Annotated in this window: 53 protein-coding genes and 2 pseudogenes (2 of these 55 cut by a window edge); 36 read left to right on the forward strand and 19 right to left on the reverse strand. The window is 60.6% G+C overall.

All coding sequences use genetic code 11. From position 1 onward, the window contains the following. From G5315_RS03490 to G5315_RS03525, 8 genes are all read left to right on the forward strand, one after another. Positions 1-1,453, forward strand: partial view of a methyl-accepting chemotaxis protein gene (locus tag G5315_RS03490; RefSeq protein WP_266134319.1) — the 3' portion only. Its footprint begins 425 nt before the window's first position; 1,453 of the gene's 1,878 nt are visible here — the last part of the coding sequence; its start codon lies beyond the left edge, outside the window; it ends in the stop codon at positions 1,451-1,453. Between the two features lie 509 nt (positions 1,454-1,962). Continuing rightward, positions 1,963-3,747, forward strand: coding sequence for a fumarate reductase (quinol) flavoprotein subunit (gene frdA / locus G5315_RS03495; RefSeq protein WP_421332450.1), 1,785 nt, complete (start codon positions 1,963-1,965; stop codon positions 3,745-3,747). Next, a complete protein-coding gene (locus G5315_RS03500; protein WP_005335057.1) occupies positions 3,740-4,474 on the forward strand; it encodes a succinate dehydrogenase/fumarate reductase iron-sulfur subunit in 735 nt (244 codons plus the stop codon). Before frdA ends, G5315_RS03500 begins: the two co-directional genes overlap by 8 nt. Before the next feature lie 16 nt (positions 4,475-4,490). Next, a complete protein-coding gene (locus G5315_RS03505) occupies positions 4,491-4,889 on the forward strand; it encodes a hypothetical protein (protein ID WP_005335058.1) in 399 nt (132 codons plus the stop codon). Positions 4,890-4,899: 10 nt separating this feature from the next. Continuing rightward, a complete protein-coding gene (gene frdD, locus G5315_RS03510; protein ID WP_005335059.1) occupies positions 4,900-5,256 on the forward strand; it encodes a fumarate reductase subunit FrdD in 357 nt (118 codons plus the stop codon). Positions 5,257-5,508: 252 nt separating this feature from the next. Further along, positions 5,509-6,237 (forward strand): nucleoside recognition domain-containing protein, encoded by a 729-nt coding sequence (locus G5315_RS03515; protein WP_005335061.1) that lies wholly within the window; start codon positions 5,509-5,511, stop codon positions 6,235-6,237. After that, positions 6,234-6,701, forward strand: coding sequence for a YjiG family protein (locus G5315_RS03520; RefSeq protein ID WP_005335063.1), 468 nt, complete (start codon positions 6,234-6,236; stop codon positions 6,699-6,701). Before G5315_RS03515 ends, G5315_RS03520 begins: the two co-directional genes overlap by 4 nt. A gap of 25 nt (positions 6,702-6,726) precedes the next feature. After that, positions 6,727-7,851: a M20 family metallopeptidase gene (locus G5315_RS03525; RefSeq protein ID WP_421332451.1), complete on the forward strand. Its 1,125-nt coding sequence runs from the start codon at positions 6,727-6,729 to the stop codon at positions 7,849-7,851. Between the two features lie 88 nt (positions 7,852-7,939). On the opposite strand, the gene G5315_RS03530 is transcribed toward G5315_RS03525, so the two are convergent. From G5315_RS03530 to G5315_RS03540, 3 genes and pseudogenes are all read right to left on the reverse strand, one after another. Beyond that, positions 7,940-8,689 (reverse strand): substrate-binding periplasmic protein, encoded by a 750-nt coding sequence (locus G5315_RS03530; RefSeq protein ID WP_421332453.1) that lies wholly within the window; start codon positions 8,687-8,689, stop codon positions 7,940-7,942. Positions 8,690-8,780: 91 nt separating this feature from the next. Further along, a pseudogene (locus tag G5315_RS03535) lies at positions 8,781-10,006 on the reverse strand (winged helix-turn-helix domain-containing protein). Positions 10,007-10,113: 107 nt separating this feature from the next. After that, on the reverse strand, positions 10,114-10,707 hold the full coding sequence (locus G5315_RS03540) for a TetR/AcrR family transcriptional regulator (RefSeq protein WP_203118632.1): 594 nt from the start codon (positions 10,705-10,707) through the stop codon (positions 10,114-10,116). Positions 10,708-10,814: 107 nt separating this feature from the next. Here G5315_RS03540 and G5315_RS03545 point away from each other — a divergent pair, with 107 nt between their 5' ends. Both G5315_RS03545 and G5315_RS03550 read left to right on the forward strand, forming a co-directional pair. Beyond that, the gene (locus tag G5315_RS03545; protein ID WP_042082672.1) at positions 10,815-11,738 is read left to right on the forward strand and encodes an ABC transporter six-transmembrane domain-containing protein; all 924 of its coding nucleotides are present in this window, start codon (positions 10,815-10,817) and stop codon (positions 11,736-11,738) included. Between the two features lie 28 nt (positions 11,739-11,766). Beyond that, positions 11,767-13,155 carry an NAD(P)/FAD-dependent oxidoreductase gene (locus G5315_RS03550; protein ID WP_421332455.1) on the forward strand — a complete coding sequence of 463 codons (1,389 nt, stop codon included), beginning with the start codon at positions 11,767-11,769 and terminating at the stop codon, positions 13,153-13,155. 46 nt (positions 13,156-13,201) lie between these two features. Here the strand turns inward: G5315_RS03550 and G5315_RS03555 are convergent, their stop codons facing one another. Beyond that, entirely contained in the window at positions 13,202-13,849 is a 648-nt protein-coding gene (locus G5315_RS03555) for a class I SAM-dependent methyltransferase (RefSeq protein WP_216953043.1), read from the reverse strand. Positions 13,850-13,993: 144 nt separating this feature from the next. Between G5315_RS03555 and G5315_RS03560 the strand changes: the two genes are divergently transcribed. From G5315_RS03560 to G5315_RS03590, 7 genes are all read left to right on the forward strand, one after another. Then, a complete protein-coding gene (locus tag G5315_RS03560) occupies positions 13,994-14,668 on the forward strand; it encodes a thermostable hemolysin (RefSeq protein ID WP_421332457.1) in 675 nt (224 codons plus the stop codon). Continuing rightward, complete coding sequence (locus G5315_RS03565; protein WP_421332459.1) at positions 14,665-16,131, forward strand: AMP-dependent synthetase/ligase; 1,467 nt, start codon at positions 14,665-14,667, stop codon at positions 16,129-16,131. Before G5315_RS03560 ends, G5315_RS03565 begins: the two co-directional genes overlap by 4 nt. Continuing rightward, the gene (locus G5315_RS03570; RefSeq protein ID WP_201994445.1) at positions 16,128-16,781 is read left to right on the forward strand and encodes a TenA family transcriptional regulator; all 654 of its coding nucleotides are present in this window, start codon (positions 16,128-16,130) and stop codon (positions 16,779-16,781) included. Before G5315_RS03565 ends, G5315_RS03570 begins: the two co-directional genes overlap by 4 nt. A gap of 42 nt (positions 16,782-16,823) precedes the next feature. Further along, positions 16,824-17,693, forward strand: coding sequence for an SDR family oxidoreductase (locus G5315_RS03575; protein WP_042082681.1), 870 nt, complete (start codon positions 16,824-16,826; stop codon positions 17,691-17,693). Between the two features lies 1 nt (position 17,694). Continuing rightward, complete coding sequence (locus G5315_RS03580) at positions 17,695-18,327, forward strand: tetratricopeptide repeat protein (protein ID WP_421332460.1); 633 nt, start codon at positions 17,695-17,697, stop codon at positions 18,325-18,327. A 130-nt stretch (positions 18,328-18,457) separates the two neighbouring features. Further along, positions 18,458-19,144: a response regulator gene (locus G5315_RS03585; protein ID WP_005335091.1), complete on the forward strand. Its 687-nt coding sequence runs from the start codon at positions 18,458-18,460 to the stop codon at positions 19,142-19,144. Further along, positions 19,141-20,577 (forward strand): ATP-binding protein, encoded by a 1,437-nt coding sequence (locus G5315_RS03590; protein ID WP_421332462.1) that lies wholly within the window; start codon positions 19,141-19,143, stop codon positions 20,575-20,577. The genes G5315_RS03585 and G5315_RS03590 overlap by 4 nt, the downstream gene beginning before the upstream one ends. 38 nt (positions 20,578-20,615) lie before the next feature. Here G5315_RS03590 and G5315_RS03595 read toward each other — a convergent pair whose 3' ends face one another. Beyond that, positions 20,616-21,110 carry an ATP-dependent zinc protease gene (locus tag G5315_RS03595; protein ID WP_421332464.1) on the reverse strand — a complete coding sequence of 165 codons (495 nt, stop codon included), beginning with the start codon at positions 21,108-21,110 and terminating at the stop codon, positions 20,616-20,618. A gap of 381 nt (positions 21,111-21,491) precedes the next feature. Between G5315_RS03595 and G5315_RS03600 the strand changes: the two genes are divergently transcribed. The 5 genes from G5315_RS03600 to G5315_RS03620 all read left to right on the forward strand — a co-directional run bounded on the left by G5315_RS03600 (position 21,492) and on the right by G5315_RS03620 (position 26,441). After that, positions 21,492-22,535: a GMP reductase gene (locus G5315_RS03600; protein WP_005348017.1), complete on the forward strand. Its 1,044-nt coding sequence runs from the start codon at positions 21,492-21,494 to the stop codon at positions 22,533-22,535. A gap of 96 nt (positions 22,536-22,631) precedes the next feature. After that, the gene (gene earP, locus G5315_RS03605) at positions 22,632-23,840 is read left to right on the forward strand and encodes an elongation factor P maturation arginine rhamnosyltransferase EarP (RefSeq protein WP_421332466.1); all 1,209 of its coding nucleotides are present in this window, start codon (positions 22,632-22,634) and stop codon (positions 23,838-23,840) included. Positions 23,841-23,885: 45 nt separating this feature from the next. Continuing rightward, positions 23,886-24,452 carry an elongation factor P gene (gene efp / locus G5315_RS03610; protein ID WP_005335100.1) on the forward strand — a complete coding sequence of 189 codons (567 nt, stop codon included), beginning with the start codon at positions 23,886-23,888 and terminating at the stop codon, positions 24,450-24,452. Between the two features lie 134 nt (positions 24,453-24,586). Next, positions 24,587-25,351, forward strand: a complete 765-nt coding sequence (locus tag G5315_RS03615) for a DUF3530 family protein (RefSeq protein ID WP_164536241.1) — start codon at positions 24,587-24,589, stop codon at positions 25,349-25,351. Positions 25,352-25,484: 133 nt separating this feature from the next. Beyond that, a complete protein-coding gene (locus G5315_RS03620; RefSeq protein ID WP_421332467.1) occupies positions 25,485-26,441 on the forward strand; it encodes a D-2-hydroxyacid dehydrogenase in 957 nt (318 codons plus the stop codon). A gap of 96 nt (positions 26,442-26,537) precedes the next feature. Here G5315_RS03620 and G5315_RS03625 read toward each other — a convergent pair whose 3' ends face one another. Next, complete coding sequence (locus G5315_RS03625) at positions 26,538-27,020, reverse strand: YMGG-like glycine zipper-containing protein (protein WP_421221898.1); 483 nt, start codon at positions 27,018-27,020, stop codon at positions 26,538-26,540. Positions 27,021-27,267: 247 nt separating this feature from the next. Beyond that, positions 27,268-28,803, reverse strand: coding sequence for a sensor domain-containing diguanylate cyclase (locus G5315_RS03630; RefSeq protein WP_164536238.1), 1,536 nt, complete (start codon positions 28,801-28,803; stop codon positions 27,268-27,270). Between the two features lie 273 nt (positions 28,804-29,076). On the opposite strand from G5315_RS03630, the gene G5315_RS03635 reads away from it, so the two are divergent. Beyond that, positions 29,077-29,679 carry a nitroreductase family protein gene (locus G5315_RS03635; protein ID WP_421332469.1) on the forward strand — a complete coding sequence of 201 codons (603 nt, stop codon included), beginning with the start codon at positions 29,077-29,079 and terminating at the stop codon, positions 29,677-29,679. 178 nt (positions 29,680-29,857) lie between these two features. Here the strand turns inward: G5315_RS03635 and G5315_RS03640 are convergent, their stop codons facing one another. Next, a complete protein-coding gene (locus G5315_RS03640; RefSeq protein ID WP_216953035.1) occupies positions 29,858-30,796 on the reverse strand; it encodes a LysR family transcriptional regulator in 939 nt (312 codons plus the stop codon). A 135-nt stretch (positions 30,797-30,931) separates the two neighbouring features. Here G5315_RS03640 and G5315_RS03645 point away from each other — a divergent pair, with 135 nt between their 5' ends. From G5315_RS03645 to dcuC, 3 genes are read left to right on the forward strand one after another with little or no spacing between them, the layout of a single operon-like run. After that, a complete protein-coding gene (locus tag G5315_RS03645) occupies positions 30,932-32,731 on the forward strand; it encodes an adenine deaminase (RefSeq protein ID WP_421332471.1) in 1,800 nt (599 codons plus the stop codon). A gap of 16 nt (positions 32,732-32,747) precedes the next feature. Beyond that, positions 32,748-33,665: a ribonucleoside hydrolase RihC gene (rihC, locus tag G5315_RS03650; RefSeq protein ID WP_421332473.1), complete on the forward strand. Its 918-nt coding sequence runs from the start codon at positions 32,748-32,750 to the stop codon at positions 33,663-33,665. Between the two features lie 54 nt (positions 33,666-33,719). Beyond that, entirely contained in the window at positions 33,720-35,081 is a 1,362-nt protein-coding gene (dcuC, locus tag G5315_RS03655; RefSeq protein ID WP_421332475.1) for a C4-dicarboxylate transporter DcuC, read from the forward strand. A 209-nt stretch (positions 35,082-35,290) separates the two neighbouring features. Here dcuC and G5315_RS03660 read toward each other — a convergent pair whose 3' ends face one another. Further along, a complete protein-coding gene (locus G5315_RS03660; RefSeq protein WP_266134337.1) occupies positions 35,291-35,959 on the reverse strand; it encodes an HAD-IA family hydrolase in 669 nt (222 codons plus the stop codon). 20 nt (positions 35,960-35,979) lie between these two features. Next, positions 35,980-36,225 (reverse strand): hypothetical protein, encoded by a 246-nt coding sequence (locus tag G5315_RS03665; RefSeq protein ID WP_088868650.1) that lies wholly within the window; start codon positions 36,223-36,225, stop codon positions 35,980-35,982. Positions 36,226-36,341: 116 nt separating this feature from the next. Here G5315_RS03665 and G5315_RS03670 point away from each other — a divergent pair, with 116 nt between their 5' ends. Then, on the forward strand, positions 36,342-37,250 hold the full coding sequence (locus tag G5315_RS03670; RefSeq protein ID WP_421258043.1) for a LysR family transcriptional regulator: 909 nt from the start codon (positions 36,342-36,344) through the stop codon (positions 37,248-37,250). 90 nt (positions 37,251-37,340) lie between these two features. Here G5315_RS03670 and G5315_RS03675 read toward each other — a convergent pair whose 3' ends face one another. The 3 genes from G5315_RS03675 to G5315_RS03685 form a co-directional block, all read right to left on the reverse strand. Next, positions 37,341-38,024 (reverse strand): cold shock domain-containing protein, encoded by a 684-nt coding sequence (locus tag G5315_RS03675; protein ID WP_421332554.1) that lies wholly within the window; start codon positions 38,022-38,024, stop codon positions 37,341-37,343. A 135-nt stretch (positions 38,025-38,159) separates the two neighbouring features. Beyond that, complete coding sequence (locus G5315_RS03680) at positions 38,160-38,726, reverse strand: cysteine hydrolase family protein (protein WP_421332477.1); 567 nt, start codon at positions 38,724-38,726, stop codon at positions 38,160-38,162. A 49-nt stretch (positions 38,727-38,775) separates the two neighbouring features. Further along, positions 38,776-39,939, reverse strand: coding sequence for an FAD-dependent oxidoreductase (locus G5315_RS03685; protein ID WP_421332478.1), 1,164 nt, complete (start codon positions 39,937-39,939; stop codon positions 38,776-38,778). A 265-nt stretch (positions 39,940-40,204) separates the two neighbouring features. Between G5315_RS03685 and miaB the strand changes: the two are divergent. The 5 genes and pseudogenes from miaB to lnt form a co-directional block, all read left to right on the forward strand. Next, positions 40,205-41,632 (forward strand): annotated as a pseudogene (gene miaB, locus G5315_RS03690) (tRNA (N6-isopentenyl adenosine(37)-C2)-methylthiotransferase MiaB); the annotation flags it as partial. A 138-nt stretch (positions 41,633-41,770) separates the two neighbouring features. Then, positions 41,771-42,820 carry a PhoH family protein gene (locus tag G5315_RS03695; RefSeq protein WP_005362369.1) on the forward strand — a complete coding sequence of 350 codons (1,050 nt, stop codon included), beginning with the start codon at positions 41,771-41,773 and terminating at the stop codon, positions 42,818-42,820. Beyond that, positions 42,817-43,281 (forward strand): rRNA maturation RNase YbeY, encoded by a 465-nt coding sequence (gene ybeY / locus G5315_RS03700; RefSeq protein WP_058058877.1) that lies wholly within the window; start codon positions 42,817-42,819, stop codon positions 43,279-43,281. The genes G5315_RS03695 and ybeY overlap by 4 nt, the downstream gene beginning before the upstream one ends. Positions 43,282-43,376: 95 nt before the next feature. Beyond that, positions 43,377-44,261: a CNNM family magnesium/cobalt transport protein CorC gene (gene corC, locus G5315_RS03705; protein ID WP_203118663.1), complete on the forward strand. Its 885-nt coding sequence runs from the start codon at positions 43,377-43,379 to the stop codon at positions 44,259-44,261. A gap of 147 nt (positions 44,262-44,408) precedes the next feature. Then, positions 44,409-45,953, forward strand: a complete 1,545-nt coding sequence (lnt, locus tag G5315_RS03710; protein ID WP_421332479.1) for an apolipoprotein N-acyltransferase — start codon at positions 44,409-44,411, stop codon at positions 45,951-45,953. Between the two features lie 65 nt (positions 45,954-46,018). Here lnt and nqrE read toward each other — a convergent pair whose 3' ends face one another. The 5 genes from nqrE to G5315_RS03735 all read right to left on the reverse strand — a co-directional run bounded on the left by nqrE (position 46,019) and on the right by G5315_RS03735 (position 51,170). Continuing rightward, a complete protein-coding gene (gene nqrE / locus G5315_RS03715; RefSeq protein ID WP_043822505.1) occupies positions 46,019-46,618 on the reverse strand; it encodes an NADH:ubiquinone reductase (Na(+)-transporting) subunit E in 600 nt (199 codons plus the stop codon). Positions 46,619-46,817: 199 nt separating this feature from the next. Continuing rightward, positions 46,818-47,210: a hypothetical protein gene (locus G5315_RS03720; RefSeq protein ID WP_266134343.1), complete on the reverse strand. Its 393-nt coding sequence runs from the start codon at positions 47,208-47,210 to the stop codon at positions 46,818-46,820. Between the two features lie 257 nt (positions 47,211-47,467). After that, positions 47,468-48,649, reverse strand: coding sequence for a MerR family transcriptional regulator (locus tag G5315_RS03725; protein WP_421332482.1), 1,182 nt, complete (start codon positions 48,647-48,649; stop codon positions 47,468-47,470). Between the two features lie 177 nt (positions 48,650-48,826). Next, the gene (gene recJ / locus G5315_RS03730; RefSeq protein WP_421332484.1) at positions 48,827-50,557 is read right to left on the reverse strand and encodes a single-stranded-DNA-specific exonuclease RecJ; all 1,731 of its coding nucleotides are present in this window, start codon (positions 50,555-50,557) and stop codon (positions 48,827-48,829) included. Beyond that, the gene (locus G5315_RS03735) at positions 50,523-51,170 is read right to left on the reverse strand and encodes a disulfide isomerase DsbC N-terminal domain-containing protein (RefSeq protein WP_216953024.1); all 648 of its coding nucleotides are present in this window, start codon (positions 51,168-51,170) and stop codon (positions 50,523-50,525) included. Before G5315_RS03735 ends, recJ begins: the two co-directional genes overlap by 35 nt. 316 nt (positions 51,171-51,486) lie before the next feature. Between G5315_RS03735 and mscL the strand changes: the two genes are divergently transcribed. Continuing rightward, on the forward strand, positions 51,487-51,897 hold the full coding sequence (gene mscL / locus G5315_RS03740) for a large-conductance mechanosensitive channel protein MscL (RefSeq protein ID WP_047438040.1): 411 nt from the start codon (positions 51,487-51,489) through the stop codon (positions 51,895-51,897). A 72-nt stretch (positions 51,898-51,969) separates the two neighbouring features. Here mscL and xerD read toward each other — a convergent pair whose 3' ends face one another. Further along, complete coding sequence (gene xerD / locus G5315_RS03745; RefSeq protein ID WP_421332486.1) at positions 51,970-52,869, reverse strand: site-specific tyrosine recombinase XerD; 900 nt, start codon at positions 52,867-52,869, stop codon at positions 51,970-51,972. A 250-nt stretch (positions 52,870-53,119) separates the two neighbouring features. Here xerD and fldB point away from each other — a divergent pair, with 250 nt between their 5' ends. The 3 genes from fldB to G5315_RS03760 form a co-directional block, all read left to right on the forward strand. Further along, on the forward strand, positions 53,120-53,638 hold the full coding sequence (gene fldB, locus G5315_RS03750) for a flavodoxin FldB (protein WP_005335151.1): 519 nt from the start codon (positions 53,120-53,122) through the stop codon (positions 53,636-53,638). Positions 53,639-53,840: 202 nt separating this feature from the next. Next, positions 53,841-55,241 (forward strand): TldD/PmbA family protein, encoded by a 1,401-nt coding sequence (locus G5315_RS03755; protein ID WP_421332488.1) that lies wholly within the window; start codon positions 53,841-53,843, stop codon positions 55,239-55,241. Beyond that, on the forward strand, positions 55,241-56,450 hold the 5' portion of the coding sequence (locus G5315_RS03760) for a TldD/PmbA family protein (RefSeq protein WP_421332490.1). Its footprint extends 131 nt past the window's final position; the window shows 1,210 of its 1,341 coding nt (coding positions 1-1,210); its start codon is at positions 55,241-55,243; its stop codon lies off the right edge, out of view. The genes G5315_RS03755 and G5315_RS03760 overlap by 1 nt, the downstream gene beginning before the upstream one ends.

Below are 56,450 nucleotides of genomic sequence, written 5' to 3' on the forward strand. Positions count from 1 at the left end.
CTCTACCGGACAACTGATTGTCACCATTGCCGAGCCGTTCCAGCGCGGCAACACTCAGGGCGTCATCGCCGGTGACGTATCCATCAGCGCCCTTATCTCGGATATTCTGGCAGTCACTACCGAGGGCACCTACGCCATTCTGGTAGACAGTAATGGCACCATCATCGCCCACCCGGATGCCTCGTTGAGTCTCAAGTCTGCCACCGCACTGGCCCCTGAATTGACCGCTTCTTACATCAACCAGATCGCCCATGACGGCATGATCAACGAGCTGGTGATCAGTGGCAAGAAAGAGGTCTTTGACTTCAACGCAATCCCCAATACCAACTGGTATTACGGCATGATGGTGGATGAGGAGACCGCCTATCAGTCGGTGCGCAGCATGGTCACCTCCTCCCTCATCCAGGGGCTTATCACCATACTGATCGTGGCTGGCTTCTCCTATGTCGCCATCAATGGTTCACTGGCACCCCTGAAAACCCTGGGCGAAGCGATTGCCGATCTCTCACGCGGCAACGGTGATCTGACCCGCCGCATCAAGATCGAGCGGGAAGACGAGGTGGGCGCGGTTGCCAAGCACGTCAACACCTTCATCGACCGGATCCATGTGATGGTGCAGGATATCTCCAACTCCTCGACCCAGCTTAATCAGCAGGCCAAATCCTCCCACAGCATGGCGGAGAAGGCGAATCAGGGGCTGGCACGTCAGCAAAACGAAATCTCCCAGATCGCTACTGCAGTACACGAGATGTCGGCCACAGCCGTTGAAGTGGCAAGCAACGCCGAACAGACCGCCGAAGCAGCCCGCTCTTCTAGCAGCAGTTGCGAACATGGCAAGCAGGTGATCGCCCGCAACCAGCGCTCCATCACCGATCTGGCCACCCAGGTGGAACAGGCCTCCAACATCATTCAGGAACTGGAGAAAAACGCTCAGGAGATCAACACCATCCTCTCCACCATTCAGGGCATCGCCGAACAGACCAACCTGCTGGCACTCAACGCAGCTATCGAAGCAGCCCGTGCAGGCGAACAGGGCCGGGGTTTCGCTGTGGTGGCAGACGAAGTGCGGGTGCTGTCACAGCGTACCCATAGCTCCACCGTCGAGATCCGCAGCATGATCGAGACCCTGCAGCGCAATACCCAGGGGGCAGTCAGCACCATGCATGAAGGACAGCTGCTGGCCCAGAACAGCGTGGATGATGCCAACAACGCCACCCAGGCGCTGGAACAGATCACCTCCTCCATCAATCAGATCTCCGACATGGCGACCCAGATATCCAGCGCGGCGGAAGAGCAACGAGCGGTGACCGACGAGGTCAGCCGCAACATTCAGGCGGTGAAAGATGTCTCGGATGAACTGGCGGTAGATGCGGACAGCTCACGCCATCTCTCTGAACAACTTAAAAATATTTCGGGTGAACTGAGCAATCAGGTCGGCATGTTCCGCATTTGAGCATGAGCAAAAGGGGCCGTTCAGGCCCCTTTTATTTTTCTAAATAGCGCTTAATTTTCAGTGGGTAATCTCACATTACCAGCCAAATACCCCGCCTTGAAATCCTTGAAATTCGTCTGGAATTATCAGATCACCGCCGTGGTCACCGCCGCACTTCGGATTACCTATTTCTATCCGAGCAGATAAATGCCAATAATTCTCATTAAAAAATTACAATAAAAAACTTAAAATTTTTTTCGCGAGTACCTAAAAAGAGAGGTGATTCGCATTTTATTGAAAGAAAACTACGTACAATCCAGAAGTTAAAGTGCTCGTAGCTAGGTGTTCAACTGCTCAGTAACACCAAAAAATGACGATAATAACGACATTTTCATCCAGGGATTTGGGTGTTTTATAGAAAAATAACCAATAAAAAGGGAATAAAACCTAGCAGTTTGACTTGCATCAAGCCTGAATTTTTTTCATAGAGCAAAATCGTGCCCAGCAAATCTATCCCTAAGGAGGCAGATGTGGATATTATCAAGACCGATGTGGCCATCATCGGTGCTGGCGGTACCGGCTTACGCGCCGCTATCGCTATAGCCGAATCACAGCCAGACCTGGACATCGCCCTGATTTCCAAGGTTTACCCGATGCGCAGCCACACGGTTGCTGCCGAAGGCGGCGCCGCCGGTGTCGTCCGTGATGACGACTCCCTCGAAAACCACTTCAACGACACCGTCTCCGGTGGTGACTGGCTGTGCGAGCAGGACGTAGTGGAATACTTCGTCAACAACGCAACCAAAGAGATGATCCAGCTGGAGCACTGGGGTTGCCCCTGGAGCCGCAAGCCGGATGGCAAAGCCAACGTGCGTCCGTTTGGTGGCATGAAGGTTCCCCGTACCTGGTTCGCCGCAGACAAGTCCGGTTTCCATATTCTGCACACCCTGTTCCAGACCTCCGTCAAACACCCGAGCATCAAGCGCTTCGACGAGCATTTCTGTCTTGATCTGATCGTGGACGACGGCCGTGTTCAGGGCGTACTGACCTTCGACATCCAGAACGGTATCACCCGCTTCATCCAGGCCAAATCCGTGATCGTGGCAACCGGCGGCGCTGGCCGTGTCTATCGCTACAACACCAACGGTGGCATAGTCACCGGCGACGGCATGGCACTGGCCTACCGTCACGGCGTACCGCTGCGTGATATGGAGTTCGTCCAGTATCACCCGACCGGTCTGCCGGGCACCGGCATCCTGATGACTGAAGGTTGTCGTGGTGAGGGTGGCGTCCTGCTGAACAAGGATGGCTACCGCTACCTGCAAGACTACGGCTTGGGCCCGGAAACCCCGATTGGCCAGCCGAAGAGCAAATACATGGAACTGGGTCCGCGCGATCGCGTTTCCCAGGCATTCTGGCAAGAGCAGCAGAAAGGCCGCGTCATTCAGGGCCCGATGGGCGATGTGGTTCACCTCGACCTGCGTCACCTTGGCGAGAAGTACCTGAAAGAGCGTCTGCCGTTCATCTGCGAACTGGCCAAAGCCTACGTCAACGTGGATCCGGCCAAAGAGCCTATCCCGGTACGTCCGACTGCCCACTACACCATGGGTGGTATCGAGACTGACAACAAGTGTGCCACCCGTCTGCCCGGCCTCTACGCCGCGGGCGAATGTGCCTCCGTCGGTCTGCACGGTGCGAACCGTCTGGGTTCCAACTCCCTGTCCGAGATCGTGGTATTCGGCAAGCTGGCAGGTGAGCAGGCCGGTGAATTTGCCAAGACTCAGAAGCATGGCAACACCGAAGCGCTGGCCGCCAAGGCCGAGGCGCTCATCAAGCAGCACCTCTCCCTGATGGACGTAGACGGTACCGAAAACCCGGCCGATATCCGCAACGAACTGGGCATGTCCATGGAAGCCGGTGTCGGTATCTACCGTACCGAAGAGCTGATGCAGGGCACCATCGACAAGATCAACGAGCTGAAAGCCCGTTACAAGAAGGTCAAGATCAACGACAAGTCCTCTGTCTTCAACACCGATCTGCTGTACGCCATCGAACTGGGTTACATGCTGGACGTGGCTGAAGCCATGGCGCACTCCGCTATCAATCGTAAAGAGTCCCGCGGTTCCCACCAGCGTCTGGATGGTTACGAAGAGCGCGATGACGTGAACTTCCTCAAGCACACGCTCTCGTTCTACAAAAATGGCGAAACGCCCTCCATCGATTACTCCGATGTGAAGATCACTAAGTCCCAGCCGGCAAAACGCGTGTACGGCTCCGAGGGTGAGAAACAAGACGAGGCTAAGAAGAATGGCTGAGATGATTGAAATTGAGATCCTGCGCTACCGTCCGGAACAGGATAACGAGCCTTGGATGCAAACCTTCCAGGTGCCATACCAGAGAGAGATGTCTCTGCTGGACGCCCTGCAGTACATCAAGGATCACCTGGACTCTACCCTGAGCTTCCGCTGGTCCTGCCGGATGGCGATCTGCGGCTCTTGCGGCATGATGGTCAACGGTGTGCCCAAGCTGGGTTGCAAGGCGTTCCTGCGCGACTACCTGCCGGGCAAGATGACCGTCGAGCCGCTCAACAACTTCCCGATCGAGCGCGATCTGGTGGTCGACATGTCCGACTTCATCGAGAAGCTGGAGAGCATCAAGCCGTACATCATCCCGAGCGAGCCGCGCAGCCTGTGTGATGGCGAGTACATCCAGACTCCGGCCCAGATGGCGCAGTACAAGCAGTTCTCCCAGTGCATCAACTGTGGTCTCTGCTACGCGGCCTGCCCGCAGTACGGCATCAACAAGAAGTTCACCGGTCCGGCGGCACTGGCTCTGGCCTATCGCTACAACGTCGACAACCGTGATGCCGGCGCCAAAGAGCGTATGCGCATCATCAGCCAGGACGAAGGCGTCTGGGGCTGTACCTTCGTGGGCTACTGCTCCGAAGTGTGCCCGAAAGGCGTCGATCCGGCGGCGGCCATCCAGCTTGGCAAGGTCGAAAGCGCCAAGGACTACATGATCGCCATGTTCAAGCCAGATTGAGAGCAGGATTGAGACCATGAACAACACTGATAGCAAACGTAAACCTTACGTCCGCGAAATGAAGAAAGACTGGTGGCTGAAGAACGCCTTCTACACCGGTTACATGATCCGTGAAGGCACCAGTATCTTCGTCTCCATCTACGCCGTTGTGCTGATGTGGGGCCTGATGCGCCTGGTTCAGGGTCAGGAAGCGTTCAACGGCTGGCTGGAATCCCTGCAAAGCCCGATCGCTATCCTGTTCCATGTCGTCGCTCTGGCGGCGTGCCTGTTCCATGCCAAAACCTGGTTCGCCCTGGCGCCGAAAGCCATGCGTATCTTCCGTGGTGAAGACCTGGTACCGGAGAAGCCGATCGTTCTCGCCCAGTATGTGGCGCTGGCGGTGGTGTCCCTGCTTGTCCTGATCATCGTGGCCTGAGGAGAAAACAATGAGACGTTCTGACGAACCAATTTACTGGGGTCTGTTTGGTGCGGGTGGCATGGTCGTTGCCATGCTGCTGCCGGTCATTGTCCTCATCACCGGTCTGCTGGTGCCCATGGGCATCATGGACGTGGAAACCATGAGCTATGACCGCGTGCACGCGTTCGCCAGCTCCTGGTGGGGTGCCTGCATCCTGCTGGTGATCATCGCCCTGCCAGTCTGGCACGGCATGCACCGTATCTACCACGGTCTGCACGATCTGGGGATCCACACCACCAAGCTGCACCACTATGTGTTCTATGGCTTTGCCTTCCTGGTATCTGCCATTAGTGTCGGCCTGCTGATGGTACTGGTACTCCAGTAATCACATCTGACTGATTGACCAAACCGGGCCTCGTGCCCGGTTTTTTATTGCCCCGCTATCCCGCCCCTGCTTTTTATTCACTCAAACAATTCGATAAAAACCAGATTATCGTCCAATCATATGGCGATCACAGTCACATAACCCCAATACATTCGTCATTTGTAGCAAACCATTTTGACCACCATCAATTTAGTGACATTCATATCAATTATAATTATTCAGATTAAATAATTATTCATATGGAGCTAGCTAATGACAGACAAAACACGCTCGGTGAGCATAGGCAGTTACCTGGCACTGGCCTTCGCCGTGGTCTTCTTCTCCGGACTGTTGCAATCCGGCGAGTGGTACGGGGTATTCGATTTCACCACGCTGAACGGCTCGTTCGGCACCATGGTCCAGAGCGTCAGCGAGAATGGTGACGGCATCAAGACCGCCATGACCGACATGCGCGGCAAGGGGGGCAACGGGGCGAGAGACGGCTTTCTGTTCGCCCTGACCCTGATCCCCACCGTGATGTTCGCCCTCGGCATGATCAATGTGCTGGAACACTACGGCGCGCTGGAAGCGGCCCGCAAGTTGCTGACCCCGCTGCTGCGCCCGCTGATGGGGATCCCGGGCAACACCGGCCTCGCCCTTATTGCCTCCCTGCAGAGTACCGATGCCGGTGCCGCCATGACCCGTCAGCTCAAGGATGAAGGGCTCATCACCAAGCGTGAAACCGACGTATTCACCATGTTCCAGTTCTCCGCTGGTGCCACCATCGTCAACTTCTTCTCCTCCGGCGCCGTGCTGTTCACCCTGACACTGGCAGATGGTAGCCCGGCGGTCAGCTCCTCCATCGGTCTGGCTGTCATCGTGATGTTCGCCTTCAAATTTGTCGGGGCCAACCTGTTCCGGGTCTACCTCAATATGAGCGAAGGCAAGCAGACCGATAACAACACCCAGCAGACCCTCAACACTCAGGAGCAAGCCAAATGAGCCAGGCCAACATCAAGAAACCCATCGTCACCGATATCTTCGTCGAAGGGGCCAAGAAGGGCTGGGTCATCGCCACCACCTCCACCGTACCCAACGTACTGATGGCCTTCGTCATCATCAAGGCGCTGCAGATCACCGGCGCGCTGGATGCCATGGGCGCCATTTTCTCCCCCGTCATGGCCATCTTCGGGTTGCCCGGTGAGGCGGCAGCCGTGCTGATCGGCGCCTGGATGTCGATGGGCGGTGCAGTCGGTGTGGTCATCACCCTGTTCGATCAGGGGATCCTCAACGGCACCCACATCGCCATTCTGGCGCCAGCCATCTACCTGATGGGATCCCAGGTGCAGTACATGGGCCGCATCCTCGGCTGCATCGGTACCGAAGGGCGTTACATCCCCATCATGGTCGCCATCTCGGTACTCAACGCCTTCGGCGCCATGCTGGTGATGAACATCCTTCTCTGACCCGAACCTGATAGTGGAGCAAGCAATGACTTTTTCTCTGGATCAATACCTGACCGAACTGGCCCCGCTGATCAATCTGGATTGCGGATCCCTGCACCAGCCGGGCATTGCGGCAGTGGCCGACCTGATGGCTGCCAAATATGAGGCGATGGGCGGCTGGCAGATCAAGCGGGTCGACTGTGGCGCAGCCGGGGTGGGACTGGAGATCCGCAACCAGCCTGATGCGGCGCAGATCGATGTAATGCTGATCGGCCATATGGATACCGTCTTCCCCCTCGGTACCGCCGCTGCCCGCCCGATGAGCATCGATGGTGAGCGCGCTTACGGCCCCGGTGTCTCCGACATGAAATCCGGCCTGCTCAACATCGTCTATGCCCTGCGTGAACTGCCCCGCGAGGTGCGCGATCGCCTGAGCATCTGCGTCTGCATGAACCCGGATGAGGAGATTGGCTCCCTGCACTCCAGCGACTGGCTGGCAATGGTGGCCAAACAGGCAAAACAGGTGCTGGTGGCCGAAGCGGCCCGCGCAGATGGCTCGCTGGTCAAGGCGCGTAAGGGGATGGCCCGTTATCGCATCGATTTCACCGGCAAGGCGGCTCACGCAGGCAACGAACCGCAGAAGGGGCGCAGCGCCATCACCGAGCTGGGCCACTGGATCCTGGCTATCAACGCCCTGACCAACTTCGAGAGCGGCACCACCCTCAACATCGGTATTGTCGAGGGGGGCAATGGCGCCAACATAGTGCCGGCCCATGCCAGCGCTGTGGTAGACGTCCGTTTCTGGGACAATCAGGAGTACCACCAGATCAACGATCATCTGCTGACCCTGGCCTCGCGGCCGCATCTGGACGGCGTCACCATCCAGCTGACCCGCGAGGCCCACAAACCGGCCATGGTGCCATCAGAAGGCACTCTGGCGCTGATGCAGCTGGTGGAGGAGTGTGGCGCCGAACTGGGACTGCCAATCAGCTGGCAGGAGGTGGGGGGCGGCTCTGATGCCAACCTGACCGCCGCCCTCGGCATTCCCACTCTGGATGGTCTGGGCCCCATCGGTGCCGGTTTCCACAGTGACGAGGAGTATCTGGATCTGGCCAGCATAGCCCCGCGCATCGAGCTGCTGGTGAAGGTACTGACCCGTCTGGCAGACTGACAAGCTCTCACGTAAAAAAGGGCCAGCCGGTTTGCACCGGCTGGCCCTCTGTTTATCTGCTCCCCAGAATGACAGCACCCCTTCGCTATTACTCCATTGGCGGCAAGAAACGGCGCATCACCTCGTCGGCATGCCCCCCTTCCTGAAACGCCACCAGCGACTGATTGAGGATGTTCACCAACTGGTGGCCGCGGGGGGAACCCTTGCTCACCAGCAGATAGAACCCCTTGCGGCTGGGCAGGGCAAGATTGAGCAAACCGCTCTCGCTGCGGTAGATGCCAAGGCTGATGTCTGCCACCAGAGGTTCGATTTCGCTTGGCAGAAAGTCGCAGCGATCCCGCTCCAGCATGTCGAGCGCCTGCTGCAACTGTTTGACCCGGCGTGGCTCCTGCGCAAGCCCGTAGGGGGTGTAGTTGTAGCCAATCACCCCGCACACCCGGGAACGATTGACCGTCTGCAGATCCGGCGGTTCGGGGTAGCGGCGCTTGAGATAGAAGAAACCGAGGTGGGTGTAATAGAGGGGTACGCTATAGAAGGCAAACTCGGCCCGCTCCGGCTTGTAGCTGGCATCCCAGGTCAGCTCGCACAGACCGTTCTGGTGATAATCCGCCAGCTCCTGCTGCACCCGCGCCCAGGGCAGATAGCGGATCTGGTGCGAGAGCCCGCTCTGTTGCAGGGCATCGAGCACCAGCGTCGTCGCCGAACCGGTCAGGCGGCTGGTATCGGGCACTCCGTCCTTGCGCTCCCAGTAGGTAAAGGGGGCCCACTCGTTGCCCTCCCCCAGACAGATCTTCACTGGCGGCTCTTGCCCCCATAGCGCGGGGGACAAGATAGCCATCGCCAATCCCGCCCACCATGTTCCTGCTCGTTTCATCTCCCGCTCCCGAACTGTTTATCCCTCTTGCAGCTTAGCCCAGAAGGGATAGATCTCACTTTGCAGGGGCGCTTTCATGCCACAACGCCAGCAAATTGGCCGGAATGGCACCATAACGGAGCTGCGGTGTCTGGTGCCAGTCAGCCAGCTTTTGCAGGGCTTTCGCCAGATCCTGTGCAAGCGTGCGGGTCACTCTCACCCCGGCTTCCAGATAGAGGCTCTTGATCTCGAAGATCCCCTGCTGACGATGAGCCTTGGCATCCATTCTGCCCACCAGCTTGCCGCGATGGAGCAAGGGCAACACGAAGTAGCCGTATTGGCGCTTGGGGGCAGGGGTGTAGCACTCGATGCGATAGTCAAAATTGAACAGTTCACTGGCCCGCTTGCGATCCCACACCAGCGGGTCGAACGCGACAAGGCTGTGGTATGGGTTGCCTTGAGGGTGCCCGCCTGCGCCCTTGCCAGCTCATCGGCCAGCGAGGCGTGCACAAAAGCGCCGTGCTGCCACCCGTCTACCCGTACCGGCAGCAGTTCCCCCTCGTCCGCCAGCTGATGGAGCAGGGCGTCATATTTGCCGCGCCGCAGCCGGTAGTAGTCCGCAACCCAGCCAGTTTTGACCAGCCCCAGCGCCCGGCAGCTGGCGCGCACCATATCCCGTTGGGCCTGCTCGACGCTCGGCAGATCCCGCTGGTCGCTCCACTCGGGGAGCACCCGTTCGGCGAGATCATAGACCCGCTGAAAGTTGCGCCGCTCCCGTACCATCAGCTGACCAGTGGTAAACAACACCTCCAGATGGCGCTTCTCCGGCTTCCAGTCCCACCAGCCGTTCCCCTTGCCGGTTGTGCGTTCAAAGTCAGCCGCCCGCACCGGACCATGCTGGCGAATACGCTCGATCAGCTGGCCAATCTCCTGCTGATGGGTGGCAAGCCAGTTGGCCGAAAACTTCCAGCCCATGGCGGCAGGGTCGAGCATCCGATGGCGCAACAGCCGGTAATCCTCGCGGGGCACAAAGCAGGCCTCGTGGGCCCAATATTCGAAGATCTCGCCGTCGGCCAGCAGCTGCTCCAACCAACGCGGTTCGTACTGGCCAAGCCGGCTAAAGAGCACCAGATAGGGGCTGCGCGCCACCACCGAGATGGTGTCTATCTGCAGCAGCGCCATGCGGCGAATGGTGGCCAGCAGATCGGCCGGGGTCGCCTTGCTGCGACGGGGGGCCAGCAGCCCCTGCGCCGCCAGTTGCAGATGACGGGCATCTTGCAGTGATAAATGGGTAATCGACATCAACAACCGCTCCCTGGTATCTGACCATCGCGCGCCCGGCGGATGGCCAACAAAACCGGGGGAGGTCCCACGCTGGCATGCCTCCCCACCTTTTTTTGCCTGCGCCGCTATGAGTGAGTCGGGGGCAAGACCAGCTGATTGACCACCAGCATGATCTCTTGATAAGTGGCCTCTACCGTCTCGGGGGTCGGCTCCAGAATAAGGTCATCGGCATAGCCGTTGATGAGGGAGGTGATCTGGCGCGCCAGTCGCCGGGCATCGCCCGCCACAAACTCGCCACTGTCGATCCCCTTTTGCAGGATCTGCTCCAGCACCTCGCGCCACGCCAGAATGATTTTGCGGTAGCTCTCGGCAAATACCGGGTCGCGCAGTGACTCGTTCCAGGCATCCAGATAGATGGCCCAGGAGGCATCCTGACTGGTCGGCAGGTTGTCCCGCACAAAGAGCGGCAACGCTTCGCGGGCTGGCAGCGGCAACAGCCACTCCCGCTGCTCGGCTATCTCCTGATAGGTGAAACGCTCCACGGCACAGAGGCAGAGCTCCTTCCAATCCTTGAAGTAGTGGTAGACGTGACTGCGCGCCAGACCGGTGCGCTCGGCAATATCACGGGTTGACGATGCCGCCATCCCCTTCTCTCGAAACAGGGCCAGTACGGCCTCGATGATCATCTCTTTGCGCTGTTCTGCTGATGGGCGTGCCATCTGACCTCCTGCGATATCAATCGAACTGCTTGACTTTGAGCAGTCGCTCAAACAAACTTTGAGCGATCGCTCAAACTTAGCGTTTCCGACATCTTAGGAGATAACCCATGACAACACCAACCACTTCGGCAGCCAGTTGCGACGAGCAGGCCACGCCGTTGCCACACTCGGCCGGTCGTTCGCTGGGGGCGATTGCGCGGGCCAATCCCCTCAAGCTGGCGGGCACCTTCTCGCTGGTGGCCCTCGAAAACATCCTGCTGGTGGTCTATCCCCTGTTCGCCGGCTTTGCCATCGACGCCATCGTCAAAGGCCAGTGGTGGCAGGCTTCAAGCTACGCCCTGATCGTGCTGCTGTTCTGGCTCATCGGCGCCCTGCGCCGGGCGGTCGACACCCGCACCTTTACCCATATCTATGCGGCACTGGCGGTGCCGGTGATCCTGACCCAGCGCCAGCAGCAGGAGGGGCAATCCACCATAGTTGCGCGGGTCACCCTGGCGCGGGAGTTTGTCGACTTCTTCGAGAAACATATCCCGATCCTGGCCACCAGCCTGATCTCCATCGTCGGTGCGGCCGTGATGCTGATGGTGATCGAGTTCTGGGTCGGCATCGCCTGCATGGGGGTATTGCTGCTGTTCGGCCTGTTGCTGCCCGGCTTTTCGCGCAAGAACCAGCTGCTGCACGAGCGGCTCAACGATCGGCTGGAACATGAGGTCAAGCTGGTCACCCATGCCCACTCAGCCAGCCTCGCCCGCCACTACCGCGCGCTGGCCTGGCTCCGAATCCGGATTTCGGATCGGGAGGCACTCGCTTTTCTGGCGGTCGGCATCAGCGCCTCCCTGCTGTTCCTGCTGGCCATCACCATGCTGATGGCCCAGCCCCAGGTCTCGGCAGGCCATGTCTATGCTGTGATGACCTACCTCTGGAACTTTGTCACCAGCCTGGATGAGGGGCCCGGTCTTGCCGATCAGCTGGCCCGGCTGAGAGACATAGGTCGCCGGGTCAACACCGCCCAACCCGATGAAATGATTTGATATTTTGTATCTGTAACCGGAGTAGAAGATGAATCCGACCACCCTTTGCCAACGAGCGTTGACCATGTGCATCAGCTGTTTCTTCCTCGCCGCCTGCGGCCCCAAGATGAGCGACTTTGAGCCCAACACCAGCTACTGGTTCAAGGAGAAACCGGCAGAGGAGAGTGCCCCGCTGGCGCAAGACATGAAGGTGGATATCGCCATCATAGGTGGCGGCTACAGCGGCCTCTCCAGTGCCTGGCATCTGGCCAAGGCCAACCCATCGCTCAAGATCGCCATCTTCGAAGCCAGGCAGGTGGGCAGTGGTGCCTCGGGCCGCAACGGCGGCATGGTATTGCCGGGCTCCGAGGTGATGGATCTCTACGAGGAGGGGGAGGCGAGCAAGCGCCACTACGACCTCACCGTCGCCAGCATGCGCAAGCTGCAGGCGCTGGTCGCCTCAACCGGCGTCGAGGCCGATCTCAAGCTCGATGGCTATGTGGAGGCGATCCTCGATGAGGAGGATATCGCCGAGTACCGCGACTATGTGAAAACCGCCAATCGCCTCGGCATCCCGCTCCAGTACTGGAACGCCGATACCACCGAAGAGAAACTGGGCACCGACCGCTACGTGGGGGCGGTCTACGACCCCAATGGTGGTCAGGTTCACGCCATGAAACTGGTCAATGCCCTGCGCAAGGCGGTGGAGCAGGCGGGCGTCACCATCTATGAGAAGAGCCCGGTGCTGGGGATCAAGGAGGGCAAGCAGATCGAGCTCAATGTGGCCGACAAGTACAAGGTGACCGCCGACAGCATAGTGCTGGCGACCAACGGCTATACCTCAAAACTTGGCTACTTCAGCGGGCGAGTATTTCCGGTACACGCCCAGAGCGCCGTCACCGAGCCGCTCACCAAAAAGCAGCTGGCCGCCATCCAGTGGCAGAGTCGGGTGCCCTACTACGACACCCGCAACATCCTGTTCCATCTGGTATTGACCCCGGATAACCGCATCGTCATCGGCGGCGGCAATGCCGAGTACGTCTTCAACGATGGCCTCAACTACAAGGGAGATCTCAATCGGGTCAGCGAGATGATGATGACCGAGCTGGTGACCCTCTATCCGGCCCTCAAGGGGATCAAGTTTGAGCAGGTGTGGGACGGGGTGCTCGGCATGACCGGCGACAGCACTGAAGCGGTGGGGGTAATGGGGGATCACAAGAACATCTACTACGCCCTCGGCTACAATGGCCACGGCATCAACCTCTCCTTCCTGTTTGGCGACATCGTGGCCAGCCTCTATCAGGGCAAGGAGCATCCCTGGTTCAACCACGCGGAGCAGACGCTGCCGATGTGGCTGCCGCCAGAGCCGTTCAAGTCAATCGGCGTCAAATCTGCCCTGATGTACTACCAGTGGCAGGACAAGGGCTACAAGGAGTAACCGAGAGCCGAGCAAGAAACAGCCGAGTAACAGACGAAGGCACGCCTCAGGGCGTGCCTTTCTGCAATACCACCACATCGGCGTGGGGGAAGCTGAGTTCGGCCTGCCAGCTGGCGGCCAACACCTGAAACGATGCCTCGGCAAAGAAGACAATGTGGGTCGGGTCGTGGCGATAGCGCCAGTTTTTAAACCGCTCGTCACTGAGCACCCGCTGGGTCTGCAGCACCAGCAGGCCACCGGGCTTGAGGCAATCCCACAACTGCGCCAGCACCGTGCGCGGCTCGGCGATATGCTCGATCACCTCGGTACTGGTGATGAAGTCATACTGACGCATCAGCAACTCTGGAAAATCGGCGTAGAACTTGTCATACCCCGCCATCTGGTAACCCGCCTCGCGCCCCATCGCCACCAGCGCCGGGCCCGGGCCACAGCCAAAATCGAGACCACTGGCAGGTAGCGGCACCCGCGCCAGCACTTCGCCAAAAGCCCGCATCAAAAAAGTGCGATAACGGGGATCATCCACCCGATTGTCGTGACCGTCATAGACCGCCTTCTCCGCCGCCTCATCCAGATGATCCGCCTCATCCAGCCAGACCAGCTCGCACGCGAGGCAGCGATGATAGCGTTTGCCCGCCACCGGCAGGGGATAACTGCGATGGCTGGCACACAGGGGGCAGCTGACGGTGGATGACATGGCGGTTCCTCTTGGGGGCTTCCTGTTGGATAACAGCGGCGCAGATTGCCTGCCCGCTGCCTCGCTGACAACTTTTTTTGCTCCTTAAGGGTTTCTTAAGTTTGCCCTTTTACTCTCAAACCATCGCAAGAGAAGGAGTCACCCATGACCATCGAGATCCAGGCCCCCTACCGATTGCTGCTAGCCAAGTCCCCGCAGCAGGTCATGGCGCTGCAAACCTATATCCAGGCAGCCTACACCCTCGAGTTCAACGCCCGCATCCCCCATTTCCTCCCCTGTCTGCTGGGGCTCTATCGGGCGGACGGGACGCTGGTCGGTGCCTGTGGTCTCAATCATGCCAGTGAGGGGCCTCTCTATCTGGAACAGTATCTGGAGCAACCCATCGAGGCCGCCATCAACACCCGCCTCGGGGTCTATCCGGCACGCAACCGCATTATCGAAGTGGGCAATCTGGCCTGCAGCGAACCGGGCAATGCCCGCCTGATGTTTGCGGCCCTGTGTCGTCTGCTATGTGACAACGCCCTTGACTACGTGGTCTTTACCGGCACTGCCAAGCTGCGCAACAGCTTTGCCCGCCTGCAACTCAATCCGGTGGAGCTGGCCCCCGCACAGGCTCATCAGGTGGGGGCCGACGCCGATGCCTGGGGTGAGTACTACCGCTGCCAACCCAAGGTGATGGTGGGCGACATCAATCAGGGGCGTGAGGTGCTGGCCCAGCGCAGCCTGCTGCTCAATCTGCTGGCCCCCATGCCGACTCTGTTTGAGGATGCCGGCAAGAGCAGTCATAACCAGCCCCATCAAAAAAGGTGCGCCCAATGAGCCTGTTCGACGCCATCGCCAAACATGCCCACGAGGATCCGCAATCTCCTGCGTTGCTGAGCAGCCAGCAGCGTCTCGATTACCAGACCCTGTGGCAACAGATCCAGCGTCTGGCCAGCCAGCTGCAACAGCTCGACATCAGCCGTCTGGCGCTGCAACTGGACAACGGCCTGCCCTGGGCGCTGCTGGATCTCGCCTGCACCCGCGCCGGTATCGTGGTCATTCCGGTGCCCCACTTCTTCAGTCAGGCCCAGCAGGCCTGGTTGCTGGAGAGCAGCGGCGCCGATGCGCTGGTCGGCCCATATCATCAGGGGTGGCATGCCGCCGAGCCGCTCTCGCTGATCACCGGCGAGCTGCCACTCTGGCGCCATACCCCGGCCAGTCGACCGGCGCTGCCCAAGGGCACCGCCAAGATCACCTACACCTCCGGTACCACGGGCCAGCCCAAGGGTGTCTGCCTGTCACTGACCCAGATGATGGCGGTGAGCCATGCGCTGGCCGAGCGTGTCGCGCCAGCCAAGGTGGAAAAACACCTCACCCTGCTGCCGCTGGCCACCCTGCTTGAGAACATCACCGGCCTCTACGTGCCGCTGCTGACCGGCGCCTGCAGCCGCATTCCGTCCCTCGGGGAGCTCGGTTTCACCGGCTCCAGTTCGCTCAATGCGGCCATGCTGGGGGAAGCGCTGCTGCGCTGGTCGACCCACAGTCTGGTGCTGGTGCCCGAACTGCTGCGCCTGCTGCTGGCGCTCTGCACCAGCACCCCGACGCTGGCCCAACAGCTCAAGAGCCTGCGTTTTATTGCCGTCGGTGGCGGCAAGGTGGCCCCCGACCTGATCAAACATGCCCGCCAGCTCGGCCTGCCGGTGTATGAGGGATATGGCCTCTCGGAGTGCAGCTCCGTAGTGGCGCTCAACAGCCTGGATGCTGACAAGCCCGGCAGCGTCGGCCGCCCCCTGCCCCACTGTCAGGTCACCATCGCCAGCGACGGCGAAATTATGGTGAGCGGCAGTGCCATGCTGGGCTATCTCGGCAGCAACGAACCGACTCCCGAACAGATCGCCACAGGCGATCTGGGTCATCTGGATGAAGAAGGCTACCTCCATATCACCGGGCGCAAGAAGAATGTCCAGATCACCGCCTTTGGCCGCAACTTCTCCCCCGAGTGGGTGGAGGCCGAAGCACAGCTCTGCCCCGCCATCGCCCGCATCGTGGTCTTTGGTGATGGTCAGCCCGCCAACGTGGCGCTGATCCAGCCCTTGCCGGGCAAAGAGGCGGATCTGCCACAACAGATCGAAGTATTGAATCGTCGTCTCCCCGACTACGCCCGCCTGCACTACTGGTTGCCGGTGGCACTCGACCAGCATCCCGGCCTACTGACCGCCAACGGGCGTCCCCGTCGCAACGAGATTTACCAACACTTTTCCCGGCAAATCAGCCAATGCCTTACAGGAGAATCGTCATGAGCTTCTACCAGACTCTGCAACAAGCCACTGCTCAGGAGCGTGAGCATCTGTTCAACGCCCCCATTATCGAAGCCTGCCGCCGTGGCGATATCAGCCGTGACACCTATCTCGCCTTTCTGGCGCAGGCTTACTACCACGTGCGCCACACAGTTCCGCTGCTGATGGCAACCGGCGGCAAGCTGGGTCAAGAGTACGAGTGGGTGCGCGGCGCCATTGCCGAGTACATCGACGAGGAGTATGGCCATCAGGAGTGGATCTTAAGCGATATCCGCGCCTGTGGCGGTGATGCCGAGGCTGTGCGCCACGGCCAGCCGGGGCTACCCATCGAGCTGATGGTCGCCTTCCTCTACGACCAGATCCAGCGCGGCAACCCCATGGGCTTCTTCGGCATGGTGCAGGTACTGGAAGGCACCAGCGTCGCCATCGCCCTCACCGTCGCCGACCAGCTGAAAAAGGGTCTCGGCCTGCCACCCCAGGCGATGAGCTACCTGAGTTCCCACGGCGCCCTAGATCAGGAGCACCTCAAGTTCTTTGAATCCTTGATGGATAAGGTCGAGAGTCCGGCGGATCAGGCCGCCATCATCCACGGGGCCAAGGTGGTCTACCGCCTCTATGGCGAGATGCTCTACAACCTCACCGCCACACCGTAAGTCGGCAGCGGATCAGCAGACAGCAAAAAGGGAACCCACACCATGAACCTTGAAGGGAAACTCGTGCTGCTCACCGGCGCCAGCGGTGGCATAGGTGAAGAGCTGGCGCAGGAGCTGGCGGCCCAGGGGGCACACCTGCTGCTGCACGGTCGTCGCGGCCCGGCACTGGAGCGGCTGTGCAAGTCACTGCCTCATCCCGAGCGCCATCAGGTGGTGCTCGCCGACCTCGGCTCTGCGCAGGAGCGGGCCAAGCTGTTGCAACACCCTGCGCTGGAGGACGGGATCGACATCCTGATCAACAACGCTGGCTGCAACCAGTTTGCCTGGCTGGAAGATCAAAGCTTCGAGCAGGTGGAGCGCCAACTGCTGCTCAATATCGAGGCGCCCATCCAGCTCACCCGTGCCCTGCTGCCAACCATGCGCAAGCCGGGGATCATCATGAACATGGGCTCGAGCCTGGGCAGCATCGGCTACCCCGGTTACAGCGTCTACTGCGCCAGCAAATTTGCCCTGCGCGGCTTTAGCGAAGCGCTGGGACGGGAGCTGGAGGGGAGCGGCATCAAGGTGCTGCATTTTGCCCCACGCGCCACCCGCACCAAACTCAACTCCGAGGCCGCCTACGAGATGAATGCGGCGCTCGGCACCCAGACCGACAGCCCGCAGGAGGTGGCCGAAGAGGCGGTCATCGCCCTGTGCAACGAAACCCGCCGCAGCTGGCTCGGCTGGCCGGAAAAACTGTTCGTGCGGCTCAATGCCCTGCTGCCCGGCATTGTCGACAAGGCGCTGGCCAGACAGCTGCCGATCATCAAACGTTATGCCCGTCATCTTCAGCCAGGGACGGCTGATGCTGGCGCCAACAGTGCGCCACAACCAGACTTGTCCCGCCCGATCCCGACCAAGAAGGAGCATTAATATGAATTTTTCCCGTCAATCAGTGACCTCTTGTGCCATCGCCATCCTGCTGGGTTCCACCTCGGTTATGGCCGCGGATGATGCCCTCGTCCCCATCCAGCAACAGTGGGCCGTCTGCCAGTACCAACAGAGCGGCAAGGCGAAAGAGAGCTGCCTCGAAACACTGAGCACCCAGGCCGAAGCGACCAGCGCCAAGGAGCCTTTTCGCGCCGATCTGCTGATCTGGTCGGCCATCGTCAAGAGCACCTGGGCTGGCGCCAAGGGCGGGCTGGGAGCGCTGGGGCTGGTGAAAGAGGCCAAAGCCAAGCTGGAGCTGGCACTCAAACAGGATCCAAAGGCGCTGGATGGCTCCGCCTATACCAGCCTGGGCTCCCTCTACTATCAGGTGCCCGGCTGGCCGGTCGGCTTTGGCGATGACGAAAAGGCAGAGCAGCTGCTCAAGCAGGCGCTGGCCATCAATCCCGATGGCATCGACCCCAACTTCTTCTATGGCGACTTCCTGCTGGATCAGGGGCGCAAGGCCGAGGCCAAAACCTATCTCGACAAGGCGCTGGCCGCCCCGGCCCGCCCGGGTCGCGAAGTGGCCGACGAAGGGCGCAGAATGGAGATCCGCGATCGGCTGGCCAAGCTATAAAACCCTGATGGATCAAAGAACTATTTAAACTCTGCCCACCAGCTTGCATACTGGTGGGCAGGGTTGTTTATGCCACGGCACGCCCTGGCGCTGAGCCAGATCGCCACACCCAACAAACAGGGAGAAAAGAATGCGGATCCTGCTGGTGGAAGATGATGTGATGCTGGGGGATGGTATGCAGGATGCACTGCGCCATAGCGGCTACACGGTGGACTGGCTGCAACAGGGGTTGCCCGCTCTGGCAGCCCTCAAGAGCGACGAGTTCGCCGCCCTGATCCTCGATCTCAATCTGCCCGACATCGATGGCCTCAGCCTGCTGCGCAAGTTGCGACGTGAAGGACACCAGTTGCCGGTGCTGATCCTCACCGCCCGCGATGCGCTGGACGATCGGGTGGTCGGCCTCGATGCCGGCTCCGACGACTACATGGTCAAGCCCTTCGCCCTGCAGGAGCTCAACGCCCGCCTGCGCGCCCTGGTTCGTCGCAGCAAGGGGCAGGCTCAGGCGGTACTGGAGTATGGCGACATCCTCATCTATCCAGAATCCCAGCAGGTCACCTATCAGGGGGAAGCTGTCAAACTCACCCCCCACGAATACAAGCTGCTGCAGGAGCTGATAAGCCAGAGCGGCCGGGTGCTGAGCAAGGATCAGCTGCAACAAAGCCTCTACGGCTGGGATGAAGGGGCCGAGAGCAACGCGGTAGAGGTGCATATCCACCATCTGCGCAAGAAGTTCTACAGCGACCTCATCCGCAATATTCGGGGGGTCGGCTACATCATTCCCCAGCTCGAACAACCAAGCCGGACACCCGCACGATGAAACGCCCCCGCTCCATTCGCCGCTTTCTGCTCACCGGTATCCTGACGCTGGTGAGTCTGAGCCTCACCATCAGCGCCTTTATCGGCTACATGGAGGCGAGCCACGAAATGGAGGAGCTGTTTGATGCCCGCCTCGCCCAGTCGGCCCGCATCACCAACCAGCTGCTGGCTCGCTACATGGCCCAGCAGGGGCAGTTGCCCGCCAACGGCACCGTCTATCAGGAGTGGGAGACGCAAAATCCCGATGAGTGGCAAAAAGACCCCAGCCTCAACCTGACCGGCGAGGATCGGGAGATCACCCCCTACGGCCACGAGTTCGAACGCAATCTCTACTTCCAGCTGCTCGATGAAAAGGGCGGCTTGCTGCTGCGCGCCCCCAGCGCCCCGGAGCAGCCGCTGGTCACCCTGGCTATCGGCTTCGACACGGTCGAAAAAGATAATCACCAGTGGCGCACCTTCACTCTCTACAACCAGCAGGAGCAGACCTGGCTGGTGGTGGCCGAGCGGGACGACGAGCGCAGCGAACTGGCCAGCAAGATGGCCACCCTCACCATGCTGCCGCTGCTGATCACCCTGCCCTTTCTGCTGGCCCTGCTCTGGTGGCTCATCACCCGCGGGCTGGCCCCCCTGCGCCAGCTGGCCCAGGCCATCAGCGAGCGTCACCCCGCCAACCTGAGCCCGCTCAGCCTCAAGACAAGCGCTCAGGAGCTGACCCCCCTCACCAACGAGATCAACCGGCTGATGCAGGCGCTGGCGGAAACCATAGAGCGGGAGAAACAGTTCACCAACGAGGCGGCCCACGAGCTGCGTACCCCGCTGGCGGTACTGCGGATCCACAGTGAAAATGCCCTGGCTGCCGATGATGACACCAGCCGCCAGCAATCCCTGCACAAGATGCTGCAGGCCCTCGATCGCAGCGATCGGCTGATCCGCCAACTGCTGACCCAGGCCCGTATCGACAACCAGCAGGGACTGGTACTAACTGAGCTGGAGATAGGCCACCTGCTGCAAGGCACCCTCGCGACGCTGGCTCCCATCGCGCTCAAGAAGGATCAGCAGCTGTCGCTGGAGTGTGAATTGCCGCAGCTGGTGATGGGGCAGGCCACCCTGCTCGAGCTACTGTTCAGTAATCTCATCGACAATGCGCTGCGCTACACCCAGCCAGAGGGCGAGATCAGGGTGCGGGTACTGCGAGAGGGCAACCGGGTGAGGGTGGATGTGAGCGACAACGGCCCCGGCATTCCCGCCAGCGCCTTGCCCCGGCTGTATGAACGCTTCTTTCGGGTCAATCCCCAGCAGGGGGATGGCGTGGGTCTCGGCATGGCCATCGTCTCGCGCATCGCCCAGTTGCACGGCGCCGACCTCGATGTCCACAACCGGCCGGAAGGGGGGCTGGAGGTGAGCGTGTTACTCCCGCTGCCGCCGGCAAGATAAGCGATAAGTAAAGAGCCCGCGATGCGGGCTCTTTACTTTCAATGACAATCTGGCTGCACGGTAAAGGTTCGACTGGAATCCACCGGGCCCAGCTCGGCCAGCAGACGTCGGCCCAGCAGCACCGGATAGATCATCTTGCTGCGATCCCGCAGGGTGAACCACTCCTCATACACCTTGTCCCCCAGACAGATGGACATGGTCACCGTTGGCCGCTGCTCCATGCCGCCCGCACCACGCACCGTCACGCTGCGCTCGACCCGCCGTTCGAACTGTTGTTTGACCAGTTTGCCGCTGTCGGCATCAGTTACCACCAGCATGAAGCGCACCCAGGGCTTGCCATCCCGTTTGAATCTGGTGATGGCGCGTGCATCGAGGGAAGAGGTGAGCGCCCCGGTGTCGAGTTTCATCTTCACCGCCACGCCGGTAGGCAAAATAAGCCCCTTCTCGATCCAGCCATAGCTGGTCGGGGTCTCTGCCAGCGCACTGCCACACAGTGCCAGCATCACGGCGATCCCCACCATCATCTTGCCCATTTTACTGCCCTGCCTTGTCAATCCTGCGCCCAGATCTACCACAGCCCCATTGTGGGTCAATCCGATTTATTTCAGCTACTTGGATAATATCTGGCGGGTCAGGAGAGAGACGACAAAGAGTGGCCGAACGGCGGCCCAAGCGGGCGGGAATATCGAAGGAGAGCAAGGCACCGAACGGTGCTGGATGAAACTGGTGGTTAACCTCAGGTTGTGACGCCAAAGGCTACCACAAGGATTTACAAATTATCAGTCTTGTTCTGAAGGGATTTTTGCCTACACTGTTGTAAACCGGAGGGCCTGAAAACCACCGGTTTTTTTGCGCCTGCCGAAAATTTGCCACTGCAAAAGTGACTTTCAACAAGGCTCAATAAGGAATTTGTAATGCGTATCGAAGAAGACTTGAAGCTCGGTTTCAAGGATGTCCTGTTCCGCCCCAAGCGCTCTACTCTCAAGAGCCGTTCCCAAGTAAGCCTGACCCGTCAGTTCACCTTCAAACACACTCAGACCCAATGGCAAGGCGTACCCGTCATCGCCGCCAACATGGATACCGTCGGCAGCTTTGCCATGGCGCGCACGCTGGCCGGTTTCGAGATGATGACCGCGGTACACAAGCACTACAGCCTTGAGCAGTGGCAAGCTTTCGTCAACGAGACCGACCCGGCGCTGCTGGGCCATGTGATGGTCTCCACCGGCACCTCGGCTGAAGATTTCGCCAAGACCCGCCAAATCCTCGCCATGTCCGAAGCGCTGCGCTTCATCTGTGTCGACGTGGCCAACGGCTACTCCGAGCACTTCGTCGAGTTCGTGCGCAAGATTCGTGAAGCCTGCCCCAACCACGTCATCCTGGCGGGCAACGTGGTCACCGGCGAGATGGTCGAAGAGCTGATCCTCTCCGGCGCCGACATCGTCAAGGTCGGCATCGGCCCGGGCTCGGTCTGCACCACTCGCGTCAAGACCGGCGTCGGCTATCCGCAGCTCTCCGCCATCATCGAGTGTGCCGATGCGGCCCACGGCCTCGGCGGCCAAATCGTCGGTGACGGCGGCTGCACCTGCCCGGGCGACGTCGCCAAAGCCTTCGGCGGCGGCGCCGACTTCGTGATGCTGGGCGGCATGCTGGCAGCCCACGAAGAGTGCGGTGGCGAGATCGTCGATGTAGACGGTGAGCCCTTCATGAAGTTCTACGGCATGAGCTCCTCCAGCGCCATGGACAAGCACGCCGGTGGCGTCGCCGAGTACCGTGCCTCCGAGGGTAAAACCGTGCTGCTGCCCTACCGCGGCCCGGTCGAGAACGCCGTGCGCGACATTCTGGGCGGCGTGCGCTCCACCTGTACCTACGTCGGAGCCAGCCAGCTGAAAGAGCTCACCAAGCGCACCACCTTTATCCGGGTACGCGAGCAAGAGAACAACGTCTACGGCAAGGAGTAACCTGCCACAGACCGCCGTCACGCGCTGACGGTTAGAAGCCAGTCAACCGGTGTGCTACCCTGCGCACCGGTTTTTTTGCATTTGGAACCCCGAGCCATGACCACTCCCCTGCCCCCGTTTGACTGGGATATCTTCTGCTGCGTCGTCGACAACTTCGGCGACATCGGCGTCACCTGGCGACTCGCCCGCCAGCTAAAACGGGAGGGGAATATTGCGGCACATGGCAATGAGGTTCAGGTGCGGCTCTGGGTGGACGATCTGGCAAGTTTCGCCCGCATCTGCCCCGGGCTCGACCCAGCGCAGGATGGTCAGTGGGTCGATGGGATCTATATCCAGCACTGGCATGAGACCCTGCCGACCGACATGACACCGGCCAGAGTGGTGATCGAGGCCTTTGCCTGCGAACTGCCCGCCCCCTTCATTGAACGAATGGCCGAACTGATGGCGAGCCAACCCAAGCCCCCCTGCTGGATCAATCTGGAGTACCTCTCGGCGGAGAGCTGGATCGAGGATTGCCACGGCCTTGCCTCACCACAGCGAGTTGGCAACCAGAGCCTCAACAAATACTTCTTCTTCCCGGGCTTTACCGCTAAAACCGGCGGCCTTTTGTGCGAGCATGACCTCATCACCGAACGGGAGCAGTGGCAGCAAGATGATGCGGGACTGGCAGCCTACTGGGCCAGCCTCGGTTTGCCGCCCAGACAAGAGAACGAGCTGCGGGTCAGCCTCTTTACCTACGAGAGCGATGCGCTGCAAAGCCTAGTCGAGAGCTGGTGCCAGAGCACCACGCCCGTCACCCTGCTGTTGCCGCTGGGGCGCTCGCTGCAAGATGTGCTGCGCGGCGCAAGCCTTGAAGATACCATCACCACCGCCAAGGCGGGGGATCTGCTCCACTCGGGCAACCTCACCATCAAGCTGCTGCCGATGACCGATCAGGCTGGTTACGATCGACTGCTGTGGAGCTGCGATCTCAATCTGGTGCGCGGGGAGGACTCCTTCGTGCGGGCCCAGTGGGCAGCACGTCCTTTCCTCTGGCATATCTACCAACAGGAGGAGGAGGCCCATCTGATCAAGCTGGAGCAGTTCCTCGACCACTATCTTGCTGATCTGCCTGCCGATTGCGCCCAATGGCTGCGCTGCTTCAATCTGGCTCTCAACCGTGGTGAAGATTGCCGCGAACTCTGGGCCCAATGGCCGCAATACAGCGCGATTTGGCAGCAACATGGGCGACTCTGGTCACAGAAGCTGCTCCGGGATGGGGATCTCGTCACGAGGTTGGTGAAATTTCTGGAAAGCCGTATATAATCTGGCAGTTTTTATCCGTCCGTTTCACGAACAGGAATTTTTTACATGAAAACCGCTCAGGAAATCCGCGCTGGTAACGTAGTCATGATCGGCACCGAGCCGATGGTGGTCCAGAAGGCTGAATTCAACAAATCCGGCCGTAACTCCGCCGTGGTCAAAATGAAGCTGAAAGGCCTGCTGAACGGCAGCGCCACCGAGACTGTCTTCAAGGCCGACGACAAGCTGGACGTTGTTCAGCTGGAGCGTAAAGAGTGCACCTACTCCTACTTCTCCGACCCCCTGTATGTCTTTATGGACACCGAGTACAACCAGTACGACGTAGAGAAAGACAACCTGGGTGACGTGCTGAACTACCTGGTAGACGGCATGGAAGATCTGTGTGAAGTGACTTTCTACAACGAGAAAGCCATCTCCGTAGAACTGCCGACCACCATCGTGCGTGAAGTTGAGTACACCGAGCCGGCTGCCCGTGGCGACACCTCCGGTAAAGTAACCAAGCCTGCCCGTCTGAAAGGCACTACCTACGAGCTGGCTGTTGCCGCTTTCGTAGAGATCGGTGACAAGATCGAAATCGATACCCGCACCGGCGAATTCAAGCGTCGCGTCAACTAATTGACCGCTTTGAATTGATTACAAAAAAGCGAGCCACCGGCTCGCTTTTTTATTGCCTCCGAGTTGCCATCACACCGCCCGCCTTCAGAAAATCCCGCCGCCGCCGCTAACCCAGATAACCGGGGGAGCACACTATGGCCAGATTATCCTTATCACTGCTGTTATTGACCTTGCTGGCTGGCCATGGGGCAGAGGCGAGCGAGGTCGCCCCCCCCGTTGCCGAACCTATGCCCCTCGACCACTGGCAAGCCAGCGACTGGAAAGGGTTGCCCGATGCTACCCAGATCGACAAGCAGACGGTGCTGTTCGCCAAACACGACAGTGAAAACTATCTGGGGCTCGCCATTTTACTGCCCGACTGGCAGCGCAGCGGCCAACTCTGGCAACTGACTCGCGCCCTCAGCCGACTGGGCTTTGATACCCTGCTGCTGCTGCCCTCCCCCCAGCAGACCGAACTGGACCCAGCCGCCGAGAAAAAAGCGAAAAACAGCGATGAGTTTCGCAAGCAGTTTGCCGAGCGGATCAGCAAGCTGGCCGATGCCAAGCTGCAGGAGGGGGGCTTCAAGCTGATCCTGGCGCAAGGTACCGGCGCCGCCTGGACTGCCAACCTCATCGCCAGCGAACAGTTGCCCGCCCCCGATGCACTGGTGCTGCTCGATGGTTTCTTCCCCAATCAGCAGAGCAACCAGACCCTGGCCAAACAGGTGGCTCAGGCGGCCATCCCCACTCTGGACCTCTATCAGGAGGATGGCGGTCGCTGGCCACTGCTGGCCGCCGAGGCCCGCAAAAGCGAGAGCCGGCGCAGCAACAAGCTCAACTATCGCCCCTATGCCCTGATGGAGCTGGAGGAGACCCCCACCCGCATTCAGGGCTGGCTCAACCATCTGGGCTGGCTCTGACCTCGGGCCACAAAGCGCGCGCAACATCACATCTGCCGGATAAAGCCCAACCCTACCACGGCGACGATCTGGCCCTGACTGCATCCTCTTTGGCATCATGGCCTCTCGAACCTGAACAATGGCAGGAAGGCCCATGCAGCAGATTGTGTTTCTCGACAGCGATACCCTGGATGCGGGCATCACCCTGCATCACCCCGACTTCCCCCACCACTGGCAGAGCTATCCAAGTACTACCCCGGAACAGGTGGTGGAACGGCTGAAAGATGCCAGCATCGCCATCATCAACAAAGTACGGATCGGCGCCGCCGAACTGGCCCAGCTGCCAGAGCTCAAACTCATCGCCCTGGCCGCCACCGGCAGCGACAACGTGGACCTGGAAGCGTGCCGCGCCGCCAACGTCGGGGTGTGCAATATCCGCAACTACTCGGGCCCCTCGGTGCCGGAGCACGCCATGGCGCTGATGCTGGCCCTGTCGCGCAACCTCTTCTGCTGGCGCCAGTCGCTGCTGGAGGGGCGCTGGCAACAGAGCGGCCAGTTCTGCTTCTTCGACCACAACATCATGGATCTGCACGGCAAGCAGCTTGGCATCATCGGCAAAGGGACGCTCGGACAGGCGCTCGGCGAGCGGGCCAAAGGGATGGGGATGACAGTGCGTTACGCCCAGAGCCAGATCGGCGCCAGTCACGACGAGGACCGCTTGCCCCTCGACGAGTTGCTGCAAAGTTCGGACGTCATCAGCCTGCACTGCCCGCTCACCCCCTACACCCGCAACCTGATTGGCGAGCGGGAGCTGGATCTGATGAAACCGGGCGCCCTGCTGATCAACGTCGGCCGCGGTGGGCTGGTGGATGAGGAGGCGCTGCTGCAAGCGCTGGCCAATGGCCGCCTCGGTGGCGCCGGTTTCGATGTGGCGAGCGTCGAACCGCCGCCTCTCGACCATCCCTTGATGAAGGCGCTGCAATACCCCCACTTCATTCTGACCCCTCATGTGGCCTGGGCCAGCGAGGAGTCGATGCAGCGCCTCGCCGATCAGCTGATCGACAACATCAACGCCTTTGCCGCCGGTCGCCGCCAGCACCGGCTGGTGTAACCGCACGAGCGAGTAACCGCAAAATCGAGTGACTACACCATGCAAAACGGGGCCAACAGGCCCCGTTTTGCATCTTTCGCACTCACTGCGCGCACATCAATCGTCGTCGTGCCATCTGTGCTTCTTATGCTTTTTGTACTTCTTGTGGTGCTTGTGATGGTGATGATCGTCGTCATCATCGTAATAGCGATCCTGGCTCTTGTGGCCATCGCCGGTCTTGGCACCGATGGCCGAACCGCTCGCCCCGCCGACCCCGGCGCCGATCAGCTGACCGGTATCGCCACCGACACTCTTGCCGATGGCGGCACCGCCCAACGCCCCCACAGCGCCGCCAAGGGCCGCTTCATTCTTGTTGCCCTTGTTGGCCGTCGCCGCACCACCGGCTGCGCCGCCCAATGCAGCCCCCACCAGCGCACCGGTATCTCCCCCCAACTCCTTGCCGATCATGGTGCCCGCCACCCCGCCTGCGCCACCACCGAGAATGGTGTTGAGAGTTTCCGAACCGTGGGCCGCAGTGCTGCCCAGCAATGACGCCCCCAACAGAGCCAGAGCACCGATGCCACGCGTACTCATATCCATGGATACTCCTGTCAAACCTGATTAATAATCAGCAGCACTATACAAAGAGCTATCAGGTTCGCCAGCCAGCAGAAAACAGGGATGCGACAGTCAATGGCAGTACAGTCACAGCCAACACAGGAAGAGTAGAATCAACCTATTGAATTAAAACGTGAAAATTAACATTGAACCAGACAGTCACGACAAAGTGACCGATAACCTGGCAGCCGCGTCCTGTCGAATAGTCAGCGCGCTGGGACAAAAGCTGTCAGTCAAGGGCCCCTGCCACCCCTTCAGCCAGATGCCAGCAGTTCCGGCCAGCCTCCTTGCTGCGGTAGAGGGCAGCATCAGCCCGCTCGAAGATAGGGCCGGCGGCAGGAGAATGGCAGGCGCCGCCGGCACTCAGGGTGATCGGCCCATGGTGTTCACGCCACTGTTGCTGACGCACCAGTTCAAGCAGACAACCGAGTTTCTCCGCCAACTCATCCTGTGGCTGTTGCAGCAGAGCGGCAAACTCATCCCCACCTATCCGGTAAACCGTACTCACCCCCAGCACATCAGCAAGACAGTTGGCCACCCGACACAGCACCTGATCGCCGAAGGCATGGCCCTGGCTGTCGTTGATCCCCTTGAAGTGATCGACATCAAACAGCAGCAGCCAGAAGCACGCCCCCCTCTGCTCCAGTGCCGCCTTGTGCTGCTCGAAGGCTCGTCGGTTCATGATACCGGTCAGGGGATCCCGCAACAGCGCATCCTGCCCCTTGAGAAAACTGGCCCTGACCTGATCGATCTCGTTCAGGCTACGCCGCACAAACCAGGTCTTGGGCTCACTGACAGGCGCTGAACGCTCCAGATCGCGCACGATGCCGGTCAATGAGCCCGACACCAGCTCCTGCTCCTGGCGGAAGATCCGCACCAGCAGACTCAGGCTGCAACACCAGATGGCAAACAGAGAGAGCAGTGGAAAAACCACCATCTGCAACGCATCGTAGAGGCTGTCACGAAACAGTACTGGCGGCAGATAGATGTTGAGATCCCAACCAATATCCGCCAGCTCACGCTTGATATAAGTCCCATGCCACAGCACATCCAGGCCGAGCCACTGCTGACTCTGATGCTGCTTGATGGTGTTGGTCGCCAGCAGATCCATATTGCTGCCCACTACCAGCTGATCAGTGTCACGCAAGGTCAGATAGAGTGCCGCCTGATTACTGCCAACCGTGCGCTGCAGCGCCTGCTGCAGCGAGTCGAATGACATGTCGACCATCAGCAGACCCAGCAACTGCCCCTGCTCATCCCTCACCCGTTTGATCAGGCTGAGAATCAGCTCCTGAGTATTGTATTCAGGGTAGGGGCCAAACCAGACGGGCTCGTCGCCCGGCATGGCGGTCACCTGATACCAGGGGCGCAGCGCTGCCTTATAACCTGGGGGCGCGAGCCACTCCGGGTAACTGTCGATGCGATCCGCTTTCAGGTTGTAAAAGTAGATATAGTGGTTGCCGGGCTTGATCTGATGGGCAATAGCCCAGATGGGAGAGTCGGCCGGCTCGCCGCGGGCTATCTTCTCCTTGTCTAGGGAGCCCTCCAGCACTGCCAGTTGCCGCTCATTGACCTTCACCATCTCGTGGATCAAGGACGCCTCAACGGAGGAAGCCATGTGACCGAAGCCGGATACCGTCATGTCGATATCCCGCAGATAGCTGGCAATGGCCATGATGATAGTCACGATCAGGATCAACAAGCCAAGCAGTGCGGAGAGGGGGGCCAGCACATAGTAACGCTTGTTGAGATACGAGCGGCTCACATGACATCCGAACAGGGGAAAACATAGCGGGATTGTGCGAGAGAAAGGAGAGTGAATCATTGATTAATATCACTTCAACGCCCCTTTAATGACATTTCCAATACTAACAAAACATCAAGGTTCGCAAACGAATATCAACTGACAGGAAAAACGCTAGTTACCCCGGGTTAACCCCGCTCTGCATTGCGGGTGTTATAGTCTATACCTGACGCAGCCGGCGCTGGACACACCGTCCATCACCGGCTGCAACGCCAAGCAGAACAAGGAGATGTTATGAGCAGTCCGTTTATCGAACAGATCAAAGCACGTCGTACCATCTATGCCCTGGGCAGCCAGGTGTCCCATACACCGGAACAACTGACGGCCCTGATCCAGGATGCCATCAGGCACAGCCCCTCCTCCTTCAATTCCCAGAGCTCCCGCGCCGTCATCCTGTTTGGCGCCCAGCACCATAAGCTGTGGGATATCGTCAAAGCCGAGCTGAAAAAGATCGTGCCGCCGGAGGCCTACGCCCAGAGTGAGGCCAAGGTGGATGGCAGCTTCCGCGCAGGTTTCGGCACTGTGCTGTTCTTCGAAGACACCGACGTCATCAAGGATCTGCAGCAAAAGTTTGCCCTCTATGCAGACAACTTCCCCATCTGGTCGGAACATGCCACCGGCATCGCCCAGTTTGCGGTCTGGACCACCCTGGCCCAGGAGAAGATCGGCGCCTCCCTGCAACACTACAACCCCCTCATCGACGAGTCGGTACGCAAGGAGTGGAACCTGCCAGCCAGCTGGCTGCTGCGTGCCCAGATGCCCTTTGGCAGCATCCAGCAACCGGCCGGCGACAAGACCTTCATCGACGATGCCACCCGTTTCCGCGTTTTCAAATAACGGCCAGATAGCAAAACGCCCCCGCATCTCGGGGGCGTTTTTATTGCGACATCAAGAGTTTGGATAGCGATGGTTCATACCGCAATCTGCGGTCGTCACGCACTCGCACCACAGCTCAGGCGGGCAGCGTCACCAGCAGGGATGTCTCTCCAGGTTCCACCTTCACCTCGTGCCAGCCTCAGCCGTGCTGACTACTTAGCTGTTCGATAATGGTGGCGCGCAGCAGGGCTCGCCCTTCGTCGATGCGAGTTGATCGGGAGAGTCCTTTCGCCCACATCAGCGCCAGGGTTCGACTCAGCACTGGCTCGTGCAGCGCCACGACTTTCAGCTGGGGATCGCGCAGGTTCGCGGCATAGAGTCCGGGCAGGATAGCAACTGCCAACCCTGAGCGCACCAAGCCGTAAAGCGTCTCGACATAATCTGTGGTGTATCTGGGCTTGAGCCCGGGCAACTGGCTCTGGGCCAGTCCGTTGACCTGCCGGCTGACGTTGCCTCTGGCAAAAAGGGCGATGTCGCGGCGGGTCAGCTCATGCCAGCTGATGGCCTCTTCCCCTGCCAGCGGATCCTGCTGGTTGATCACCGCCACCAGCGCATCGTCCAGCAGCGGCGTCACCTCCAGCGAGTCGGGCAACTCGCCATCCAGCACGCCAATTCCCGCATCCAGAGCCCCCTCGGCCAGCGCCTGCAACAGACCGTCGTTGGTGTGATCCTGAAACTCGACCCGCAAGCCCGGAAATTGCTGCTGCAGACGGGCGGCCGCCAGCGGAAACATCAGGGTGCAGGCCGACGGGATCAGACCGATGCGCAGGGTGCCATCGCCCCCTTCGACCATCACCTGCTGCATATCGGAAAAAGCGGCGTGGGCTACATTGAGCAGCCCTTTGGCGTGGGGCAGGATCGCCTCCCCCTGTTCGGTCAGGGTAACCGCCTGCGCGGTACGGTGAAACAGTTTACCGCCAAGCACAGATTCAATCTGGCGCAGGGCACTGCTCAGGGCGGGCTGGCTGATGGCCATCTGATTGGCCGTTTCGGTGAAGTGGCGCAGCTGGGCCAGCGTGACAAAATACTGGATCTGCTTGAGAGAGAGCGCAGGCAGACGGCGCCAGGGTTCGGACATGAAATCGACAACCGGAGAAAAACGTTTACAGCAGCATAACCCTTTCTTATCCAGTTATAAATTCTTTGCGCTATGCACGGACCAATCCCCTCCCTAAAGTGGGCCCATTATTCCCCTTGTCAGGCCATCTCCTTCATGTGTGAACAAGATGCATCCCTCAACTTGCGCCGCCGCGCCGTGCAGGCTGCCCTCGGCGAAGCCCCCTTCGATCTGCTGCTGACCAACGCCAACCTGATCGACATGGTGACCGGCGAGATCCGCCCCGTCGACGTGGGGCTGGTCGGCCCGCTGATTGCCAGCGTCCATCCGGTCGGCTCCTTCCAGCAGGCACGCGAGACCCACGATCTGGCCGGCGCCTATCTCTCGCCCGGTCTTATCGACAGCCATGTCCATATGGAGAGCTCCCACCTGACGCCGGAGCGCTACGCCGATGTGGTGGTCGCGCAGGGCACCACCACCATCTTCTGGGATCCCCACGAGCTGGCCAATGTGCTCGGGCTGGCGGGGGTACGCTATGCCATCGACGCCAGCCGCAATCTGCCGCTGCGGGTCATCTGCGCCGCCCCCTCCAGCGTTCCCTCGACGCCGGGTCTCGAGATGTCGGGCGCCGACTTCCACGGCCCCGAGATGGCCACCATGCTGGAGTGGCCAGAGGTGGCGGGGATCGCCGAGGTGATGGACATGCAGGGGGTGCTGGGCGGCAGCGAGCGGATGACCGGCATTCTGCACGCCGGTTTGCAGCGCAATGCCCTGATTGAGGGACACGCCCGGGGCCTCACTGGTCACCGGCTGCAAGCCTATCTGGCCGCCGGGGTTAGCTCGGATCACGAACTCACTTCGGCTGCCGATGCGCTGGAAAAATTGCGCGCCGGGCTCACCCTGCAGCTGCGCGGCTCCCACCCCTATCTGCTGCCGGAGATCGTCGCGGCGCTGAAACAGCTGCCCCACCTCTCCTCCCAAATCACCCTCTGTACCGACGATGTGCCGCCCGACATGCTGCTGGAGAAGGGTGGCATGATTGCGCTGGTCAAGCTGCTGGCAGAGCTGGGGCTGGCGGTACCCGACGTGCTGCGGATGGCCACCCTCAATGCCGCCATCCGGCTGCAGCGCAACGATCTGGGGCTGGTTGCCGCCGGCCGCTGCGCCGATCTGGTGGTGTTCGACAACCTCACCGATCTCAACCCGATCTACGTCTACAGCGGCGGCCTGCGGGTCGCCCGCCATGGCGCCATTCTCAAACCCTCCGAGCCTGTCGCAGGTTGTCAGGCGCCGCGCGATACCATGCAGATCCCCCTGCGCACGCTGGAGGAGTTCATCATCCGGGTACCCGGGCTGGCTGCGGGTCGGGCCCGCTTCAAGACCATCAAGGGGGCTCGCTTCACCCAGTGGAGTGAAACCGAGGTTGAGGTTCGGGATGGTCAAGTCATCGTGCCAGCGGGATTTAGCCTCATCTCGGTGCAACACCGCCATGGTCGCCATCAGGGGGGCACCCGGCTGGCGCTGCTGGAGGGGTGGGGCGAACTGCAAGGGGCCATCGCCACCAGCTACTCCCACGACTCCCACAATCTGGTGGTGCTGGGGCGCGACCCGCAAGAGATGATGCTGGCCGCCAACACCCTGATCGCCAGCGGGGGCGGCATGGCGGTCGTCCAGCAGGGTGAGGTGCTGGCCCACGTTGCCATGCCCATCGCCGGCATGCTCTCCGACCTGCCGGCCAGCGAGCTGGCCGCCAGCTTCCACGCCCTGCGCGAAGTGAGCGGCAAGGTGGTGGAGTGGGAGCCCCCCTACCGGGTCTTCAAGGCCATCGAGGGGACCTGTCTTGCCTGCAATGCGGGGCCCCATCTGACCGATCTCGGCCTCACCGATGGCCTGACCCGCGAGATTGTCGATCCCTTCATCTGCTGCTGGCCCCACGATGCCAGCCAAGCCGATTAACACCGAGGAGAACAGCGTGAACCCTGTCGCCATTATTCTGGATACCGACCCCGGCATCGACGATGCCGTTGCCATCGCCGCCGCCCTGTTTCATCCCGGGATCGAGCTGGCGCTCATCACCACGGTCGCCGGCAACGTCGATGTCAGCAAGACCACCCGCAACGCTCTGCGCCTGCTGCACTTTTTCGGCCAAGAGGTGCCGGTGGCACAGGGAGCCAGCCAGCCCCTCGTGCGCCCCCTCGACAATGCCAGCCATATCCACGGCCACTCCGGCCTCGATGGTTACGAGTTTGCCGAGCCCGGGCAACAGCCGCTGCCGATGCATGCCGTCGAAGCCATGAAGGCCACTCTGCTCGCCAGCGAACAACCCATGACGCTGGTGCCCATCGGGCCGCTGACCAATATCGCCCTGCTGCTCACCCTGCACCCCGAGTGCCAGGAGAAGATCGCGCGGATCGTGCTGATGGGCGGCTCGGCCGGTCGGGGCAACCACACCCCCAATGCCGAGTTCAATATCTACGTGGACCCGGAGGCGGCCCACATCGTCTTCAGCAGCGGCCTGCCCATCGTGATGTGCGGGCTCGATGTCACCAGCCGGGCCACCCTGACCGGCGAGATGATTGCGGCGCTACCCGCCCTCAACCGCACCGGCGCCATGCTCCACGCCCTGTTCGGCCACTATCGCGGCGGCAGCATGCACACCGGGCTCAAGATGCACGATCTCTGCGCCATCGCCTATCTGGTACGCCCCGACCTCTTTATCACCCGGGCCTGCCATGTGGCCATCGAGACCCGGGGTGAACACACTCTGGGCACCACCTCGGTGGATATCAACAACCGGCTCAAACGCCCGCCCAACGCCGAGGTGTGCCTCGATATCGACGTGCCCGGATTCAGGGCCTGGTGCATGGAGACCCTTGCCCGCGCCATCTGATCCCGAACCGCCAGCCCGCTGGCCCATTCACATCAAGAAGAGAGTGTTGGAAACATGCTGGAAATAATTGTCAGCACCCTGATCCTGGTCATCTGCGGCTATCTCATCGCCAAAAACTACGATGCCAAGATAGTGCTGTTTGGCGCCGGATTGCTGCTGATGTTTGCCGCCGTCGGACTGGGCCACCCCCTGCTGCCTGCGGCGCAGAGCAGCGGCCTCAACTGGCTTGACCCCTTCGTCCAGATCAAGCAGATCTTCATCAGCCAGATGGGCAATGTCGGGCTCACCATCATGGTGTTGTTCGGCTTCTCCAGCTACATGAGCCACATCGGCGCCAACGACGTCACCGTCATGCTGCTGACCCGCCCCTTGAGCCGCATCCGCTCCCCCTACCTGCTGGTGCCGGTGATCTTCCTTTTGGGCAACCTGCTCTCGCTGGTGGTGCCGAGCGCTGCCAGTCTGGCGGTGTTGCTGATGGCGACCCTCTATCCGGTGCTCAAGGCGTCGAACATGTCCTCCCTTACCGCGGGGGCCGTCATTGCCACCACAGCCACCATCATGCCCAGCCCGCTGGGAGCCGATAACGTGCTGGCCGCCCAGAAGCTGGGCATCCCGCTGGTGGAGTACATCGTCTCCTACCACGCGCCCATCTCGCTGCCGACGCTGGCGTTGATGGCAGTAGTGCACTACTTCTGGCAGAAGGCGATGGACAAGCGGCAGCGGGCGCGCGGCGGACTGGAGGAAAAAGAGGAGTCGCTCGCCGTGCCCACCGGCTTGCCGCCCGCCTACTACGGCCTCTTTCCGATACTGCCACTGGTGCTGGTACTGCTGTTCGGCATCTGCTTCACCCATATCTCCCTCGGGCTGGTGGAGATCACCTTCGTCTGCCTGCTGCTCACCATAGGGGTGGAGCTGCTGCGCAAAGGCAATATCAAGGAGACCAGCAAGGAGTTCGCCATCTTCTTCACCGGCATGGGCACGGGGCTCGCTCAGGTGGTCTCGCTCATCGTAGCGGCCAGCATGTTGGTGGAGGGACTGAAAGCCATCGGCATCATAGATACCCTGGTCGATAGCGTGAAACACATCGACGGCGTCGGCTCCATCCTTATGTTCTTCTTCTCCGGTACGGCGGCGCTGATCGGCTTTATCAGCGGCAGCGGTCTGGCGGTCTTCTACTCCTTTATCAACATCATTCCCGAGATCACCGAGAAGGTCGGGGTCAACAGCGTCGCGGTGGCCCTGCCGATGCAGCTCACCGCCAACCTGATCCGCTCCATGTCGCCAGTCGCCGCGGTGATCATCGTCATCGCCTCGATCACCGGCAGCAACCCCATCGAGATCATCAAGCGCACCTCGGTGCCCATCATCTCGGGCATCATCTGCTGCATGACCCTCTCCTACCTGCTGTTCAGCTAAACCAGCTCCATCTGCAGGCGATCAATCCGGTCGCCTGCAGAGGTTTTTTTACCCCCGGTTGAAAGTGAACCCACTGCATGTAAACGCCCGGAAGATAATCGGTGGGGATCGTCTATAACTTTTGCGACCAAGAGCCACATACGCCTGAGTAACTGACCGCCAGCCATCAGGCTCAGCCCCCTAATTCAACTCCCAGAGCTCTCGTGCCGTCATTCTTGGTTGGCGCCCTGCATCGACAGCATCACCAGCAAGGACTCGCCTTTCCCTGACACCACTCTCACCTCGCGCCAGTCGCGGATCACCGCCACCACCGCAGGGTTGAGCGGTGCATCGCCCCCCACCTGTACCACGGCGCAGCCTGCACGCAGGGCGCTCTCAATACCGGCCGGGGCATCCTCAAATACCAGACAGCGAGCGGGTGGCACGCCAAGCCGTACAGCGCCCAGCAGATAGGGCTCGGGATCGGGTTTGCCATTGACCACCGCTTCGGCTCCCACCAACACGTTAGGCAGCGGCAAACCGGCACAATTCAGGCGATGGCGGGCAACCCGCTCACCAGCGGAGGTCACGATGGCCCAATGCTGTGGCGGCAGGTGGCGCAGCAACTCGCCAGCTCCTGCGATGGCGTCGCCGCCGGTATGCAGCATCTCCAACTCATCAAGCCGCGCGACCTCTCGCTCCACATCCAGTTGCGGAGCCAGCGACCGGATCACCTCGCGCGAACGCATACCGTGACACATCGCCAACACCGGCTCGGGATCGCGCAGATGTTCACGACACCAGAGCCGCCATACCTGCTCCACATCGCCGGTCGAGCAGACCAGGGTGCCATCCATATCGAACAGCAGGGCGGATACCGACAGGGTGATCGTGTTCATGCCAGCACTCATACAGACACTCATACAGGCACCCCGGCCAGCTCGGGCAGAGAGCCAGAGAGCGCATCGGCAAAGGCCTGCTGCTGGGCGGCACGCTCATAACAGGCGAGCGCCTGCTCGGTACTGCCAGCCCACACTTGCAAGGGGCCGACCACAAACCCCTGTTGCAACAGGCTGGCGAGCAGCTCCCCAGTCTCCGGGGCCGCCAACGGCTGAGCCAGCACCAGCTTGCCCTTGATCAAAAACAGATAACGTTGGGTAGACATGATATGGCTCCTTATTCCGGTTCAGAGGAGGGCGATTCCCCCCTTGCCGAGCCATTAGAACAAGGCGATTAGATAATTTATAATCAATAAATCGCCACTTTGGATAACCAATTGGAATGAAATTCGACTTGAGGCAACTGCAGGCGTTTGTGACGCTGGCCGAGACCGCCAACTACCGGGAAGCGGCCAATCGCCTCTTCATTACCCAACCGGCCCTCACCAAGCAGATCCAGGGGCTGGAGCAGACGCTGGGCTGCACCCTGTTCAAGCGGGGCCGCCATGGTGCCGAGCTGACGGCGCTCGGCGCCCAGCTGCTCACTCAGGCAAGCGCACTGGTCAAACACGGCAGGGAGTTTGAACGTCACGCGCTGGCAGTGGCGAGTGGCGTGGCCGGTCGGCTCAAGATTGGGTTTGGCCTGTCGAGTTTCGCGCTGGCCCCTGCGCTGGTGGCCCGCTTCAAACAGCAGGTCACGGACGTGATGGTCCATCTGCAGGATATGCCCTCCGCGATCCAGCAGGAGCAGCTGCTCTCCGGCCAGTTGCAACTTGGTTTTATGCGTCGGCCAGAGACTCCGCTGTTGCAGGAGCATCGGCTGCTGACCGACCGGCTGGTACTGGCGGTGCCAACCCGGATAACCCAGCCAGATCCGTCATCGTTTGACGTCCAGCAGGCACTGACTAGTCAACCCCTGTTGCAGATGGTGGGCTACCGTTGTCCCGGCCTAACCCGGCAGATCGCCGGGTTTCTCGGCGCCAACCGGCTGACCGGCATGGTTCAAGAGGCAGAGGATATTCAGACTCTGGTGGCATTGGTTGCGGCAGGCATAGGTAATGCCATCCTGCCGCACAGCGTCAGCTTTATCGCGGGCCCGGACGTCACCCTCTATCCCCTCTTTGGCCCCTGTTCCGAGTGGGAGATAAGTCTGGTGTGGAACCCCGCCTTTGCCGACCCGATCCGCGATCGCTTCGTGCAGCTGGTCCTCGATCCCCATCCCGCACCGCACCCAGCCACAATCGATCGCTGACCCAGCCAAAAACTCCCGCAGACGGAACCAGGAGAAGATAGCGCTCAGCAATCGAGATGAATTAATCGGGCCTTTGTGAATCAAAGCATTTCAATTAACACACCACTGATCTTCACAGGGGATGCCATCTCCTTCCCCATCCATCTTGGTACCAGGGCAGTTTTGTAAAAACCAGGTTGCCTCCTCACAGGAGGTCATCTGGGAGCAATGCTGCCGACCATCACACTGGCGAGTAAAGGTCGCTGCCTGTGGCGTACTGAAGATGGAACTAACCTCCTCTTGAGTAACTGGCGATGCGGGCGGCAAATTGGCAAAGAAGCGGGAATAGATGGAAAAGAGGCCGACGAGCAGCAACAGGGGGAGCAATTTACCACTCCAGCTGCTCTTGCGACGTCGATAGGGGTTACTTCTCTCTCTGGTCGAGGTGGGTCTTGGCGGCTGACTTGCCGCCCGAAATGCAGGCGCCGCCGATGATGCGGCTGATCTTGCTGCTGATGGTGCGACCGACGGCACAACACCCGCCAACGTGAGCGGGCGATCGGGGAAAAAGACCTGCAACGCCCTTGGCTTGCCATCCTGACCACTGCCGATCAGATAGGTGACACGCTCCCCCGGCTCGGGCACCCGGCCATCTGATTGCAGCGCCGTAACATGCACAAACAGCCCTGCACCGCGTGATCCATTGATTGTCTGCTCGGCGCCATTTTGCTCCGGCGTAATAAATCCAAAGCCGCGCGCCTCGTTCCAGCTCGCGATCCGTCCCTGATAACGCATCTGTCCATCCTTGTTGTTATCCATGTGAGCACTATATTGCCCGACAATCATGTTGCCCAAAAGCGCTGCGGCCCAACATAGGGCCGCAGACATAAATGTCAAAACAGTGAGCAAGCTCAGCCTGCTGCCTAAGGGTCAGTCGAGCTGGGATACCTTGATGACCTCGGCAATGCGGCTCAGCATCCGCAGCGAGGTGTGGTGCTCGGTGGCATCCGCCGCCGCACAGGCATCCTCCAGAATGGTGATGGCGTAGTCCCGATCATGGCCATCCCGCGCCGCCGCCTGAATAGCCCAGCTGGTACTTACGCCGCACAGATAGAGGTGGTCGATATGGTTGGCCCGCAAGGCGGGTTCCAGCGCAGTGCCATAGAAGGGGCTCACTCTGGGTTTGGCCAGCACCAGATCACCGGGCTGTACATCGAGGTCTGCATGAAAATCGGTGCCGCTGTCACAAAGTGAGAGGGCGCCAAGCTGATGGGCCCTGCCAAACATGGGGGAACCCTTGGGTTGCAGTTGATAACGGCTGTCGAAACCGACCTTGATCAGCACCACCAGCCAGTCGTGGGCGCGGGCATGGGCCAGCGCCTGATTGGCATGCGCAATGGCATCCTGCTCCACCACGTGGGCTGCGGAGGCGGCAATGCGCCCGTCGGGATGGGCAATATCGTTGATAAAATCGATCACCAGCAGTGCCTTGTTCATCACCTTTGCTCCTTCGCGAATTCAGCCCGTATTACCTGGTTTCTACCTGTCAAACCAGCCCCAGTGCATAGCGCAGCGCCATCTCCTTGAGCGGGCCCGCCTTGTCCGCCAGATTGAGAGCAAGATTGCGGGCCAGCTTGAGGGGGCCAATCTCGTTGCTGAATACCCCGTAGAAGAGATCCATTCCCGACTGCATCAGCAGGTTGTCGGGGCGACGGCGTCGCTCGTAACGCTCGGCCAACGCCAGCTGATGCCAGTCGGCGCCAGCTCCTTGCAGCAGATCAGCCCAGCAGGCCACATCCTTGAAGCCGAGGTTGACCCCCTGCCCCGCCAGCGGGTTGATGGTGTGGGCAGCATCGCCAAGCAGCACCACCCGACCGACGTGATAGTCGTTGGCGTGGCGACGCACCAGCGGGAAACTCCCCTTGCCGGTGACGGTGAACCCGCCGAGCCGACTCGGGAAGTGGCGACGCACCTCGGCGGCAAGCCCTTCGTTGCTCATGGCAGTGAGCGCCCGGATACGGGCTGGGCTGTCATACCACACCAGAGAGCCGTGCTGACCGGGCAGCGGCAGGAAGGCGCGCGGGCCGCTCGGGGTGAACTGCTGCCAGGTGATATCTTCCTGCGCAAAGTCGGTGTCGATATTGATCAGCATGCAGTGCTGGCGGTACTCGAAGCGCGATACGCCGATACCCGCCAGCTTGCGGGTGTGGGATTCGGCACCGTCGCAGGCCAGCACCCAGCGCGCGGCCAGCTCGGTGCCGTCGTCCAGAGTCAGCACAGCTTCATCCGCACTCTGGCGCAGGCTGGTCACCGCCGCCGGGGTGTGGGTCTGGATGGTGGGAAAATCCTCCATCCGCTTGAGCAGGGCGAGCTGCACCAACCGGTTTTCGATGATGTAGCCGAGCTGGGGCAGACCGAGATCGGCGGCATTGAAGCGGGTGGCAAAACCGTCCAGCTCCCAGGTCTCCAGCCGGCGATAGGGGCAGAGCCGCATCTGCTGCAGATGGTGCCAGGCACCGGCCTGCTCCAGCAGCGCCACCGAAGCCTGACTGATGGCGGAGACCCGCAGATCCAGCGGCTGCTCCGGCGCGTAATGCTCCGGCAGTTGGGTCTCGATGACCCGCACCGAGAGACCCTGAGCCGCCAGCATACAGGCGGTGGCGGCGCCCACCATGCCGGCGCCGACGATGGCGATATCACACTGTTCCATACATTTATTCCTGAAAGGGTGCGTCCGGCGACAGCGCCCGGACGTGAACCGGATGGCTGCATGATAGCGCAAGGGCGGCTGATAAACAGTGAGACAAACAGGGAATTGCTGCGTCAAATCAAGGAGAAAGCTTATTGAGCTTGCTGGCAACAGGTATCGGGTGAGCACCATTGCCAGCTGGATATTAGCTAGGCAGTATCCAGATTGCGGAGTAAAATGCGCGGTCCTTTGACCATGCCGATTTCAAAACAAGTCAAGAGAAGCAATGAGCAAGAAACTTCACATTAAAACCTGGGGTTGCCAGATGAACGAGTATGACTCGTCCAAAATGGCCGACCTGTTGGATGCCAGCAATGGCTACACCCTTACCGAAGAGCCCGAAGAGGCAGATGTCTTGCTGCTGAATACCTGCTCCATCCGCGAAAAGGCGCAGGAGAAGGTGTTCCACCAGCTGGGACGCTGGAAAAAGCTCAAGGCCAACAAGCCCGGTCTGGTGATCGGCGTGGGTGGCTGCGTTGCCTCTCAGGAGGGCGATGCCATCCGCCAGCGCGCTCCCTATGTGGATATCGTGTTCGGCCCGCAGACCCTGCATCGCCTGCCCGCCATGATCAAGGAAGTGCAAGAGGGCCGTGGTGCCCAGGTTGATATCGCCTTCCCCGAGATCGAAAAATTCGACAGCCTGCCCGAACCGCGCGCCGAAGGGGCCACCGCGTTCGTCTCCATCATGGAAGGCTGCTCCAAATACTGTACTTACTGCGTGGTGCCCTACACCCGCGGTGAAGAGGTGAGCCGACCGCTGGACGACGTGCTCTACGAAATCGCCCAGCTCGCCCAGCAGGGCGTGCGCGAAGTGAACCTGCTCGGCCAGAACGTCAACGCCTACCGCGGCCCGACCTTTGATGACGGCATCTGCACCTTCGCCGAGTTGCTGCGTCTGGTGGCCGCTATCGACGGTATCGATCGCATTCGCTACACCACCAGCCACCCGATCGAATTCACCGACGACATCATCGAAGTCTACAAAGACACCCCGGAAGTGGTCAGCTTCCTGCACCTGCCGGTGCAGAGCGGCTCCGACCGTATTCTGACCATGATGAAGCGCCCGCACACCATCCTGGAGTACAAATCCAAGATCCGTCGCCTGCGTGCCGCCCGTCCCGACATCACCATCAGCTCCGACTTCATCGTTGGCTTCCCGAACGAGACGGACGAAGACTTTGAAGCGACCATGAAGCTGATCGAGGATGTGGGTTTCGACATGAGCTTCAGCTTCATCTTCAGCCCGCGCCCGGGCACTCCGGCCGCCGACATGCCCGACGATGTCGATATGGAAGTGAAAAAAGCCCGTCTGGCCCGCCTGCAGCACGTCATCAACAACCAGGCGATGCAGATTGGCCGTGCCATGCTGGGCACCACCCAGCGCATCCTGGTGGAAGGGCCCTCCAAGCTCGACCCGATGCAGTTGTGTGGCCGCACCGAGAACAACCGGGTGGTCAACTTCGAAGGCCAGCACACCCTGATCGGCGGCTTTGCCGACGTGGAGATCACCGAGGTGCGTCCCAACTCCCTGCGCGGCAAGTTCATCCGCGGCGAGAGCGAGATGAACCTGCGGATCGCCACCGCCCCGAGCGAAATCCTGGCCCGTCGCCCGGATAACGTACCGGACGAACTCGGAGTAGCCGCGTTCACCCCCGCCCAGAGCGAAATCCCGGTTAAATCCAACCGCCCGGATAACGTGCCGGACGAGCTGGGCGTTGCCGCCTTCACTCCCCATTAATCCCCTCCTCCCCATTCGCCCGGCGGATGGGGAGCGCCTTGAGACGAGGATATTTTGAGCCGACACATCTCGACCCTGAATCTGCATCTGGAGCCCGCCGACAACCAGCGCCTTGCCAGCCTGTGCGGCCCCTTCGATGATAACATCAAGCAGCTGGAGCGCCGCCTCGGCGTCGAGATCAGCTACCGTGACAGCCACTTCCAGCTGGTGGGCAAACCGGCCCAGCTGGATGCCGCCGCCGTCATCCTCAAACACCTCTATGTGGAAACCCAGCCCCTCAAGGGTGGCAAGGTGACCGATATCACTCCCGACATGGTCCATCTGGCCATTCAGGAGTCGCGGGTGCTGGAGCAGGATGACGAACCGGCGCCGAGCATCCCCTATGGCAAGGAGGTGACGGTCAAGACCAAGCGCGGTCTCATCAAACCACGCAGCCCAAATCAGGCCCAGTACATTGCCAATATCGTGCGCCACGATATCTGCTTCGGCATAGGCCCGGCCGGTACCGGCAAGACCTATCTGGCGGTCGCAGCGGCGGTGGATGCGCTGGAGCGTCAGGAAATTCGCCGCATTCTGCTGACCCGTCCGGCGGTGGAAGCGGGTGAGAAGCTCGGCTTCCTGCCCGGGGATCTCTCCCAGAAGGTGGATCCTTACCTGCGCCCGCTCTACGACGCCCTGTTCGAGATGCTGGGCTTTGAGCGGGTCGAGAAGCTGATGGAGCGCAACATCATCGAGGTGGCGCCGCTCGCCTATATGCGCGGAAGAACCCTCAATGACGCCTTTATCATTCTCGATGAGGCCCAGAACACCACCACCGAGCAGATGAAGATGTTCCTGACCCGGATCGGCTTCAACTCCAAGGCTGTGGTCACCGGTGACATCACCCAGGTAGATCTGCCGCGCAACGCCAAATCCGGCCTGCGCCACGCGCTGGAAGTGCTGCCAGGGGTCGATGGTCTGTCGTTCAACTTCTTCGAATCCAAAGACGTGGTGCGCCACCCGGTGGTGGCCCGCATCGTGCAGGCCTATGAGGCGTTCGACGCCAAACAGGCAGCCGAGAAGGTGGCCGGCCAAACAAACGCCAGCAAAGAGAGTGAGCAATGAGCGTAACCTTGGATCTGCAGCTGGCCAGTGCCAGCACTGACGGCCTGCCCACCGAAGCCCAGCTGCAAGGCTGGCTCGACGGCACCATTCTCGGCTTCCAGCAGGAGGCAGAAGTGACGGTGCGTATCGTCGATGAGGCGGAGAGCAACGAGCTCAATCTCACCTATCGCGGCAAGGACAAGCCCACCAACGTGCTCTCCTTCCCGTTCGAGGCGCCACCCGGTCTGGAGCTGCCGCTGCTCGGCGATCTGGTGATCTGCCGTCAGGTGGTAGAGCGCGAGGCCGAGGAGCAGGGCAAGCCCCTGATGGCCCACTGGGCCCACATGGTTGTGCACGGCAGTCTGCATCTGCTAGGTTATGACCATATCGAGGATGAGGAAGCCGAAGAGATGGAGCAGCTGGAACGCGACATCATGCAGGAGCTAGGTTTTGCCGATCCTTATCTGAACGACGAAGAGTAAAGAACCGGATGGTCATCGTCTTGAAACAGCAGATGGCCATCCTTATATAACCCGAACTATTTCAAGTGTGTTCATACGAGTAACCAAGAGAGAAAATGACCGACGATCACCCTAGTACCGGCTCGCCGAAGAAAACCTGGCTCGACAAACTCAGCCAACTCTTCCAGGGCGAGCCAAAAGACCGCAATGATTTGGTAGACGTGATAGCCGATGCCGAAGAGCGCGACCTCATCGATCAGGACACCAAGGACATGATCGAGGGGGTGCTGGAGATCGCCGATCTTCGCGTGCGCGATATCATGATCCCCCGCTCCCAGATGGTGACCATCGAGAAGTCCCAGCCGGTGGATGCAATCCTGCCGGTGATCATCGAGTCCGGCCACTCCCGCTTCCCGGTGATCAACGAGGACAAGGATCATGTGGAGGGCATTCTGCTCGCCAAGGATCTGCTCCCCTTCGGGTTTGGCGGCCATCACGCCAGCGAGCCGCTGCAGCTCGAGAAAATCTTGCGCCCCACGGTGATCGTGCCTGAAAGCAAACGGGTTGACCGTCTGCTCAAGGAGTTCCGTGAAGAGCGCTACCACATGGCCATCGTGGTCGACGAATTTGGTGGCGTCTCCGGTCTGGTGACCATTGAAGACATTCTCGAGCTTATCGTCGGCGAGATAGATGACGAATTCGATGACATCGAGGATGAGCCGGACGAAATCCGCCGCATCAGCAAACGGGTCTTCTCGGTTAGTGCCCTTACCGAGATCGAGGATTTCAACGACTTCTTCGGCACCCAGTTCAGCGATGAAGAGGTGGATACTGTGGGTGGTCTGGTGATGCACGCCTTCAGTCATCTGCCCAAGAAGGGCGAGGAGATCGAGCTGGACGGCTACCTGTTCAAGGTGATGCATGCCGACCGGCGTCGTCTGCAGCAGTTGCAGGTGAAGATCCCCGAGCACCACGCGGCGGCGCAATCCGAGCCGCAATAAGCAGATCCGCTCGATGTGTGAAACAACGCCCCGACCTCGGGGCGTTGTGCTCTCTGCCACCGGCATCGAGGCTCGCCGTTGCCCCGCTTACAGGTTAAGATACCGGCCATTCGACCCAGTTGCAGACCAAGACGAGCACCATCGCCCGTGAGATTATCCCCTGTTACTTCCAAAATTCTGTTAAGCCTCAGTGCGTTGGCCTCTGGTGCCATCGCCGTGCTGGCCTTCTCCCCCTTCGGCTACTGGCCGCTGGTGATCCCCTCCCTGCTTGGCCTCTACGCCCTGCTGGACAAAGCCACGCCGAAACAGGCCGCCTGGCGCGGTTTTGGCTACGCCATGGGACTCTTTTTGCCGGGGCTGTGGTGGATCCATGTCAGCATGACCGAGTTTGGTGGCATCCCGCTACCGGTCGCCTTCGTGCTGCTGGCCGGGCTCTCCGCCTATCTGGCACTCTACCCGACGCTCGCCTGCTGGGTCTTTGCCCGCTTCTTTGGCGGCCGTCACTGGAGCCGCTGGCTGCTAGCCTTCCCGGCCCTCTGGTTGGTCGCTGACTGGCTGCGCGGCTGGGTGATGACCGGCTTCCCCTGGCTCTGGTTTGGTTACAGCCAGATCGACGGCCCGCTCAAGGGATTTGCTCCCATTCTCGGGGTACAGGGCATCACCCTAGCACTGCTATTCTCCGCCTCCGCCATTTGGCTGGTGTGGAAATCCCGCTCGCCACTGTGGCTGGCGGTGCCCGCCCTGCTGGTGGCCGGCGCTCACGGCCTGATGCAGCTCAACTGGGTGACCCGTGGCGAGCCGGTCAAGGTGGCGCTGGTGCAAGGCAATATCGCCCAGTCCCTCAAGTGGGATCCGGAGGCACTGGCCCCCACGGTGCGCACCTATCAGGACTTGAGCCGCGAGAATCAGGATGCCGACATCATCGTCTGGCCGGAGTCGGCGATCCCGGCCATCGAGAAGGCGATGGGCCCCTATCTGGAGAATCTGGACAAGGCGATGAAGGTGAACGATACCGGCCTGCTGGCGGGGATCATCCACTACGACGAGCAGCAACAGCGTTTCTACAATACCGTGCTCGGCATGGGGGTGCAGGATGCGGATGGCAAGGAGTCCTACTTCTACAACCACTCCAACCGCTACAACAAGTACCACCTGCTGCCCATCGGCGAGTTCGTGCCGTTTGAAGATCTGCTGCGCCCCATCGCCCCCTTCTTCAACCTGCCGATGTCCTCCTTCAGCCGGGGTGACGAAGTGCAGCCAAACCTGATCGCCAAGGGGCTCAAGTTTGCCGCCGCCATCTGCTACGAGATCATCTTCCCGGAGGAGGTACGCCGCAACGTCAATGCCGATACCGACTTCCTGCTGACCGTCTCCAACGACGCCTGGTTCGGCACCAGTATCGGCCCCTGGCAGCATATGGAGATCGCCCGGATGCGCGCGCTGGAGCTGGCTCGTCCGCTGCTGCGGGACACCAACACCGGTATCACTATCGTCACCGAGATCGATGGCAGCATCATCGGCCAGATCCCGCAGTTTGAAGCGGGCGTGCTGCGTAGCGAAGTGCGTCCCGCCCACGGCGAGACCCCCTACCTGCGCTTTGGCAGCTGGCCTCTCTACGGTCTGACCGTACTGCTGCTGGGTCTGGCGCTGGCGCTGCGCCCCAAGGCTCACCCCTGGGCCCGCGAACTGTAATGACCACCCGCAACCCCCGATAAACAACGAGGCGCCCGCAGGCGCCTCGTTTTTTTCATCTCCAATCAAAGCGATATGCCTGAGAAGGACATAAAGCCGAGGGACATCAGCCCCGCCACGATAAAGGTGATGCCGATGCCCCGCAGCCCCTCGGGAACATCGGCGTACTTCAGTTTCTGGCGCAGCCCGGCCATGGCGACAATGGCCAGCAGCCAGCCAAGCCCCGAGCCTGCACTGTAGACCAGCGACTCGACAAAATCGTAATCCCGCTGCGCCATAAACATCACCCCGCCAAAGATGGCGCAGTGCACCGTCAACAGCGGCAGATAGATGCCGAGCGCCTGATAGAGCGCCGGAACGTACTTGTCGAGCACCATCTCCATCACCTGCACCAGCGCCGCCAACACCCCGATGTAGATGATGTAATCGAGAAATCCCAGATCGAATTCCCCGAAAAAGGTGCTGCCTGCCCGCAAGATATGGCGGTAAATCAAGTTGTTGAGGGGAATAGCGATCACCATCACCACCAGGATCGTCATACCAAGGCCAAAGGCGGTGTTGATGTTCTTCGAGACGGCCAGAAAGGTACACATCCCCAGAAAGAATGCCAGGGCGAGGTTCTCGACAAAGATTGAGTGAATAAACAGGTTGAGGTAGTAGTCCATAGGTGTGCTCACCAGGTGTTTGCGCAAAGAGAAAGTCTGCCTCTGGCCGATGGCCAGCAGCATGGACGAAACAATAGAAAGCGCGGACGCAGCACCGGACGATAGAGCGCAGGCTGCAGGTGTCAGCCTGCCCCGTCAGTCAATCGGGAGCGTTAAAAGCAGTGTGAAAACGTGGATGAGCGTCCGCCAGCCGGGTGAGCTAGTCGCCGTGACAGAAGCGAAATTGCAGATGGTGGCCGCAGAGTTGCCGTTTATGCAGATAGCCAACGTGGCCACAAGCTTGTCTGACATAGATCAGCGGCACAAAGAACAGCAGGCCACAGAGCAGGCCGAGGATATCGTGCTGGAACCAGGCCAGCAGCATCTGGTAGAGATGGCCGTCCCGCTCTTTCGCCAACCGCCGCCCCTGCTCGACCCCGTGGCGCCACTGGTTGCTCGGCAGCAAGCCGACCGTGTCGACCAGACGCTGGTTGATCGGGTCTTGCAGTGCCATCCCCGCCATCGCCCCGGCAGATGGCCCCTGCGACACGGCGCTCAGCCCAGCTGCGGCAAAAGCAGCGAGCCACAGAATGCAGGCGATGGCAAAGGCCATTGCACCGTGCTGTATGCGGCTTGGGGGTAAGCGACTGGCAAGAGGCAAGGTTCGAGCTCCTTCAGGGATGACAGGAATGCGTGGATAAATATATCACAAGCCATCGCTTTATTGGATTTTGATATTCACCTAATCATGCAAATCAGCACTAAACACTCAATTATCACTGAACTGAGCATTTAAAACCCAAACAAATGGGGGAGCATCTGCCCCCCCTCCGGTCACTGGCTCACCCTCAATGGCAATAGCCACCCTCTTCACATCGCTTGCAGGCAGCAGATCACATAGCCGTAACTGCCCAGATATTGGCGGTGGATGGCCACTTCCCGGCTCAAGTCCTGCCAGGCGGCACTCTCCCCCAGCTCGTCTCGATAGCGCACCAGATTGACCTCGATAGGGTCCAGATAGTTGTTCCAAGCGCTCATCGGCAAGAGTGTGTGTGACAGGCAGCGGTAGCCTGCCGCTTGTACCGTCTCAAGCAGGCCCGCCAGCGTCTGCATGGCGGGATAATCCTGCTGCCAGAATGCCAATGCCTCCTCGGGCGGGTTATCGGTCAGCCAGACCGCATCACTCAGCACGATGCAAGCCTGCGGGCTCGCGAGCAGCGGACGCCACGCCTTCAGTGCATTGGCAACCCCCATCACGTAAGCGCTCCCCTCTGCCCAGATGAGGTCGGCCGGGGCCAGATCGTCCGGCAGTGCCGCCATGTTGGCGCAGAGGGTGGAGACATGCTCAAAGCCCGCTGCACGGGCGGAGTGCGCCACGGCGGCCAGCGCCTCCTCTTCCAGATCGATGGCCACAATGGCGGCATCGGTCACCTGAGCCAGCGCCATGGTCGAGGCACCGCGCCCGCAGCCCATGTCGAGGATCCGGCGCGGCCGAATGGGCAAGGCGGCAAACTGCTGCTGGGTGAAGGCGCGATCCCCCGGCCCCCAGTAACCCATGCCATCCAGCAGCTGGATAAAGTCCTTGATGTAACGATCATGTTCATTCATGTCTTTGCTCAACCATTGCAAGTGGTAGCGATCTTTCTCGCTAAAACCCTGTTTCATCACCCACGCGAAGTAGGCCTCCGGTGCCTCGCGCTGCAGTTGCAGCTGCCAGGCCTTGAATTCCTCACCGGAGCGCGGACGCAACCCTGCCAGATCCGCCAACAGATCGCGGGCGCGCTGCATCCGCGCCAGCTCCTGATCGAGCTCCCTTACACGGGCCTGCAATGCCGCCTGATCTATCTCGCCAGCCAGACAGGCGAGGCACTGCTTGAGGCTGAGACCACCCGCCTGCAGGGCCTGCACCATCTGCAGTCGCTGCTGATCCCCCTCGTCATAGTGGCGATAGCCGTTGGCGGCCCGGGTGCCGGCAATCACCCCCAGCTTCTCGTAATAGAGCAGGGTGGAGCGGGCGAGGCCGCAGCGGCGGGCCAGTTCGGATATTTTCATGGCAATCACTCACGGTGCGGGCCCTCAGGTGACCCGATAGAGACGAGCTTAAACTGTAAAGCTATAGACAGGTCAACGCCCTTTTCCAGAGATCCGCCAACAAAAACGGCCACCCGAGGGTGGCCGTTGTCAGCGCTATCTGTGATAAAGCGGCGATAGAGCAGCGATGCTACCGGCTCAGAGACCGGCCGCCTCCAGATGCTCCACCAGCAGCTGCACGCTGCGGTTGCCGCGCCACTCGTTGACATCGAGCCGGTAGACAAGCCGCACCCGCTTGACCGAGGCATCGGGCCAGCGCTTGAGATCGACGCCAAAGGCGATGGCATCCACCGCGTGACCGGAATCGGTTGTCAGCATCATCTTGAGGTGCTTCTCCCCCACCAGCCGCTGCTGCACCAGCACAAATTCGCCGTCGAACAGCGGCTCGGGGAAGGCCTGACCCCAGGGGCCGGAGGCGCGAATCAGCTCCGCCAGCTCGATATTGAGTTCGTCCGGCAACAACTCGCCATCGGTGAGCAACACCCCGGTCAAAAGCTCCGGTGTCACCAGCTCACTGATGACAGCCTCAAAGGCCCGACCGAACGCCTCGATGTTGGCCTTGGGCAGGGTCAACCCCGCCGCCATGGCATGGCCGCCAAACTTGCCCATCAGGCCCGGATGGCGGGTATCGAGCAGTTCCAGCGCATCGCGCAGGTGCACCCCGGGAATGGAGCGGCCGGAGCCCTTGAGCTCGGTCTCGCTGCTCTCGGCAAAGGCGATGACCGGGCGGTAGTACTTCTCCTTCACCTTGGAGGCCACCAGCCCCACCACCCCCTGATGCCACTCGTTGCGGTGCAGCACTATGCCCGACGGTACCTCGCCATCGCGAAACCGGATCTGCTCCAGGGTGGCGAGGGCCTCCTGCTGCATCCCCTGCTCGATCTCCTTGCGCTCCTGATTGAGGCTGTCCATCTCGGCCGCAAGCTGGCTCGCCAGATTAAGGTCATCGCAGAGCAGACAGGCGACCCCGAGGGACATGTCATCGAGGCGCCCAACCGCATTGAGGCGCGGCCCCAGCGCAAAACCGAGGTCGGCGGCGGTGAGACGGCGACCATCGCGACCCGACACATCCACCAGCGCCTGAATGCCGGGGCGGCAGCGGCCAGCCCGGATCCGCTGCAAGCCCTGATGGACCAGAATGCGGTTGTTGCCATCGAGCGCCACCACATCGGCGACCGTGCCGAGGGCCACCAGATCGAGGTAATCCGCCACATTGGGCGCGCGCAACCCTTGCCGTTCGAACCAGCCGAGCTGACGCAGATGGGTGTTGAGGGCCGCCATCAGGTAGAAGGCCACCCCCACCCCGGCCAGCGACTTGGAGGGGAAGTCGCAACCGCGCTGGTTCGGGTTGACGATGGCATCGGCGTCAGGCAGCTCCTGACCTGGCAAATGGTGATCGGTAACCAGTACCTGCATGCCGGCCGCCTTGGCTGCCGCCACCCCGGCGATGCTGGAGATGCCGTTATCCACCGTGATCAGGAACTCGGCGCCGCGGGCCACCGCCAGCTCGACGATCTCGGGGGTGAGGCCATAACCGAACTCGAAGCGGTTGGGCACCAGAAAATCGATATGGCGCCCCCCCATGGCGCGCAGGGCCAGCACGCACAGGGCCGAGCTGGTGGCGCCGTCGCAGTCGAAGTCGCCGACGATAAGGATCCGTTTTTGCGCCGTCAGCGCCTCCGCCAGCAGCGGCACCGCACGCTCCATCCCATAGAGGCGCTGGGGAGGCAGCAACTGGCTGGCGCTGCGCTCGAGCAGAGCGGGATCCTCTACGCCACGGCTGGCGAAGATTTGACGAAGCAGGGGGTGCAGGGTGGCGGGGAGATGGGAATCATCAACTCGCGGACGACGACGGATTTGCAGGGGCATCAATGTGATCCAGTATCTTGAGCAGTTGTTCCGGGCTCTGGTAGCCCCTTACCAGATCTCCATCAGAGGAGACCCAGGCAGGCAGTACCTTGACCCCCAACCACTGGCTCAGGCCAATATTCTCGATAAGGGTCTCACTACATTCCTTTTGAGGCAAATAGGCTTTGAAGGGATCATTCTGTAGCAGGGGATCCTTGCACCAGTGGGAAGCCTGTCCTGCATGTTCAATCACGGGGTAGAGCTCGACACTGACCCCGGACGCCTGCAGATGTTGCAGCGTGCCGGACAGCTGGCGACGAGCGGCATCCTGCTCACCGAAAAAGAGCGCAACCCGATGACGCTCATTACTGGCCTGGAGAACGACCGGTGTATGGGTCACCTGGGACAAGCCCAGTCGACGCTGCTCGCGCATGCCCGAGATGGTGAGGTTCTTCATGTTATGAGTCATATCCAGCATGACCCCCTGCACCACATAGTTCCCCTTGGCATCGCTGTAGAGCACCCCTTGCGAAGTGCCCAGCATATAGAGCCCGGGAATGGGGGTCTGTTCCACCAGATAAACAGAGACCCCTAACCGGGCGGTAATGGTCTGTTTCAAGGTTTGGGTATCCATCCCCGCTCTGGCAGCAAATGTGCACAAAAGCATCATTCCCAGTAGTAAATACTTCACTTGTTTACTCACGCGGTATGAATGAATCGACCCAGCAAACTACAGCAGCACAGCTCATCATTCAACCAGCTACTTATCAAAAAATTAATATCACTTTGTACCAAAAAAAAGGTTCCCCCCGATTGCCAAGGACTCATAACGCCCGCAAGCTAGTCAGGACGACAGGAACAACGCGGCTTAGCCTCTGTTTTTCCTGACAAGAGTTCGCCCTTTGGCAAGGGTAATCAACGCGCTATCTTGTTTAATTTCGGAGGAAATAATGAGTCTGATTCAAGAGTTCAAAGCCTTTGCCGCCCGCGGCAACGTCATCGATATGGCGGTCGGTATCATCATTGGTGCCGCCTTCGGCAAAATTGTCTCCTCTTTTGTCGGTGACGTGATCATGCCGCCCATCGGCCTGATCCTGGGCGGCGTGGACTTCAGCGACCTGGCGGTCACCCTGAAGGCCGCAGAAGGTGCAACACCCGCCGTAGTTATCGCCTATGGCAAGTTCATCCAGACCATCATCGACTTTCTGATCATCTCTTTTGCCATCTTCATGGGACTGAAAGCCATCAACACCCTCAAGAAGAAGCAGGAAGAGGAAGCCGCCGCCCCGGCAGGCCCGACCAAGGATCAGGAGCTGCTGACCGAGATCCGTGATCTGCTGAAATCCCAGCAAGGGAAATAAGCGCCATCTCCTGTCGTGTAGAGATAAAAAAACCGCCTGCTGGCGGTTTTTTGTTTTTGGGAGGCCAGCCACTCAGGCTCTGGGGTGGTGCTCCCCGTGCAGCGCCTTGAGTCGCTCGTTGGCCACATGGGTGTAGATCTGGGTGGTGGAGAGATCCGCATGGCCCAGCAGCATCTGCACAACCCGCAGATCAGCGCCGTGGTTGAGCAGATGGGTGGCAAAGGCGTGGCGCAAGGTGTGAGGGGATAGCTCGCCGTTGATCCCGGCCCGCATGGCATAGAGCTTGATGCGATGCCAGAAGGTCTGGCGGGTCATCATGCGCGCCTGCTTGGAGGGAAAGACCACGTCCGAGCTGGCGCCCCCCAGCAGCAGGGTGCGCGCCTCCCGGTAGTAACGCTCCAACCAGTGCATCGCCTCCTCGCCCATGGGTACCAACCGCTCCTTGTTGCCCTTGCCCACAACCCGCACCAAGCCCTGACGCAAACTGACATGCTCGGCAGTGAGCCCCACCAGCTCGGAAACCCGCAAGCCGGTGGCGTAGAGCAGCTCCAGCATTGCCTTGTCCCGCAGCTCCAGCGGGTCATCCACCAGCGGTGCACTAAGAAGTGCCTCCACTTCCGCTTCGCTTAAATCGGAGGGGAGTTTTTTCGGCAGCTTGGGCCCCTCCAGCAGCACGGTCGGATCATCGCTGCGCAGCTTCTCACGGTTGAGATACTGGTAAAAACGGCGCAGGGCCGACAGGAAGCGGGCTGTGCTGCTGGCCGCAAACTGGTGATCGACCCGCCAGGCGAGGTAGTGCTGGATCTCGTCCATCCCAGCCAACAGCAGCGAGCTCCCCTGCTCGTCGAGCCAGAGGGAGAACTTCTCCAGATCGCTGCGATAGGAGCTGACCGTGTTGTCAGATAATCCCCGCTCCAGCCAGAGGGCGTCGAGGAAGGGTTCAATCAGGGGATGTGGGTCGGGCTTGCTCATGGTGCGCTGCAATAAGGGGAAAGATGGCCCATTGTAACGCGCCAACTCCTTGGAAAGACAAGGCACTTTCATTGGATAGATAAGGCACGTTTGCCACGCCCCTTACCGAGCGGTGAAGGTCGAATGGCAATCTGCTAGACTGGCGCCCTCCCCTTACGTTACCCATCGTGTTGCCAACATGGCGCTGCCCACACGAGCATGCGAGAACGCGCCAAAAGCAAGCGAGAAAGCGCCAACAGAGAGAAGAGCGATGAAGATTGGTCTGTTTTACGGTTCCACCACCTGCTACACCGAGATGGCAGCCGAGAAGATCCGCGCCCTCATCGGCCCCGAGCTGGTGGATATTCACAATATCAAGGATGTCTCCCTGCGCCGGATGGAGGATTACGAGATCCTGATCCTCGGCATCTCCACTTGGGATTTTGGCGAACTGCAGGAGGACTGGGAGTCCCGCTGGGAAGATATCGCCGATCTCCATCTGGAGGGACGCATCGTGGCCCTGTTTGGCCTCGGCGATCAGCTCGGTTATGGCGAATGGTTCCAGGACGCCCTCGGCATGCTGCACGATCAGCTGGTGCCAAAAGGGGTCAAGCTGGTGGGCTACTGGCCCAACGAAGGGTACGAATTCGATGCCTCCAAGGCACTGATCGACGATGGCCGTCACTTCGTCGGGCTGGCCCTCGATGATGCCAACCAATATGACCAGACCGATCCGCGCATCGAGCAGTGGGTCGAGCAGATCCTGAGCGAAATCCACGCCCTGCTCTGATCTTTCCCACGTTTTGGCAAAACGACCCTGAGCGCCTGGCCCTGGCCGCCGGGCGCAGTTATCGCACCGATTTTCTCAATCGGTATCATCGCATGACGCTATAGCGACTTTTTTGTGCTGGTCTGCAACAATGGACTCGACATCCCATAACAATCAGAGCCGGATGTCGGAAGCAAACGGACAGACCAGAAAAGGATATTCTATGACCCCATTCTCCCTGTTGGCCCCCGCCATCGCCCGTGACGTGCTCGATCACGCGCTGGCGCTAGGTGCCGATTTTGCCGAGCTGTTTGTCGAGCGCAAGCGCCGCAGCCAGCTCAGCCTGCTCTCCAGCCAGATAGAGAACATCAGCGGCGGCCTCGATTTCGGTATCGGCGTGCGCCTCTGTTACGGCCACAAGGTGCTCTACGGCTACACCAATCTGGCCAACCGCGACGAACTGCTGCGCATCGTCACCCTGCTGGCGGCCAAAGACCGCCGCGACCCCGTGGTGACCGCCACCGCCTTCGATTTCACCCGCTTGAGCGATCGCAACCCGGTGGCGCTGCCCCTGTCGGCAGACAAGCTGCTGGAGCAGAAAATCGCCTATCTGCACGCCATGGATGCGGTGGCCCGCGCCGAGAGCAGCAAGGTGAGCCAGTTCTCCGGCAACGTGCTAGGCTGGGAGCAGGAGGTGGAGATCTTCAACAGCGAAGGGCTGCAAGTGGCCGATCGCCGCCACTACAACCGCATCATGGCCCAGACTATCGCCATGGAAGGGAGCGAGCAGAGCGTCGGTTACGAGGCCCCCGGCGCCCTGATGGGGTGGGAGCATGCCGATCGCATCGATCCGCGCGAGCTGGCCCTCACCGCCACCCGTCAGGCACTGGTGAAACTGGGCGCGGCTCCCTGCCCGAGCGGCACCCTGCCGGTCATCATGGAGAACGGCTTTGGCGGCGTCATCTTCCACGAAGCGTGCGGCCACCTGCTGGAGACCACCTCGGTAGCCAAAAAGGCCTCGGTGTTCCACGACAAGATGGGTCAGCTCATCGCCAATCCTGTGGTCAATGCGGTGGATGAAGGACTGCAAGGCAACGCCTGGGGCTCCATCAACGTCGATGACGAGGGGATGGCGACCCAGCACACCCAGCTCATCAAGGACGGGGTACTGACCGGTTTTCTGGTGGACAGAATGGGTGCCCTCAAGACCGGTTACGCACGCACCGGCTCCGGGCGGCGCGAATCCTACAAGTACGCCCCCACCTCGCGCATGCGCAACACCTATATCGAGCCGGGGAACCACAGCCTCGACGATATGCTGACCACCGTCGAACATGGCATCTACGCCAAGAAGATGGGGGGCGGCTCGGTACAGCCCGGCACCGGTGAATTCAACTTCAATGTGCAAGAGGCCTACCTCATCGAGCACGGCAAAATCACCAAGCCGCTCAAGTCGGCCACCCTGATCGGCACCGGCCCGCAGGTGCTGAAAGAGATCTCCATGGTGGGCCGCAACCTGGCACTGGCCGCCGGTATGTGCGGCTCGGTCTCGGGCTCGGTGCCCACCTCGGTGGGCCAGCCGGCGCTGAAAGTGGACAATATTCTGGTGGGAGGGAACGCCTGATGAGCCAACTCGACATGAACCAACTGCTCACCCGCCTGCTCGACAAGGTGGCCGACCTCGGCGCCGAGGCAGACATCATCGCCAATCAGGAGAGAGCCTTCTCCCTCAAGGCAGACAAGGGCGAGCTGGGTGAATACAAGGTCACCAGCAGCCAGCAGCTCGGTATTCGCCTGATAAAAGAGGGTCGGGTCGGCATCGCCTACTCGGAATCCCTCGATGAGCTGGCGCTGGATGCCATGCTGCAGGATGCGCTTGATGCCAGCCGCTTTGCCAAGGTGGACCCGGATCAGCGCATCTCGGTGGCCAATAGCCGGATCACCACAGATTGCGCCGAGATCAACCAGCCCGATACCACGGCGGTTGAGGAGAAGATCACCCTGGCCCTACGCCTGGAGTCAGACATGCTGGCCATGCCCGATGTGAGCGGCGCCCCCTACAACAGCTTCTTCGAAGGGGAGAGCCAGCTCTGGCTCGCCAACAGTCAGGGCACCCTCTGCCAGCACGGCGAGTTCAGCGTCGGCTGCTACACCTCAGCGCTGGTGGAACGGGATGGCCGCCAGTCGATGCACTCGCAGGGGCAGTATGGCCGTCGCTTCGACGAGCTGGATAGCCAGCGACTCATCGAGCAGATCTACGCCATCGCCGATGGACTGCTGCCCGGTGAAGCGGTGCCGAGCGGTCGCTACAGCGTCATCTTCAGCACCAACTGCTTCGCCAGCCTGTTTGGCTGCTTTCAGGGCGTGCTGTCGGGCAAGTGGGCCCAGCAGGGGATCAACCCCTGGCGCAGCAAGGTCGGCCAGAGCGTGGCGTCACGCTGGCTTACTCTGGAGAGCCGGGTCTATATGCCGGGCGGCATGAACATCAAGGCGTTTGATGGCGAGGGGGCGGCCAGCTCGGATCTGCTGCTGATTAGCGAAGGGGAGCTGAAAACCCTGCTCCACAACAGCGCCACCGCCCGCCACTTTGGCGTCGCCAGCAACGGCTCGGCCGCTCGCGGTGCCCGCAGCGCCCTCGATGTGACCGCTCGCCATCTGGTGTTTGGCTCGGGCCCCCATAGCGAAACGGAGGTGCAGCGCGGCGACTATCTGGAGCTGGTCAAGCTGGACGGTCTGCATTCGGGTGCCGATGCGGTGAGCGGCGACTTCTCGTTTGGCGCGTCAGGATTCCTCTGCCGCGACGGAGTTCGCCTGCAACCGGTGCGCGGCATCA

This window comes from Aeromonas sp. 603607 (assembly GCF_049171595.1).
GTDB lineage: Bacteria > Pseudomonadota > Gammaproteobacteria > Enterobacterales > Aeromonadaceae > Aeromonas > Aeromonas veronii.

What these genes read in the sequence shown, in the direction of transcription:
- G5315_RS03640 (WP_216953035.1), bottom strand. Translation starts at nt 30,796, where the DNA reads ATGTCCGAACCCTGGCGCCGTCTGCCTGCGCTCTCTCTCAAGCAGATC.
- G5315_RS03555 (WP_216953043.1), bottom strand. Translation starts at nt 13,849, where the DNA reads ATGTCATCCACCGTCAGCTGCCCCCTGTGTGCCAGCCATCGCAGTTAT.
- G5315_RS03585 (WP_005335091.1), top strand. Translation starts at nt 18,458, where the DNA reads ATGCGGATCCTGCTGGTGGAAGATGATGTGATGCTGGGGGATGGTATG.
- G5315_RS03580 (WP_421332460.1), top strand. Translation starts at nt 17,695, where the DNA reads ATGAATTTTTCCCGTCAATCAGTGACCTCTTGTGCCATCGCCATCCTG.
- G5315_RS03670 (WP_421258043.1), top strand. Translation starts at nt 36,342, where the DNA reads ATGAAATTCGACTTGAGGCAACTGCAGGCGTTTGTGACGCTGGCCGAG.
- G5315_RS03665 (WP_088868650.1), bottom strand. Translation starts at nt 36,225, where the DNA reads ATGTCTACCCAACGTTATCTGTTTTTGATCAAGGGCAAGCTGGTGCTG.
- G5315_RS03565 (WP_421332459.1), top strand. Translation starts at nt 14,665, where the DNA reads ATGAGCCTGTTCGACGCCATCGCCAAACATGCCCACGAGGATCCGCAA.
- G5315_RS03615 (WP_164536241.1), top strand. Translation starts at nt 24,587, where the DNA reads ATGGCCAGATTATCCTTATCACTGCTGTTATTGACCTTGCTGGCTGGC.
- G5315_RS03500 (WP_005335057.1), top strand. Translation starts at nt 3,740, where the DNA reads ATGGCTGAGATGATTGAAATTGAGATCCTGCGCTACCGTCCGGAACAG.
- efp (WP_005335100.1), top strand. Translation starts at nt 23,886, where the DNA reads ATGAAAACCGCTCAGGAAATCCGCGCTGGTAACGTAGTCATGATCGGC.
- frdD (WP_005335059.1), top strand. Translation starts at nt 4,900, where the DNA reads ATGAGACGTTCTGACGAACCAATTTACTGGGGTCTGTTTGGTGCGGGT.
- fldB (WP_005335151.1), top strand. Translation starts at nt 53,120, where the DNA reads ATGAAGATTGGTCTGTTTTACGGTTCCACCACCTGCTACACCGAGATG.
- dcuC (WP_421332475.1), top strand. Translation starts at nt 33,720, where the DNA reads ATGCTGGAAATAATTGTCAGCACCCTGATCCTGGTCATCTGCGGCTAT.
- G5315_RS03685 (WP_421332478.1), bottom strand. Translation starts at nt 39,939, where the DNA reads ATGGAACAGTGTGATATCGCCATCGTCGGCGCCGGCATGGTGGGCGCC.
- ybeY (WP_058058877.1), top strand. Translation starts at nt 42,817, where the DNA reads ATGAGCGTAACCTTGGATCTGCAGCTGGCCAGTGCCAGCACTGACGGC.
- mscL (WP_047438040.1), top strand. Translation starts at nt 51,487, where the DNA reads ATGAGTCTGATTCAAGAGTTCAAAGCCTTTGCCGCCCGCGGCAACGTC.
- G5315_RS03520 (WP_005335063.1), top strand. Translation starts at nt 6,234, where the DNA reads ATGAGCCAGGCCAACATCAAGAAACCCATCGTCACCGATATCTTCGTC.
- G5315_RS03550 (WP_421332455.1), top strand. Translation starts at nt 11,767, where the DNA reads ATGAATCCGACCACCCTTTGCCAACGAGCGTTGACCATGTGCATCAGC.
- G5315_RS03560 (WP_421332457.1), top strand. Translation starts at nt 13,994, where the DNA reads ATGACCATCGAGATCCAGGCCCCCTACCGATTGCTGCTAGCCAAGTCC.
- G5315_RS03545 (WP_042082672.1), top strand. Translation starts at nt 10,815, where the DNA reads ATGACAACACCAACCACTTCGGCAGCCAGTTGCGACGAGCAGGCCACG.
- G5315_RS03600 (WP_005348017.1), top strand. Translation starts at nt 21,492, where the DNA reads ATGCGTATCGAAGAAGACTTGAAGCTCGGTTTCAAGGATGTCCTGTTC.
- G5315_RS03635 (WP_421332469.1), top strand. Translation starts at nt 29,077, where the DNA reads ATGAGCAGTCCGTTTATCGAACAGATCAAAGCACGTCGTACCATCTAT.
- G5315_RS03595 (WP_421332464.1), bottom strand. Translation starts at nt 21,110, where the DNA reads ATGGGCAAGATGATGGTGGGGATCGCCGTGATGCTGGCACTGTGTGGC.
- G5315_RS03680 (WP_421332477.1), bottom strand. Translation starts at nt 38,726, where the DNA reads ATGAACAAGGCACTGCTGGTGATCGATTTTATCAACGATATTGCCCAT.
- G5315_RS03505 (WP_005335058.1), top strand. Translation starts at nt 4,491, where the DNA reads ATGAACAACACTGATAGCAAACGTAAACCTTACGTCCGCGAAATGAAG.
- earP (WP_421332466.1), top strand. Translation starts at nt 22,632, where the DNA reads ATGACCACTCCCCTGCCCCCGTTTGACTGGGATATCTTCTGCTGCGTC.
- G5315_RS03590 (WP_421332462.1), top strand. Translation starts at nt 19,141, where the DNA reads ATGAAACGCCCCCGCTCCATTCGCCGCTTTCTGCTCACCGGTATCCTG.
- G5315_RS03570 (WP_201994445.1), top strand. Translation starts at nt 16,128, where the DNA reads ATGAGCTTCTACCAGACTCTGCAACAAGCCACTGCTCAGGAGCGTGAG.
- G5315_RS03735 (WP_216953024.1), bottom strand. Translation starts at nt 51,170, where the DNA reads ATGGATACCCAAACCTTGAAACAGACCATTACCGCCCGGTTAGGGGTC.
- G5315_RS03540 (WP_203118632.1), bottom strand. Translation starts at nt 10,707, where the DNA reads ATGGCACGCCCATCAGCAGAACAGCGCAAAGAGATGATCATCGAGGCC.
- G5315_RS03515 (WP_005335061.1), top strand. Translation starts at nt 5,509, where the DNA reads ATGACAGACAAAACACGCTCGGTGAGCATAGGCAGTTACCTGGCACTG.
- G5315_RS03675 (WP_421332554.1), bottom strand. Translation starts at nt 38,024, where the DNA reads ATGCGTTATCAGGGACGGATCGCGAGCTGGAACGAGGCGCGCGGCTTT.
- G5315_RS03625 (WP_421221898.1), bottom strand. Translation starts at nt 27,020, where the DNA reads ATGGATATGAGTACGCGTGGCATCGGTGCTCTGGCTCTGTTGGGGGCG.
- G5315_RS03620 (WP_421332467.1), top strand. Translation starts at nt 25,485, where the DNA reads ATGCAGCAGATTGTGTTTCTCGACAGCGATACCCTGGATGCGGGCATC.
- G5315_RS03525 (WP_421332451.1), top strand. Translation starts at nt 6,727, where the DNA reads ATGACTTTTTCTCTGGATCAATACCTGACCGAACTGGCCCCGCTGATC.
- G5315_RS03720 (WP_266134343.1), bottom strand. Translation starts at nt 47,210, where the DNA reads ATGGCCTTTGCCATCGCCTGCATTCTGTGGCTCGCTGCTTTTGCCGCA.
- G5315_RS03660 (WP_266134337.1), bottom strand. Translation starts at nt 35,959, where the DNA reads ATGAACACGATCACCCTGTCGGTATCCGCCCTGCTGTTCGATATGGAT.
- corC (WP_203118663.1), top strand. Translation starts at nt 43,377, where the DNA reads ATGACCGACGATCACCCTAGTACCGGCTCGCCGAAGAAAACCTGGCTC.
- G5315_RS03755 (WP_421332488.1), top strand. Translation starts at nt 53,841, where the DNA reads ATGACCCCATTCTCCCTGTTGGCCCCCGCCATCGCCCGTGACGTGCTC.
- G5315_RS03645 (WP_421332471.1), top strand. Translation starts at nt 30,932, where the DNA reads ATGTGTGAACAAGATGCATCCCTCAACTTGCGCCGCCGCGCCGTGCAG.
- recJ (WP_421332484.1), bottom strand. Translation starts at nt 50,557, where the DNA reads ATGCCCCTGCAAATCCGTCGTCGTCCGCGAGTTGATGATTCCCATCTC.
- G5315_RS03725 (WP_421332482.1), bottom strand. Translation starts at nt 48,649, where the DNA reads ATGAAAATATCCGAACTGGCCCGCCGCTGCGGCCTCGCCCGCTCCACC.
- nqrE (WP_043822505.1), bottom strand. Translation starts at nt 46,618, where the DNA reads ATGGACTACTACCTCAACCTGTTTATTCACTCAATCTTTGTCGAGAAC.
- G5315_RS03575 (WP_042082681.1), top strand. Translation starts at nt 16,824, where the DNA reads ATGAACCTTGAAGGGAAACTCGTGCTGCTCACCGGCGCCAGCGGTGGC.
- G5315_RS03530 (WP_421332453.1), bottom strand. Translation starts at nt 8,689, where the DNA reads ATGGCTATCTTGTCCCCCGCGCTATGGGGGCAAGAGCCGCCAGTGAAG.
- xerD (WP_421332486.1), bottom strand. Translation starts at nt 52,869, where the DNA reads ATGAGCAAGCCCGACCCACATCCCCTGATTGAACCCTTCCTCGACGCC.